The organism is Pseudomonas fluorescens (assembly GCF_018614775.1).
GTDB classification, from domain to species: domain Bacteria; phylum Pseudomonadota; class Gammaproteobacteria; order Pseudomonadales; family Pseudomonadaceae; genus Aquipseudomonas; species Aquipseudomonas fluorescens_BY.
In genome coordinates, this window is sequence record NZ_JAGGOF010000077.1 from 1 (window position 1) to 40,996 (window position 40,996).

The 40,996-nt window shown below is 61.0% G+C and carries 37 protein-coding genes; 19 read left to right on the plus strand and 18 right to left on the minus strand.

Features of this window, described 5'->3' with window-relative positions; translation table 11 throughout:
• Positions 1–145: 145 nt before the first annotated feature.
• Genes maiA through hmgA form a run of 3 tightly spaced genes read right to left on the minus strand, consistent with a single transcriptional unit; the run spans position 146 to position 3,407 of the window.
• Positions 146–784, minus strand: a complete 639-nt coding sequence (gene maiA / locus J7E36_RS19180; RefSeq protein ID WP_215006311.1) for a maleylacetoacetate isomerase — start codon at positions 782–784, stop codon at positions 146–148.
• A gap of 10 nt (positions 785–794) precedes the next feature.
• Entirely contained in the window at positions 795–2,099 is a 1,305-nt protein-coding gene (gene fahA / locus J7E36_RS19185; protein WP_215006314.1) for a fumarylacetoacetase, read from the minus strand.
• Positions 2,100–2,102: 3 nt separating this feature from the next.
• A complete protein-coding gene (hmgA, locus tag J7E36_RS19190) occupies positions 2,103–3,407 on the minus strand; it encodes a homogentisate 1,2-dioxygenase (RefSeq protein WP_215006317.1) in 1,305 nt (434 codons plus the stop codon).
• A gap of 152 nt (positions 3,408–3,559) precedes the next feature.
• On the opposite strand from hmgA, the gene J7E36_RS19195 reads away from it, so the two are divergent.
• Positions 3,560–4,372, plus strand: coding sequence for an IclR family transcriptional regulator (locus tag J7E36_RS19195; RefSeq protein ID WP_215006320.1), 813 nt, complete (start codon positions 3,560–3,562; stop codon positions 4,370–4,372).
• On the opposite strand, the gene J7E36_RS19200 is transcribed toward J7E36_RS19195, so the two are convergent.
• The 3 genes from J7E36_RS19200 to J7E36_RS19210 all read right to left on the minus strand — a co-directional run bounded on the left by J7E36_RS19200 (position 4,369) and on the right by J7E36_RS19210 (position 10,270).
• Positions 4,369–6,918, minus strand: a complete 2,550-nt coding sequence (locus J7E36_RS19200) for a LuxR C-terminal-related transcriptional regulator (protein WP_215006323.1) — start codon at positions 6,916–6,918, stop codon at positions 4,369–4,371. The genes J7E36_RS19195 and J7E36_RS19200 overlap by 4 nt on opposite strands.
• A gap of 168 nt (positions 6,919–7,086) precedes the next feature.
• On the minus strand, positions 7,087–8,454 hold the full coding sequence (locus J7E36_RS19205; protein ID WP_215006326.1) for a DUF1329 domain-containing protein: 1,368 nt from the start codon (positions 8,452–8,454) through the stop codon (positions 7,087–7,089).
• A 22-nt stretch (positions 8,455–8,476) separates the two neighbouring features.
• Positions 8,477–10,270, minus strand: a complete 1,794-nt coding sequence (locus tag J7E36_RS19210; RefSeq protein ID WP_215006329.1) for a DUF1302 domain-containing protein — start codon at positions 10,268–10,270, stop codon at positions 8,477–8,479.
• Positions 10,271–10,907: 637 nt separating this feature from the next.
• On the opposite strand from J7E36_RS19210, the gene J7E36_RS19215 reads away from it, so the two are divergent.
• The 3 genes from J7E36_RS19215 to J7E36_RS19225 all read left to right on the plus strand — a co-directional run bounded on the left by J7E36_RS19215 (position 10,908) and on the right by J7E36_RS19225 (position 13,951).
• On the plus strand, positions 10,908–12,944 hold the full coding sequence (locus J7E36_RS19215) for an S-type pyocin domain-containing protein (protein WP_215006332.1): 2,037 nt from the start codon (positions 10,908–10,910) through the stop codon (positions 12,942–12,944).
• Positions 12,941–13,198, plus strand: coding sequence for a hypothetical protein (locus J7E36_RS19220; RefSeq protein ID WP_215006335.1), 258 nt, complete (start codon positions 12,941–12,943; stop codon positions 13,196–13,198). Before J7E36_RS19215 ends, J7E36_RS19220 begins: the two co-directional genes overlap by 4 nt.
• A 489-nt stretch (positions 13,199–13,687) precedes the next feature.
• Positions 13,688–13,951 carry a bacteriocin immunity protein gene (locus J7E36_RS19225; RefSeq protein WP_215006338.1) on the plus strand — a complete coding sequence of 88 codons (264 nt, stop codon included), beginning with the start codon at positions 13,688–13,690 and terminating at the stop codon, positions 13,949–13,951.
• Positions 13,952–14,084: 133 nt separating this feature from the next.
• Here J7E36_RS19225 and J7E36_RS19230 read toward each other — a convergent pair whose 3' ends face one another.
• The 4 genes from J7E36_RS19230 to J7E36_RS19245 form a co-directional block, all read right to left on the minus strand.
• Positions 14,085–14,996 (minus strand): SDR family oxidoreductase, encoded by a 912-nt coding sequence (locus tag J7E36_RS19230; protein WP_215006341.1) that lies wholly within the window; start codon positions 14,994–14,996, stop codon positions 14,085–14,087.
• 282 nt (positions 14,997–15,278) lie between these two features.
• On the minus strand, positions 15,279–16,181 hold the full coding sequence (locus J7E36_RS19235; protein WP_215006344.1) for an alpha/beta fold hydrolase: 903 nt from the start codon (positions 16,179–16,181) through the stop codon (positions 15,279–15,281).
• Positions 16,181–16,963, minus strand: a complete 783-nt coding sequence (locus tag J7E36_RS19240; protein ID WP_215006347.1) for a class II aldolase/adducin family protein — start codon at positions 16,961–16,963, stop codon at positions 16,181–16,183. Before J7E36_RS19240 ends, J7E36_RS19235 begins: the two co-directional genes overlap by 1 nt.
• 142 nt (positions 16,964–17,105) lie before the next feature.
• Positions 17,106–17,561: a flavodoxin gene (locus J7E36_RS19245; RefSeq protein WP_215006350.1), complete on the minus strand. Its 456-nt coding sequence runs from the start codon at positions 17,559–17,561 to the stop codon at positions 17,106–17,108.
• 152 nt (positions 17,562–17,713) lie between these two features.
• Between J7E36_RS19245 and J7E36_RS19250 the strand changes: the two genes are divergently transcribed.
• On the plus strand, positions 17,714–18,190 hold the full coding sequence (locus J7E36_RS19250; RefSeq protein ID WP_215006352.1) for a PAS domain-containing protein: 477 nt from the start codon (positions 17,714–17,716) through the stop codon (positions 18,188–18,190).
• Between the two features lie 55 nt (positions 18,191–18,245).
• Complete coding sequence (locus J7E36_RS19255; RefSeq protein WP_215006355.1) at positions 18,246–18,851, plus strand: hypothetical protein; 606 nt, start codon at positions 18,246–18,248, stop codon at positions 18,849–18,851.
• On the opposite strand, the gene J7E36_RS19260 is transcribed toward J7E36_RS19255, so the two are convergent.
• Positions 18,852–19,811 carry a MerR family transcriptional regulator gene (locus J7E36_RS19260; RefSeq protein WP_215006358.1) on the minus strand — a complete coding sequence of 320 codons (960 nt, stop codon included), beginning with the start codon at positions 19,809–19,811 and terminating at the stop codon, positions 18,852–18,854.
• A 187-nt stretch (positions 19,812–19,998) separates the two neighbouring features.
• Between J7E36_RS19260 and folM the strand changes: the two genes are divergently transcribed.
• The 5 genes from folM to J7E36_RS19285 all read left to right on the plus strand — a co-directional run bounded on the left by folM (position 19,999) and on the right by J7E36_RS19285 (position 23,338).
• The gene (gene folM, locus J7E36_RS19265; RefSeq protein ID WP_215006361.1) at positions 19,999–20,709 is read left to right on the plus strand and encodes a dihydromonapterin reductase; all 711 of its coding nucleotides are present in this window, start codon (positions 19,999–20,001) and stop codon (positions 20,707–20,709) included.
• 36 nt (positions 20,710–20,745) lie between these two features.
• Positions 20,746–21,126, plus strand: coding sequence for a dihydroneopterin triphosphate 2'-epimerase (gene folX / locus J7E36_RS19270; protein ID WP_215006364.1), 381 nt, complete (start codon positions 20,746–20,748; stop codon positions 21,124–21,126).
• Positions 21,127–21,225: 99 nt separating this feature from the next.
• A complete protein-coding gene (locus J7E36_RS19275) occupies positions 21,226–21,522 on the plus strand; it encodes a DUF1244 domain-containing protein (RefSeq protein WP_215006367.1) in 297 nt (98 codons plus the stop codon).
• Positions 21,515–21,853 carry a HopJ type III effector protein gene (locus J7E36_RS19280; protein WP_215006370.1) on the plus strand — a complete coding sequence of 113 codons (339 nt, stop codon included), beginning with the start codon at positions 21,515–21,517 and terminating at the stop codon, positions 21,851–21,853. The genes J7E36_RS19275 and J7E36_RS19280 overlap by 8 nt, the downstream gene beginning before the upstream one ends.
• 234 nt (positions 21,854–22,087) lie before the next feature.
• Positions 22,088–23,338, plus strand: coding sequence for a 2-aminoadipate transaminase (locus J7E36_RS19285; RefSeq protein WP_215006373.1), 1,251 nt, complete (start codon positions 22,088–22,090; stop codon positions 23,336–23,338).
• A 180-nt stretch (positions 23,339–23,518) separates the two neighbouring features.
• On the opposite strand, the gene trxB is transcribed toward J7E36_RS19285, so the two are convergent.
• Positions 23,519–24,481, minus strand: a complete 963-nt coding sequence (trxB, locus tag J7E36_RS19290) for a thioredoxin-disulfide reductase (RefSeq protein WP_215006376.1) — start codon at positions 24,479–24,481, stop codon at positions 23,519–23,521.
• Positions 24,482–24,791: 310 nt separating this feature from the next.
• Here trxB and cysZ point away from each other — a divergent pair, with 310 nt between their 5' ends.
• A complete protein-coding gene (cysZ, locus tag J7E36_RS19295) occupies positions 24,792–25,547 on the plus strand; it encodes a sulfate transporter CysZ (protein ID WP_215006378.1) in 756 nt (251 codons plus the stop codon).
• A 64-nt stretch (positions 25,548–25,611) separates the two neighbouring features.
• Positions 25,612–26,787: a glycosyltransferase family 4 protein gene (locus tag J7E36_RS19300; RefSeq protein ID WP_215006382.1), complete on the plus strand. Its 1,176-nt coding sequence runs from the start codon at positions 25,612–25,614 to the stop codon at positions 26,785–26,787.
• A gap of 136 nt (positions 26,788–26,923) precedes the next feature.
• Here J7E36_RS19300 and J7E36_RS19305 read toward each other — a convergent pair whose 3' ends face one another.
• The 3 genes from J7E36_RS19305 to J7E36_RS19315 all read right to left on the minus strand — a co-directional run bounded on the left by J7E36_RS19305 (position 26,924) and on the right by J7E36_RS19315 (position 29,326).
• On the minus strand, positions 26,924–28,027 hold the full coding sequence (locus J7E36_RS19305) for an NADH:flavin oxidoreductase (protein ID WP_215006384.1): 1,104 nt from the start codon (positions 28,025–28,027) through the stop codon (positions 26,924–26,926).
• Between the two features lie 215 nt (positions 28,028–28,242).
• The gene (locus tag J7E36_RS19310; RefSeq protein WP_215006388.1) at positions 28,243–28,725 is read right to left on the minus strand and encodes a glutathione peroxidase; all 483 of its coding nucleotides are present in this window, start codon (positions 28,723–28,725) and stop codon (positions 28,243–28,245) included.
• Between the two features lie 115 nt (positions 28,726–28,840).
• Positions 28,841–29,326 carry an FKBP-type peptidyl-prolyl cis-trans isomerase gene (locus tag J7E36_RS19315; RefSeq protein ID WP_215006391.1) on the minus strand — a complete coding sequence of 162 codons (486 nt, stop codon included), beginning with the start codon at positions 29,324–29,326 and terminating at the stop codon, positions 28,841–28,843.
• Here J7E36_RS19315 and J7E36_RS19320 point away from each other — a divergent pair.
• From J7E36_RS19320 to J7E36_RS19330, 3 genes are read left to right on the plus strand one after another with little or no spacing between them, the layout of a single operon-like run.
• A complete protein-coding gene (locus J7E36_RS19320; RefSeq protein WP_215006393.1) occupies positions 29,295–29,633 on the plus strand; it encodes a DUF3565 domain-containing protein in 339 nt (112 codons plus the stop codon). The two genes, J7E36_RS19315 and J7E36_RS19320, sit on opposite strands and share 32 nt — an antisense overlap.
• A 60-nt stretch (positions 29,634–29,693) precedes the next feature.
• Positions 29,694–31,793 carry a phosphate acetyltransferase gene (gene pta / locus J7E36_RS19325; protein ID WP_215006396.1) on the plus strand — a complete coding sequence of 700 codons (2,100 nt, stop codon included), beginning with the start codon at positions 29,694–29,696 and terminating at the stop codon, positions 31,791–31,793.
• Positions 31,794–32,702, plus strand: coding sequence for an acyltransferase (locus J7E36_RS19330; protein WP_215006399.1), 909 nt, complete (start codon positions 31,794–31,796; stop codon positions 32,700–32,702). It begins immediately after the preceding gene.
• A 189-nt stretch (positions 32,703–32,891) separates the two neighbouring features.
• Here J7E36_RS19330 and cysN read toward each other — a convergent pair whose 3' ends face one another.
• The 3 genes from cysN to J7E36_RS19345 form a co-directional block, all read right to left on the minus strand.
• Entirely contained in the window at positions 32,892–34,790 is a 1,899-nt protein-coding gene (cysN, locus tag J7E36_RS19335) for a sulfate adenylyltransferase subunit CysN (RefSeq protein ID WP_215006402.1), read from the minus strand.
• A 9-nt stretch (positions 34,791–34,799) separates the two neighbouring features.
• Positions 34,800–35,717, minus strand: a complete 918-nt coding sequence (cysD, locus tag J7E36_RS19340) for a sulfate adenylyltransferase subunit CysD (protein WP_215006405.1) — start codon at positions 35,715–35,717, stop codon at positions 34,800–34,802.
• A 177-nt stretch (positions 35,718–35,894) separates the two neighbouring features.
• A complete protein-coding gene (locus J7E36_RS19345; RefSeq protein ID WP_215006408.1) occupies positions 35,895–36,653 on the minus strand; it encodes a Nif3-like dinuclear metal center hexameric protein in 759 nt (252 codons plus the stop codon).
• A 104-nt stretch (positions 36,654–36,757) separates the two neighbouring features.
• Between J7E36_RS19345 and algW the strand changes: the two genes are divergently transcribed.
• The 3 genes from algW (at position 36,758) to J7E36_RS19360 (ending at position 40,896) form a co-directional block, all read left to right on the plus strand.
• Entirely contained in the window at positions 36,758–37,918 is a 1,161-nt protein-coding gene (algW, locus tag J7E36_RS19350; protein WP_215006410.1) for a Do family serine endopeptidase AlgW, read from the plus strand.
• 139 nt (positions 37,919–38,057) lie between these two features.
• Entirely contained in the window at positions 38,058–40,163 is a 2,106-nt protein-coding gene (locus tag J7E36_RS19355) for a TonB-dependent siderophore receptor (protein ID WP_215006413.1), read from the plus strand.
• A 13-nt stretch (positions 40,164–40,176) separates the two neighbouring features.
• Positions 40,177–40,896 (plus strand): DUF4198 domain-containing protein, encoded by a 720-nt coding sequence (locus J7E36_RS19360; protein ID WP_215006416.1) that lies wholly within the window; start codon positions 40,177–40,179, stop codon positions 40,894–40,896.
• Positions 40,897–40,996: the final 100 nt, after the last annotated feature.

Below are 40,996 nucleotides of genomic sequence, written 5' to 3' on the forward strand. Positions count from 1 at the left end.
GCGCTTTGGGTTACTTTTGGCTGGTCCGGCTCCCGGCTCTTCCAAAAGTGACTCGGCGTAAGGCCGAAACCCTAAGCAGCCGTTACCGCAGAAACGGATATGTACTCAGCCATAAGGCATAAGACATAAGACATAAGCCAAGGGATCAAACAGGCGTATCCAGCTGACTCCCCGGATGCGCCCGCTGAAACGCCCCATGCGACGCCGCCAACCCCACCACCCGACAAATCCGCGGATACGCCTGCAACGAAACCCCAAACCGCTCAGCCGCATACACCTGCGGAATCAAGTACACATCCGCCAACCCCGGCACCGTGCCGAAGCAAAAACCGTCATCGCCAATCAACTGTTCCACCGCCGCCAATCCCTGGCTGATCCAATGCCCGATCCACTCCGTCACCTGCGCCTCATCATGCCCCCACTGCCGCAGCTTGTTGAGCACACTGACATTGTGCAACGGATGAATGTCGCAACCGATCAGCGCCGCCACGCCCCGCTCATGGGCACGAATCGCCAGGTCGGCGCTGAGCAGCGGCACCTGTGGATAACGCTCCTCCAGGTATTCGATGATCGCGGGCGATTGCACCAGCATTTCGCCCTCATCGGTACGCAGCACCGGGACGCGCCCCTGGGGATTGATCGCCAGGTAGGCCGGCTGGCGATGCTCGCCCCCCGGCGCCGCGATGAGGTTGACCGGCAAGGCCTGGTAGTCCAGGCCCTTCAACGCCAGGGCAATACGCACCCGATAAGACGAGGTGGAACGGTAATAGGTATAGAGATCCATGCTCCGCCCCTCAATGCGCCGGCAGGATCTTGCCACGGCATTCGCCGAAGCCGATGGAGGCAAAACCCTCGCGGCGGCAACGGGCCCGCAGGATAATCTCATCGCCATCCTCAAGGAATTTGCGCACTTCACCGGACGCCAGTTCGATCGGCTTTTTTCCGCCTTCGGTGATTTCCAGCAGGCTGCCGAACTGGCCGCTCCCGGGGCCCGACAAGGTGCCCGAGCCGAACAGGTCACCGGCCTGCAACTGGCAACCATTGACGCTGTGGTGCGCCACCATCTGCGCTACCGTCCAGTACATGTACTGGGTGTTGCTCAGGGTCAGGCGATGCGCCGGCAGGTTCTGCTCGCGCATGGTTTCGGTCAGTAACAGCACTTCAAGTTCAATGTCGAAGGCGCCCGCGGCCTGGTCCCGCTTGTCCAGCAGATACGGCAGCGGTTGCGGATCGCCCTCGGGGCGCGCCGGTTGCGGGCGGCGGAACGGCTCGAGCGCTTCGGCCGTCACCACCCAGGGCGAAATACTGGTGAGGAAACTCTTCGACAGAAACGGCCCCAACGGCTGGTATTCCCACGCCTGGATATCCCGGGCCGACCAATCGTTGAGCAGGCAGAAACCACCGATGTGCTCGGCGGCGTCACCAATGGCAATGGGCTCGCCCAAGGCGTTACCTTGGCCGATCCAGATCCCCAGCTCCAGCTCGTAGTCCAGCCGTGCACAGGGACCAAAGGTTGGCTCGGTCTGGCCGGCCGGCAGCGTCTGGCCTTTTGGCCGGCGGACATCGGTGCCGGACGGGCGAATGGTCGAAGCGCGACCGTGATAACCGATGGGCACGTATTTGTAGTTGGGCAGCAAGGGATTGTCGGGGCGGAACAGCTTGCCGACGTTTTGCGCGTGCTCGATACCCACATAAAAGTCGGTGTAGTCGTTGATCTTCGCCGGCAGGTGCATCTGGCAGTCGGACGCAGCGAGCAACAGCTTCGCGCCCTCGGCTTCAATTTTTTCACGCATTGGGCTGTCTTCGCGCAACAGGTCCAGCAGCCGCTCACGCAGGGCAACCCGAGCGCCACGACCCAGCTCGAAGAACCCGTTCAACTGGCCGCCAGCCATGGCCTCGACCGCTTCTCGCGCCGCGCCATCGAACAGGCCGGCTTGCAGCGCCGCCGACAGATCGAATATCTGCTCACCGATAGCCACGCCGCTGCGCAGGGCGCCGCCCCCGGTACTGAAGATACCCAGCGGCAGGTTTTGCAGCGCAAAGTCGGCGTGACCGTTGGCAGAGGTAACCCAGCTGCGGGCAGGGGAAAATTGAGTCATGGGTTATCTCCGGGTCGGGTCGAAGGTGACAGGCAACGAAGCCCAGCAAGCATCGTAGTCGGTTTGCCGTTGCGGGCAGTCCAGGGCGAAACGGCTCGGACGCAGCACTTGGCTGGTCTCGAACATGAACGCCATGGTGTTGTCGATTTTCGCCGGTTGCAGGTCGGCATTGATCGCCCTGGTGCAGGTTTCGCCGTCCGGGCCGTGGGCGCTCATGCAACTGTGCAGGGATGCGCCGCCCGGCAGGAAGCCTTCGGCCTTGGCGTCGTAGGCGCCCTGGATCAAGCCCATGAACTCGTTCATCAGGTTGCGGTGGAACCACGGTGGACGGAAGGTCTTTTCCGCCACCATCCAGCGCGGCGGGAAGATCACGAAATCGAGGTTGGCCAGGCCATGGACGCTGGTGGGCGAGGTCAATACAGTGAAGATCGACGGGTCCGGGTGGTCGAAGCTGACCGTGCCCAAGGTGTTGAAACGACGCAGGTCATATTTGTACGGCACGTTGTTGCCGTGCCAGGCCACTACGTCCAGCGGCGAATGCCCCAGTTCGCACCCCCACAACTCGCCAAGGAATTTCTGCACCAGGGTGGTCGGTTGGGTGAGGTTTTCGTAATGGGCAACCGGCGTCATGAAATCCCTGGGGTTCGCCAGGCCATTGCTGCCGATGGGCCCGAGATCCGGCAAGCGCAGCGGCGCGCCATGATTTTCAGCGAGATAACCGCGGGCCTGGGGGTCGAGCAACTCGACACGAAACTTCAGGCCCCGGGGCAGCACGGCGATTTCCAGCGGTGCCAGTTCCAGTACGCCCAACTCGGTGGCAATCCGCAGCCGACCGAGCTGCGGCACGATCAGCCACTCACCGTCCGCATTGAAGAACACCCGCTCCATGGAACGGTTCGCGCCATAGTGATAAACGCTGATGCCGGCCGGTTTGTCCACGCTGGCGTTGGCGGCCATGCGCACCAGCCCGTCGAGGAAATCGGTAGGTTCGGCGGGCACCTCCAGCGGGTTCCAGCGCAACCGATTCGGCGTGACGTCACCCAGTGCGCCGCCGGCCAGTTGCCGCTCCAGCCTGGTGAAGGCCGGATGATTGGCCGAAGGTCGGATGCGATACATCCAGGTGCGCCGCGCTTCGCTGCGGGCCATGGTGAACGCGGTGCCGGAGAACAGTTCGGCATAGAGGCCATACGGCGCTTTTTGCGGGGAGTTCTGGCCGACGGGCAATGCGCCAGGCAACGCTTCGCTGGCGAATTCATTGCCAAAGCCCGACTGGTAAGCCAGGTCCGACGCTGGGGAATCGAGGTTCATGGAGCCTCCTGGGATGCGGTCCCTCGCCGATTTGGAGCGTTCGGGGCACACCGGGTTGTTTTTATCGTAATTCAATTACGCATAACGTAATTTGCTCGACGGCGACCGTCAAGCTATAAAGACGCCCATTCGCTTCTGGACCTCGCGCCGCCATGGAAACCCCGCTCAACAACGGTAAACAGAAAGTCCGCTCGGCCGAAGTCGGCACCGACATTCTCAAGGCCCTGGCCGAGCTGTCGCCTTCCACGTCGCTGTCGCGCCTGGCCGAACATGTGCAGATGCCAGCGAGCAAGGTCCATCGATACCTGCAGGCATTGATTGCCAGCGGGTTTGCCGAGCAGAACGCTGCCACCAATCACTACGGGCTGGGCCGCGAGGCCTTGCGCGTGGGGCTGGCCGCGTTGAACGGCATGGACGTGCTGCAAGTGGCCGCGATGCCGTTGGCCGAGTTGCGCGACGATCTGAACGAAACCTGTTTCCTCGCGGTGTGGGGCAACCACGGCGCGACCGTGGTGCGCATCGAACCGGCCGTGCGCGCCGTGACCGTGGTCACGCAACTGGGCTCGGTGTTGCCGCTGCTCAGTTCGTCCACAGGGTTGGTGTTCAGCGCCTACCTGCCGGAGCGCGAGACGATCGGACTGCGGAAACAGGAAGTGCAAGGAACCGACCATCACGCCCTCGCCGACGATCAGGCCTACGTCACTCTTTGCGAGCAGATCCGCAACCGCGGCCTGCATCACGTGCATGGCCTGCTGATGCCGGGGGTGGATGCCTTGTCCGCACCGGTGTTCAATGCGGTCGGCCAGGTGGCGGCGGTGATGACCATCGTCGGCCCGACGTCGCTGTTTCACGCCGACGAAAACGGCCCGGCAGCCCAGCGGTTGCTGGCGGCAACCCGGGCGGTGAGTTGGCGGATGGGGTATGAGGCGGCCCCGGGATCAGTTCAGGCAGACGCCCGGTTCTAACCCATTACGCCCAGCACCTTGGCCTTCGCCACCGCCTGGGTACGCCTTTGCACGCCCAGCTTGCTGTGTATCCGCCGCGAGTGGGTCTTTACGGTATGCAACGAGATGAACAGCCGTTCGGCAATCTGCTGGTTTGAATGGCCCTGGGCGATCAGCTCAAGCACTTCCAGCTCGCGATGACTGAGCAAGGCGTCTTCCATGGCGGCGGGCGACTCGACCTGATCGACCGATTGCGCCCAGCGCAACAGCTCGGGCTGGCGCAGGCGCAGCTCACACAAGGCTTGCTGGGCGCGCCAGCAAGCGACCCGCTGGAGCCCGTCCTGCACAAGCGTGCGCGCCCGGGAACGGTCGGCGGACAACCAGGCGACTTCAGCCAGTGCCAAGTGCAGCTCGGTTTCCAGACTGTGCATTTCAGCCTGTCGGGCCTGGGCGATCATGGTTTCCAGGCGAGCCAGCGGATCCTGCGCCCGATGCAGGTGGACCTCGGTCAGCAGCAACAGGTATTCAAGCCGCGGAATCAGCTCCAGGGTGGCAGGCGGCGCATGCTTGGCCTGGGCGCCGCGAAAATGCCGCAACACCCGGCTCAAGGCTTCATGGGCCAGTTCCGCCCGCCCCTGTTGCAGCCAGAACTGGCAACTGGTTTGCAGCAACACGCCACGGTACACGGTGTCGGGAATGTGCCGCTGCTGCATGATCCGCTCGGCGTCGCGCAGTTGCATGAAGGCCTCGCCGTAGTCGCCTTGGTTGGCCGCCAGGCTAGCCTTGCCGAGAAAGCCATAGAGCACTTGTTTGTCCTGGCTGTGCAGGCCGGTTTCCAGCCCGGTTTGAAACTGCTCGGCAGCCCGCTCTTCAAACCCCATGCGCAACGCCAGGCGTCCGCGCCGCAGGGCAATACGTCCCAGTAACGGGGAAAAATCCTGGCCGGGGCGCTCGAGCAACGCCTGGACATCGCTCAGCAGTTCATCGGCCCGGTGAGGCGCGCCGCGTTGTTCCAGCACTTGCGCGTGGTCCAGTTCCAGCAGCCCTTCAAACACCAGTGAACCCTGGGCGCGAGCCAGGCAAAGTGCCTGGCGGTTGATCCACTGTGCCGAGGCCAGTTCGCCCTTGAGCAAGGCCTGTTGCGTCAACCCCGATTGGCACAGCAAACGTGAAGCCCAGGCATCGGGCTCCAGGTGGATCTGGGCCTGGAGGAAATGTTCCCGTGCCGGGTCACCCTCACCGTCAAGGTGCAGCAGCCAGCCACGCAGGACCTGCCAGCGCGCAACCAGCTGGCGCTGCTGGCAGGCGCGAGGCTGCGGCGCGAACCGGGTCAGTTGTTCGATGCACACCGACGCCTGGTCAAAGCGGCCGGCGAACAACAGGGCGGCCGTAACCAACCCCACCGATTGCGGGGTGCCGAGCGACAACGCTTCGCCTTGTTGATCATGCAAGCTCAGCAACAACACGACATTGCGACGCTGCAAAACATGCTCGAAGCTCAAATGCTGCAAAAAGCTGACGGCCGCCTCGAATTCTCCAGCCAACATCGCTTGCTCGAACGCCATTTGCCAATCCTGTTCGGCCGCAAACCACTGGCAGGCCCGCCGATGCCAGGAACGGCCCTGGGGCCAGGGCACGTCTTGCACCAAGCGGGCCAGGGCCGGGAAGATCTGCAACCAATCCGACGTCTGCTCCCAGGGCTCGATGAAACACCCCAGGTCCCTCAGCAAGGGAAGGCATTCAGCGCCCACTGTGTCACCGAACAAATGCTCGCAAAGCCGGGCATTGAAGCGCGGCAGATGGGCCAGCACGCGCCAGGCCTGCGCCAGTTCCGGGGTCAGGGTGCTGAACAACTCGTAGTCCAGATAATCCAGCAAGGTCCCCGCCCGCCCTGGCGTTGCATGACTGCGCGCCCACTCGCAACGTTCGAGCAAGCTGATGCGCACCCCGGCGCACCAGCCGCCACTGCGCTGTATCACCTCGCGGGCAGTTCGGGCAGCCTGGGGTTCAGGCAAATGATGGAGCAGTTGCTGGACATCGCCTTGAGTGAAAAACAGTGCCTGTGCATCAAACTCGTGCAACTCGTCATCAAGCAACAGCCGCGGCCAGTTACAGTGGGGACGGCGGCGCCCATTCAGCCACAGGTGCAATGCCGGGCTGCTGGCGTTCAACAGCCGGTCGAGCAACAGGTCCAGCTCGGGGTTCGGCACTCGGCAGTAATCATCCAGAAACAACCAGGTGGGCGTGTGCAAACGTGCGACGTGGGCCAACAGCCCCGCTTCGTCCATCACCGGCAAGCCAAGGGTTTGCGCCAGGCGCTCGCACATCTGCGCGGGGCTCAGCGCAGCGCCCCCCAGCGGCAGCCAGTGCAACCGGCACTCGGCGGGTGCCTGGAGAAAACATTCGGCGAACAACGCGCTCTTGCCGCTGCCCGCCGGCGCGCAAAGCAGTTTTACCCGCGCCTCGGAGGTCAGCAGCGGCTCGCTCAAGGACCGCCGTGGCACATGCGTCGAGGACAGGCGAGGGAGCAGTCCCGGACGGTCCGGACACGGGGTCATGGCGGTCATGTACGAAGGTCCTGTTTATTGTTGTCCTACCACCCTAGTCCTGTGTCACCGACCTTTGGAGAAGTATTCAGCGCGCTGATTGGCGCCCATAAAAAAATGACCGGCAGAGGGGGCTGCCGGTCATCACTGTTGCTTCAAGCCAGACACCCTTCTGGCAAGGGATCTTCCTTAACGTACGCCTGTGGAGCGCAGCGCCGCCGGTGTGTAGTCAGCCGCCCGCGCCTCGAACCCGTATTCGTAGCTGTGCTTCTCTTCGTTCTTCATCCCCAACGCGATGTAGCGGCCGGCGATGATGTCGTAGAGCGCTTCAAGGGTGTAGCCCGGGTTCTGGTGGTCGTAGTAGAACTGCGCGTGACCTTCAGCCACGCGCCACAACTGGCCGCGACCGTCGTAGTGATCCACCAGCGCCGCCTGCCAGCTGTCCTCGTCGAAGTACATGTGGCGCTTGGCGTAGATGTGCCGCTCGCTGGGCTTGACCGTGCCCACCACTTCCCAGACCCGGTGCAACTCATAGCGGGTCAGGTCCTGGTTGATGTGGCCGGCCTTGATCACATCGTCGTACTTGAGGCTCGGCGAGTCGAGCTTGTAGCTGTTATAGGGGATGTACATTTCCTTCTTGCCGATCAGCTTCCAGTCGTAGCGATCCGGGGCGCCGGAGAACAGGTCGAAGTTGTCGGAGGTGCGCAAGCCGTCGGCCGCAGTACCCGGGCCGTCGTAGGCCACTTGCGGGGCACGACGCACACGGCGCTGACCGGCGTTGTAGATCCAGGCCAGGCGCGGCTCCTTCACCTGGTCCAGGGTTTCATGCACCAGCAGCACGTTACCGGCCAGGCGCGCCGGGGCGGTGACTTCCTGCTTGAAGTAGGTCAGCACGTTGCTGGCCTTCTCCGGGTCGGCGTCCTTGATCAGGAACGGCGTGGCAATCTCTTCTTCGAAGCGGATCGGTGTGAAGCTGCCATTGGTCTGCGGTGTGGCCTGGGTGATGATGCGCCGCAGGTTACCGCCGTGATAGCGGGTGATGTGGTTCCACAGCACTTCCACGCCGTTCTTGGGAATCGGGAACGCGTAATAGCGGTTACCGGTGAAGTTGGACAGGCCGTTACCGTCATTGATGGACGTTACGTTAAGCGCGCTGCGCTTGGCCGATTCGTAGATGTCCGGCGGCAACCCGACACTGCGATGGGTCGGGTAGACCGGGATCTTGTAGGTCTCCGGGTAGCGCTTGAACATCGCGACCTGACCTTCGGACAGCTTGTCCTTGTACTTGTCCACGGTTGCGGCGGTGATGGTAAACAACGGTTTTTCATTGGCGAACGGGTCGGCCAGGAAGCCTTTGCTGTCCACGGCACCGGCGTTTTTCGCGATACCACCGGTCCAGGCCGGGATCGAACCATCGGCGTTCCCGGCCTTCTCGGCGCCCAGCGGCGTAAGGCTGGTGCCCAGTTTGTTGGCTTCCTCCGGCGAAACCGCCGCCATTACGTTCGCGGCCAGCAGGCTCAGGGCCAGGGCACCGCATTGCAGGATCATCTTGCGCATTGGGTTTTCCTTGTCAGCCAGATCAGAAGTTCACGCCGAAGCTCAACGCGAGGAAGTCGCGGTCTGTGAGAACGTTGTAATCGCCGCCAAAAAAGTCGGTGTAGCTCAGGCTGGCGGTGTAGGTGTTGCGGTAATCGGCATCGACACCGAGGCTGACGGCCTTGGCGCCTTCGTTGAACAAGCCGTTGGGGCCGTAGCCCGCCACGTCATGGGACCAGGACACGTTAGGCTTGAAGTTCACCCCGCCGATGACGTTGGAATAGTCGAGGATCGCCCGGGCACGGTAGCCCCAGGACGTAGACGTAACGAATCCATCGGTGTCGCCACCGAAGCCATACTGGCCATAGACCGAATCGCGGCCATAACGCAGCTTGTCCTTGGACTCCAGCCCGCCGACATGCACCACCGCCGCCTCGCCGACCACGGTCAGGCGATCGGCGCCCAACACCTGGTCGAAGAAGTGCGTCAGGGTGCTTTGGACCTGGGTAATTTCCTTGCGCCGGTAGCCGGTGTTGTCCGCCCCTGGCCGGGTCGCGATGGGCGACGCCGCGCCGCCGGCGATCGGGTTGACCAACGCCAGGGTCAGGTCGTTGGTGCTGAGTTGCACCGGCGCGTTCGGCCGATAGCTGACTTCACCGGTCCACGCGGTGCCGGTCGGCAGCGTGGTGGAGAAACTGGCGCCATACAGGCGAATGTCTTCAGGGTATTCGAGGTAATACTGACCACGCCCCAGCATCACGCTTTGCGCCAGGCCGGCACCGCTGCCGGGGGCCAGGCCATTGGCAATACCGACCATCCTCGGCAAGGCCGCCAGGGTGGACGCACCGGCCGTGGTCGTCCCGACGGTGGGTGTGCGGCTGTGGTAGTTCATGAAGTAGAGGCCGTACTCGGTGTCATCGCCGAGCCAGCGCAACGCCGTGCCCCACTGGCCGGAATCGCGGGCATCGCGGTCGCCGCCACGGGGAATGATCACGCCTTCGCGAGACACCTCGATCCCCTGGCCGAACAACTGGGTCAACGGCCGGAACGGCGCAATGGCCGGGCTGCCGACGGTGTAGCCGGTGGTGCAGCCATCGGCCACCACGTCGTTGCCGAAGAACGTGCCGCAGTTGTCGACGACCGTCTGGTCCCACTCCAGCTGGTAGAAACCTTCGATGGTGAGTTTATCGGTCAGCCCCTGGGAGGCGAACAGCATGTTCACCGGAATCAGGCCTTCCTTGATCTCTGCGCCCGGGCGACGAAACGCCGACACGTCCACCGGGTTGATGCTGTTGATGGAGTTGCCGATGAAGGTGCTCTCGCCCCAACTGACCACCTGCTTACCCGCACGCACCGTGCCCGGCAAATCGGCGATGGAATAGTTGTGGTAGACAAACGCGTCAAGGATTTGCGCCCCAGACGACTTGGCGCCTTCCTTGCGGTTGCTGTCGCTGATGTCCTTGAACTCACGGCTTTCGTCCTTGAGTTCGAAGTCGTACCAGTACTTGCCACGGACGAACACACCGGTATCGCCGTACTTGAGTTCGAGGTCGTGCAGGCCCTTGAAGATTTTCGAAAACGTCTCGCCCTTCTTGAAATTCAGCCGCCCGTCGTCACCGGTGGACGATTGCCCCCGACCGCCATTGACGGTGCCGACATAGTCCTTGTCAGCGTCGCGCATGCCCCAGCTCGCGCCCACGGACAATGAAGAGTCGAACTGACCTTCGATTTCACCAATGTTGAACGAAACGGCCTGCGCCTGGGCACAGCAACCCAAGGCCACCGCGACGGCCAGCGTCTGCGGCTTGAAGATGGCGCGCATTGTTATTGTTGTCATGCGTCTTCCCCGGTGAGTGACAGAGGCTTCACCCTACTGCCGCTCGCGAGGGGCGATAAGCGCACCAAGGAGGTATTCGCGTCATACCCCAAAAGGATTACTGCCCATGCAGGACGGGCGTGCGCGCCGCGCATGGACGGACTGGATGACGGGTTATCAGCGCCGCCCATATTCGTCCCGATTGCCTGACTGTTACGCGCACTGCAACAGTGCATGTCCCGATCCGGGCTGTTTCCCAACGCCCTGGATCCCTATGCTGGCCGGGCTTTCAGGACAACGGGCCTGCAAGCACAAGCCGCCACCGCATCCCTCATGCCTGGCGCACCGTCATTCGGATGGATTGGCGCATCCGATCCATCGCCCCGTGTGTACCCGACGTTGATTTGTAGCTCCTTTCCAACGTCACGCTTAGGCCGCTGCTTTGTTGCAGCGGCCTTTTTTATGTGCGGTTATTTCCCACGGAGATAATCGATCGCTCCCACGCGCTATGTAACTGCATGCCTTTTACGTAGGCATATTCCCGATAAAAACTTCTCGAATCCTACATTACCCTCGGAATCTCTCACCTGCCCTGCCGGTGAACCGGGACTCATAATCTTCTCGTCGCCTCATATGGAGACGACATACACGGTCGTGGTTGTCTGCAACCACTCACAGCGCATCGAAAGGAACTCGATATGCAGCAAGAAAAAACATTCTGGTTAATAGAGGTATCCCTCGTAGCCCTTCGTCACCTTTTGGCTTCGGATTTAGCGGCGGAAGTACGCCAAACCACGCCCATTGGGACAGAGCATACGACGCAGTTGATCATGCTATTGCTTGGTTAATTGACAGCAATGACGCCACCGAGAAATCTTTTCAAGAAAACATCCAGAACATCATTTATATAACCGATACCGAACTCGCAAAAACAAGAGCAGCGGTGAGTGCCGTAGTCCCTCCAGGCACTGATGCTCTCGACATTGAGTCAAGAACGCTTAAGCTGCAACTTTTCAAAGCCAGGAGCGATCACCAAGAACACATAGCAATAGCTAATTTATATTATGGACATGACCCACTAACCCACCGCGCCCAAGATACTCGCCTTCAGGGTTTCGAACTCATTGGGCGGCGCGGAGGGCACACAGCCTATTACAACGCCATTGCCAAATGGAACGTCTCCTATGCTGCCGCTTACGAGGCAAAGTTTTTGGCTGAGCAGATAAGGTTAATGGACGGCCGCTTAGTCTCTTTAGATCATGCCATTGCCGAGGCCAAGGCCCGAGCAGCGGCAGCGGCAGCGGCAGCGGCAAATGCTGCTGCGCAGGCAAGAGCCCAGGCTGAAGCCAACCGCATTGCCGAAGAACGAGCACGAATGGCGGCCGAGGCGGAGCGCATGGCAGCGTTGGAGGTAGCAGCGGCCCAAGCTAAAGCTCAGGCAGAGGCCAAGCGCGCCGCCGAAGAACAGACGCTTGAGACAATCAAAGCTGAGGCTGTGCGTGAGGCAGCGCGACTTGCAGCAGAGACTGCGGCTCAAGGAACACGCCCCTACACTTTTCCTTCGTCAGCTTCGACCGCTGTTGCTGGCCCGGTACTCAGCTCTATTGGAGGAAACCTCTCCATCAATTCGGCAACCGCCTCGGCGATTACCGCGACGCTACGCTCCGCCGTCTCCGCGCTGTTAGAAGTCGTCGCCGCAACGGCCGGCCCCGCTGTCGGCGGTATTGCGGCATTGCTTTATTCATCGGAACTGGGCAACAGCGATCTTTACGCTATGAGCGTCCCGCTGTCAGAACTCTCGCCGGACAACGCTGATGACTTACACCTCGTAGCCACTCTATCAGGGGAATTGTCTCTCCCAGTCATCCTCGGTTCCAAGACCGTCGCGGACAAAACAGAGTTCGTCGTCGCAGGCTCAGTTAACAAACACTCTAGGGTGCCGGTCAGACTTGCCATATTCGATACGCAGCGCAACATCTACAAAGCCTACGCTCCGAACGCTGCCGACTTCGGGATGACTTGGACACCTATCGTCGCACCGGGCGACGCGTCTACGGTCCTACCGGCAAGCGTCTCGAATACGACAGACTACAACGGCATCACTCCCATAGCCGGAAACGGGCGAATCGATATACATCCGGAGCTGGATCGCTACAGTTTTGGTGGATTCATCACGGTGTTTCCGGCTGACTCGGGTATTCCTCCTCTGTATACAGTGTTCAGCAGCCCCTATGAGGGAGCGACTACCAAAGGAGAGCACACTGGACGCAGATTCAATCCCGAGCAGGCGGGTGGACCGATCATAGAATTGGATTGGAGGACGGCGACAATTACCCAGAAAGGGATAGAAGAAGTGAAGCTGCACATTGCGCGGCTAAGCCCGTCAGATGCTAATAGCACCATGGTCGAAAGGCTTGAAAGCATCCTCAGCGGAAAAATTGATATCACTGATACCGACCAACGGTACTATACGCATGAAATTAGGGAACTTGAGAGATTTCGAGCTCTAGGTTTAGCTGATGATTTTGCCCCCGAGGTAGATTCGCCCTATTGGAACAATGCCCACACCGCGACACTCGAAGATTATAAAATTCAAGATCTCGAGTCATTGCTTTATACGCCGGACGCCCTAGCCAGAGCGGACCTAGAGGATGAGCGAGATTACCAAAAATTTCTGAAGGAGATGGCACAATGAGCATTGTTGAGCAAATCGTCAAAAATGAGCCATTAGAAGAAATAGTCGCAGTATTTGCACTAATGAAAGCAAACACACATCTGGACATGATGATCAGGCGTTATAATCGGGAGCTTATTCAGCACGGCGAGCTTGAAAAAACTTACACCAAGCTTTTCGAAGCGGGAATACTTTCAAGCGGTGAGAAAGGATTATGCATAAAAGGCCCCAATTGGAAAGCACCGAAATTCGTGACTGATACACGATATTCTTAAATCCACGCTTTCGGAAGACGCCGCCATCCAAATAGCGGCGTCTGTTAGCAGCCACCTTCATTACTTACCCCCTAACAACTGCTATTACCCGGTCGACAATCACTTCAAATTTCATCGGATCAGTGATTTCTACATAACGACATCTGGGCCTCTACTACCCGTGCGTGCATTCTGAAAGTTATTGCTGCTAGGCTCGATGAAGCCTCGCAACGCGCTTTCCCATAGGCCTTCCGATGCAATTATTTACCAAGGCGCGAACCGGCTCGATCTGCTCAAGATTACGGCTATGACACGTCGGCGGTCGGGCATGGGTTTTCAGCACCTAGTGTCTGTCTTTAAGTTGCACTTCCGACCAGGAGAAATAGGACGGCGTTTGGAAATCGAGACTGCGACATATCCGGCGGCGTTGCTAGGTGAGGTTTACCATATCGACAACATCAGTGGAATGCCCCCAAAGCGACACATTCAAAAACATCAGGAGAACAAGAAGTGAAATCACTGATAACAGAAATGACCGAACTCGAGTTTTTTGCCTTTGTGAAAAAAATATACGACGCAGACTTCGATACTGAAAAAGCTCATACACAAGCAGCTCTCGAGTTCGAGAGAATTTCGGAGCACCCTTCTGGGTCAGATTTGCTTTATTATCCTGAGGCTGGGAAGAGCGGGCCTGAAGCTGTAGTAAAAGAAATAAAAAACTGGCGGGCCGTCAACGGAATGCCTGGATTCAAAAATCCTGATCCTCAAAACTAGTTGAACGCCCCTGCTAGGTAACCAGCAGGGGCCCACATTGCTTCTTGATCTATAAAACCCTTTAGTATTTGCGCCCGCTCCCCGTCGGTGGAAAACGATAGGCACCGCCCATAAGAAGGATCGAGGCTGCACGTCAAACAGCGTAACGCTGCAAATTCGCCATCATTTCCTTCAAGGCTTCCAGATTGTCATTCGGGTGAGCGGCATCCTCGAAGTCGCAGATCTGCTGCCAATGGGCGGCGACGTCTTCGGGGGTGAAGCCTCTGCGCGGATCGAAGCCGGCGCCCAGGCTGCGCTCCCAGCGCACCTTGCCCATCCAGCCGCCGCCCACTTCGAACAGGCCCGAGGTTTCCTGGCAGGTTTCACTGGCGAGGTACACCACCAGCGGGCTGACGAGCTCGGGCTTGAGCTGCTCGAAGACCTGCGGCGGTATCAGGCCTTCGGTCATGCGGGTACCGCCAGTGGGGGCGATGGCGTTGACCAGGATGTTGTTCTTGCGGCCTTCGATGGCCAGGGTGCGGGTCAGCCCGTACAGGCCAAGCTTGGCCATGCCGTAGTTGGACTGGCCGAAGTTGCCATAGATGCCGGAAGTCGAGGCAGTGAAGATCACCCGGCCGTAATTTTGCTCGCGCAGGTGCGGCCAGGCGGCGCGGGTAACCTTGTAGGCGCCCTCGACGTGGACGCGGTAGACCAGGTCCCAATCGGCATCGTCCATCTTGTGAAAGGTCTTGTCCCGCAGGATCCCGGCGTTGTTGACCACGACATCGACCCGGCCAAACGCGTCGAGGGCGTTTTGCACAAGCTTGTCGCCGTCGGTGACCGAATCGTGGTTGGCCTCGGCAATGCCGCCCGCCGCACGGATTTCGGCCACCACCCGGTCCGCTGCCGAGGCGTTGGCCCCTTCGCCCTGGGCCGAACCGCCAAGGTCATTGACCAGCACTTTTGCGCCTTGCCTGGCGAACAACAGCGCGTGGGCGCGCCCCAGGCCACCTCCGGCCCCGGTGACGATCACGACTTTATCTTCGAAGCGCACAGACTCATTCATGGCATAACTCCAGCAGGCCGATAGGACAATGAGCCTGAGTGTCCGGTACTCGTCGGAGGGTCACAATGAACACGGTTGAGAGTGAATGGTGGGCGATAAGGCGGGGGGATGATGCGGGCTGGTCTGAGTTTCTTTATTGGCCGATCCACCGCTATCGCGAGCAGGCTCGCTCCCACAGGGGTTCCGTGGCAAACATCGATCCCGCAGGCCACTTAAAGGCACTGGGGGAGCGAGCCTGCTCGCGATGGCGGTAGACCAGGCAAGCCAATAGCTGAGGTAGTGTCAGGAACAGACCATCTGTTTGTACGGCGCCGCGATTTTTTCCCGGAACGCCAGGTAGTGCTTGAGCACCTGCACCGGCGCCTCGGTGTGCGGGTAGTGACCGATGTCAGGCAGCAGCACCGTGTCGGGGTTCGGGATCAGCGCTTCGTAGCGCGCCACCATGTGCTCGCCGGAAATCGGATCCACCGCCCCATCGATCACCCGCAATGGCACCTCGTCGCGCTGCATGGCCTGCACCCAGCGATCACGCTGCACCCGCCGCTCGGGAATGTAGGCGATGAGTTTATGCATGATCCGCGGACCGCGATTGGCTTCTATCAAGCTCCAGAAATCGTCCAGCACACTTTCCGTAGGGCCGGTTCGGGGTCCGAAAATCTGCCGAAAGCTCTTGACCAGGCTTTGCCGCGAGAACGCGCGCCCCAGGAGCCAACCCAGCGGGCTGAGCAGCAGTTTCTGGGCCAATACCGGCCGGTGGGTTTCCGGGAACAGGCCACCATTGAGGAAGACACAACTGGCGATGGGAATGCGCGCTTCGTAATGCCGCGCGATGAGTTCCTGGGCTACGCTGTCGCCATAATCGTGAGCCAGCACATGCACCGCTTGCTTCACATTCACGTGCGCCAACAGCGCCTGTTGCAGATCTGCCTGTTCCAGCAAGCTGTAGGTGTGATCCATCGGTTTGGCGGAGTCACCGAACCCGAGCATGTCACAGGCGATCACCCGGTATCGGTTCGCCAACGGCTGCCACAGGTAATGCCAATCCCAACTGGCGGTGGGAAAACCGTGAATCAGCAGCAGTGGCTCGCCCTGCCCCGCCACCCAGTAACGGATCGCATGGCCGCGGAACGTGAAGGTCTGGCTGCGCTGGCGCCAGATACGCAGGGGAATCTGGGCCGGGGGCATCAGCTTCTATACCCGCTGTCTTGCTGGTCGAGCTTGCGCAACAACGCCGGCCAGGCCAACGCACCGCCCATGCCCTGGGCACTTCTGGTCACCCCGGCGATCATCGCCCGGGCGCCGGCCAGGATCTGCGGCTCGATGGCAATCAGTTCGGAGCCACCGTTCTGCGCCAGGACCTGGATGTCACAGGCACGCTGGAACGTGAACATCATCAGGAAGGTATCGGCGATGGTGCCGCCGCAGGTCAGCAAGCCATGGTTGTGCAGCATCAGGAAATTGCTGTCCCCCAGGTCCGCCTGCAAACGTGCTTTTTCCTCATGGTTCAAGGCCACGCCTTCGTAAGCGTGATAGGCCAGGCTCGACAACACGAATAACGACTGCTGGCTGATCGGCAGCACCCCCTGCTTCTGTGCCGAAACCGCCACACCGGCGGCCGTGTGGGTGTGCAAGACGCACGCTACATCGTGCCGCACTTCATGCACGGCGCTGTGAATGGTGTAGCCGGCCGGGTTGATCTCGTAGGGGCTGTCCATCAACTTGTTGCCGGCCTGATCGACCTTGACCAGGCTGGAGGCGGTGATTTCATGGAACATCAGCCCGAACGGGTTGATCAGGAAGTCCTCGGTACCCGGGACCTTCGCCGAAATATGGGTGAAGATCAGGTCATCCCAGCCATGCAGCGCCACAAGTCGATAACAGGCGGCAAGGTCCACCCGGGTTTGCCATTCGGCAGCACTGACCTGCTCCTGGATACCGAGTGTCGTATGGATAGGCGCTACGCTCACGGCTATGACCCCCCTGTTTTCTTATTATATGAATCGCGTTGGCAAAACGTCACACGCAAGAAATCCAGTCTAGCCAGCTCTCGCGCAGGTGCTAGTTGCATTGGCAGCCAGCTTATTGGCCGAGCGAGTCATCGCGACCGCTTCAAGGGTGCAACGCCTCGATCAACTCTCCGATCCATGGCTCGGCGTCGCTTTCCGGCGTGACACTTTCGCTGGCGTCCAGGCGCAACATGGGCAGCACTTCACGCACGCCCAGCTCGGCGAACAGCTCGCTCATCTGCTCGCCACCTCCACAAAACGTATCGCCGTAGCTGGCATCGCCAAGCCCGATCACCGCACCGGGCAAGCCGCGAAAGAACGCTGGCAATTGGTCGCGGAGAGTCGAATATAACGGCATCAGATTATCCGGCAGCTCACCCATGCCAGTCGTGGAGGTCACCGCCAGCACCGCCTCCGGAGCAAACGCCTGGATCTCGGCCAGGGTGGCACGCGGGTTGTGCCAAGCGTCAAAGCCCGCAGCGCCAAGCAGTGTGGCGGCGTGCCGGGCGACTTCTTCGGCGGTGCCATAGACCGAGCCGGAAAGGATGGCGACTTTCATCAATCTGATCCTGAACTTGAATAAAAGAGCCGCGATGGTAACAGTTGCGCCTGCAGCGCTGCGAATGGTCCCCAGCCCGATAATGGCCAGTGGACAGTCTGTCGAATTCTTCTAGAATGCTTGCTCTAACAAGGAGGTCAGGGAGACCCTACATGATCAACGCTCAGCTGATGCAACTGGTTATCGATGCTTCGAACGACGGGATTGTCATCGCCGAAAAAGAAGGTGACGAGGACAATATCCTGATCTATGTGAACCCGGCCTTCGAACAACTGACCGGGTATGGCCGCGATGAAATCCTGTATCAGGATTGTCGCTTTCTCCAGGCGGGTGATCGCGATCAACCGTCCCTGGCACAGATTCGCCAGACGCTGAAGGAAGGCGGTGCTTGTCGCGAGGTGCTGCGCAATTACCGCAAGGACGGCACGCCGTTCTGGAATGAGCTGTCCCTGTCCACGGTAAAAAGCCAGGCTGACGGACACACCTATTTTGTCGGCGTGCAAAAGGACGTCACCACTCAGGTCAAGGCTCAACAGCGCGTCGCCCAGCTGGAAAAAGAGCTGGCCGAGGCGCGGGATACGATTGCCCGACTTGAGGCGACCAATGGTGGAAACAAAACAGCGTATTAAGGGTCAGTGACTACAATCACTATTACACGCGTAAAGCACCTTTCTCGAGCCGGCCATGCAGCGCGATGCCTTGTTGACCCAGGATGAGCTGGATTTCATCCGGACCATGCAACACAACCCGCAGTTGAACGAGCGGGATGTCACGTCGAGCTTGCTGGTAAACGGTGGCTCGCAGATCCGCGACTTGCTGACACGACTGGCGGCAAACGAACAGGTCACGCTACAAGCCAGTTTTGAAAACCAGCAAATGACCTTTCCGTTGCATCTGGTGGAGGATGAATTCCATGCGATGCACTTGCGCCTGGGGGTGCCAAGCATCTACGAGGACGGCCCGAAGGTCCGCCCGTGGCGCCTGACCCTCAAAGAACCCGTCGCGCTGGAAAATATCAAGGGCCAACCGGGCTCGCTCTGGGTGCATGAGGTCTCCTGCAAAGGCATCCTGTTGGAAAGCCGAAGCCGTACCAAGCCACTCAAGCAATTTGCCTTGTGGTTCAGCCCATCAGGCTACGAACGAATTGCCTTGCGAGGCACCTTCGAACGGGAAACCGATCAAGGTTTGTATGCCTACCATCTGAACCAGGATGACCAGGACGAAACTGAACGCCTGCGCCAATACATCCTGCAGCAACATCGCCTGACCCATCCGACGATGCATCTCTGATCAGGTATCCAGGTTACCTGCCAGAAATTGACGCAGACGCTGGCCTATCACCTTCCCTTCGTTACCCAGGCAACCGACCGACGAGCCGGCCAGGGCGTCCTGCGCCAGGTCGGACGCATCACCGGCCAGCATCAACGGACAATCCAGGCTCATTGCCAGTTTGCTCAGGCGCTTCGACAATTCGAGCACCGGCGCATGATTGGACACCAGCACCAGCGCCAATGGCTGGGTTTTCTGGCACACCAGGGTGAGTTCGTCGAACGGCAGACCGACAGCCAGTACCCTGACGCCTACTTCCGCCTTGCACAGGAACAGCGCCGTGACCAGCAACTCCAACTCGCGGCACTGACCGGCCACGGCGCAGACCAGCACACGTCGCGACGGTCCTTCGCGCTTGAGCAACAACCGCTGGATGATGCGCGAACGCAGGAAACCATCGAGGAACACCCACTCACTGGTTTGCCCAAATTCCTGCTGGCGCCGCAACAACTGCCGCCAGAGCGGCATCAGGATGTCCTGGAAGACGACGGTCACCGCGTAGGTGGAAAAAATCTGGCCGTAGACGCGATCCAGTTCCACATCGTCGAAACTGCCCACCGCATCCGCCACCTGCTGTTGCCACTGGGCGTAATCGGCTAGGACCAGATCGGATGAAATCAGCACAGAAACCGGTTGCACCGCCTCGGTCTTCGCCAGGATCTTGCCGACCTTGCTCACCGCCACGCCGCGCTCGATCCACGCCAGGATACTGCGAACCTTATCGATGTCACCCAATGAATACAGGCGATGCCCGCTTTCCGTTCGGGTGGGCTGGATCAGACCGTAGCGACGCTCCCATGCGCGTAGCGTCACGGGGTTCACACCGGTCAGGCGCGCGACTTCACGAATCGGAAACAAGTCTTCGCGAGTCAAGGCACCTGGCGCCTTGAAAATGAAGTTATCCTCGGTGATTACGCTCATTTTGGCAGGCACATCCGGCTGGCAAATTGGATCCCAGTGTACTCCCTCCCATAGCGGTCCTGACAAGAGCAACAGCGATTGATATGCGTTTTTGTTGTTTTTTGCGCGATCTGGAATATCGTCCCACGTAGGAGACGCACGCCGTCGCTGTTATAGTTTTTGCACTTGTCGTAAACCGAGCCGCTTTATGTCCAGCGCCACTGCTCCGATCCTGATTACCGGCGCCGCCCAACGTGTGGGGTTGCATTGCGCCCGACGATTGCTGGAGGACGGACAACCGGTGATCGCGACGTATCGCACCGAACGTCCGGGCGTGCAGACGCTGCGGGACCTGGGGGCGACTGTGCTCTTTGCCGACTTCTCCAGCGAGGCGGGGATCCTGGTCTTTATCGAACAGCTTCGACAGCACACCGATCGCCTGCGGGCCATCGTGCACAACGCCTCTGCCTGGCTGGCCGAAGACCCGGGCAACGAAGCGGCAGCGTTCAACGCCATGTTCAGCGTGCACATGCTGGCGCCTTATCTGATCAACCTGCACTGTGCCCAGTTGCTGCAGCGTTCAACCCCGGCGGATATCGTTCACATCAGTGATGACGTGACGCGCAAGGGCAGTAGCCGGCACATTGCCTATTGTGCCACCAAGGCCGGCCTCGAAAGCCTGACCCTGTCATTCGCGGCGAAGTATGCACCGGCCATCAAGGTCAACGGCATCGCCCCGGCCCTGCTACTGTTCAATCCCGAAGACGACGCGGCTTATCGGGCCAGGACGCTGGCCAAATCGGCGCTGGGCATCGAACCCGGCAGCGAAGTGATCTACCAGAGCCTGCGTTATCTGTTGGACAATCCCTACGTCACCGGCACGACCCTGACCGTCAATGGCGGGCGGCACGTCAAATAGCCTGAGTTTCTGCAATTGATTCGATGGAGCAAGTAAATGCCACAACTTCAGCCAGCCATGGCACGCATCAAGGTCAAGGACCTGCGCCTGCGCACATTCATCGGCATCAATGAGGATGAAATCCTCAACAAGCAGGATGTGTTGATCAACCTGACCATCCTCTACGCCGCCCAGGATGCGGTGCGCGACAACGACATCGATCACGCGCTGAACTACCGCACCATCACCAAGGCGATCATCGCCCACGTGGAAGGCAATCGCTTCGCCCTGCTCGAACGCCTGACCCAGGAATTGCTGGACCTGGTCATGGCCAACGCATCGGTGTTGTACGCCGAAGTCGAAGTCGACAAGCCCCACGCCTTGCGATTTGCCGAGTCGGTGTCGATTACGCTCGCGGCAAGTCGGGCTACGTCGTAGCAGCTACAAGTCTCAAGCTGTAAGCTTCAAGCCTGACCACCGCAAATTCACTCTTGCAGCTTGAAGCTTGCCCCTTGAAGCTGTATCGCAGAGACCACCATGAACGAGCAACAACGCCTCGAACTTGAAGCCGCCGCTTTCCGCCGGCTGGTTGCCCACCTGGACAGCCGCAAGGATGTGCAGAACATCGATTTGATGAACCTGTCCGGCTTCTGCCGCAACTGCCTCTCCAAGTGGTACAAGGCCGCCGCCGACGAACGCCAGATCGAGGTAAGCCTCGATGACGCCCGCGAAGTGGTTTACGGCATGCCGTACGCCGAGTGGAAAGCCCAATACCAGAATGAAGCCAGCGCCGAACAGCAAGCGGCGTTTGCCAAAGGAAAAACCGATGCCTGATCTCGACACCCTGCGCAGCCGCCTCAAGAGCGGCGAACATCTCTTCGCCGACACCCTGGCCTTCATCGCCGCTGGCTACAACTACCAGCCTCAGGCCTTTGCCAATGGCGGCGTGGAAAACGCCGCCGGGCAGAACGAAGGGTCCTGCAAGACCCTGGGCCTGGCGCTGCTCGAAGGCTTGAGCGATGCAGAGGCGCTGCTGGCGTTCGGCGAGCATTACCGCTCGGTACTGGCCACGCCCGAAGGCAGCGATCATGGCAATATCCGCGCGCTGATGGTTCATGGGCTGGCCGGGGTGAAGTTCGCGGCGCCGCCGTTGCAACGTCGCTGACATCGAGTCCCCTGTGGGAGCCAGGCTTGCCCGCGATGAAGGCTATGGGTTCTCTCGGAATCGTAGCGTCAGGATCGCGAGCAAGCTTTGCCCCCACAACCTGCGAGCCACAACACCGCGCTTATCCAGACATCCCGACTTTTAAGATTGACCCGGCAACTTTATTTCGTTTGCCGGGCCCCTTCGCTCGCAGCTTGAATAGCGCACGCCTTCTTCCCTTGCGAGCGGTCTTTCATGAGCAGCGACACCATCAGCCAATCGATTTCCATCGTGCATCCCGTCAGCCTCAGTCACGGCAGGAACGCTGAAGTCTGGGACACCGACGGCAAGCGCTACATCGATTTTGTCGGCGGTATCGGCGTGTTGAACCTCGGCCATTGCCATCCACGCATCGTCGAGGCGATCCGCGAACAAGCCACTCGGCTGACCCACTATGCGTTCAATGCCGCACCTCACGCGCCGTACATTGAACTGATTGAGCGCCTGGCGGCGTTCGTGCCGGTGGAATACCCGGTCAGCGGCATGCTCACCAACAGCGGCGCCGAAGCGGCGGAGAATGCGCTGAAGATCGTCCGCGGCGCCACCGGTCGCACCGCCGTCGTGGCGTTTGACGGTGCCTTCCACGGCCGCACCCTGGCCACGCTCAACCTCAATGGCAAGGTCGCGCCGTACAAGCAGAAAGTCGGCGTACTGCCCGGACCGGTCTATCACCTGCCGTACCCCAGCCAAGACAACGGCGTCACCTGCACCGAGGCGCTCAAAGCCATGGATCGGCTGTTCAGCGTCGAGATCGACGTGAATGACGTCGCCTGTTTCATCATCGAACCGGTGCAGGGCGAAGCCGGTTTCCTGGCCCTGGACGCGTCTTTCGCCCAGGCCCTGCGACAGTTCTGCGATGACAAGGGCATTGTGCTGATCGTCGACGAAATCCAGTCCGGTTTCGGCCGCACCGGCCAGCGCTTTGCATTCTCGCGCCTGGGCATCGAGCCGGACTTGATCCTCCTGGGCAAGAGTATCGCCGGCGGCGTACCCCTGGGGGCGGTGGTGGGGCGCAAGGCGCTGCTGGACAACTTGCCCAAGGGCGGACTGGGCGGCACTTACTCAGGCAACCCCATCGCCTGCGCCGCCGCGCTGGCGACCCTGGATGAAATGACCGACGCGAACCTGCAAGCCTGGGGAGCGCAGCAGGAGGAAGCCATCGTCAGCCGCTACGAATCCTGGCGCGGCCATGGAGTGACGCCTTACCTGGGTCGCCTGACCGGTGTCGGCGCAATGCGCGGCCTCGAACTGGCCCACGCCGACGGCACCCCGGCCTCGGCACAGTTGACCCAGTTGCTGGCCCTGGCGCGGGAAGCGGGTTTGCTGCTGATGCCCAGCGGTAAGTCACGGCACATCATCCGGCTGCTGGCGCCGTTGACGACTGAGGCAGCGGTCCTGGAAGAGGGGCTGGATATTCTGGAGGCGTGCCTGGTGAGGCTGGCCTGAATACAATCAAAAAACCTGTGTGAGAACCCTGTGGGAGCGAGCCTGCTCGCGATAGCGGCGCATCAGTCAACAACATTACTGACTGACCCAACGCTATCGCGAGCAGGCTCGCTCCCACAGGTAATCGGTGTAGACGCTCAATAAAAAACCGGCCGAAGCCGGTTTTTTAAGCCCGATGAATCAGAACGAAGCGTTCTGCAGGCCGTCCAGGTAACGTTCGGTGTCCAAGGCCGCCATGCAGCCGGCGCCGGCCGAGGTAATGGCCTGGCGGTAGACGTGGTCGGCCACGTCGCCGGCGGCGAAGATACCTTCGACGCTGGTGGCGGTGGCGTTGCCGTCGCGGCCACCCTTGACCACCAGGTAACCGTCCTTGAGCTCCAGCTGACCTTCGAACAACGAGGTGTTCGGAGTGTGGCCGATGGCGATGAACACACCGTCAACCGTGACCTCGTCGAAGCTGCCATCGTTGTTCTTCAGGCGAGCACCGGTCACGCCCATCTTGTCGCCCAACACTTCGTCCAGGGTCGCGTTGAGCTTGAGGATGATCTTGCCTTCGGCGACGCGGGCATTGAGCTTGTCGATCAGGATTTTTTCGGCGCGGAAGGTTTCGCGACGGTGGACCAGGGTGACCGTGCTGGCGATGTTGGCCAGGTACAGGGCTTCCTCGACGGCGGTGTTGCCGCCACCCACCACAGCCACGGGCTTGTTACGGTAGAAGAAACCGTCGCAGGTGGCGCAAGCGGAAACGCCCTTGCCCATGAAGGCTTCTTCCGACGGCAGGCCCAGGTAACGAGCGCTGGCGCCGGTGGCGATGATCAGGGCGTCGCAGGTGTAGGTTGCGCTGTCACCCGTCAGGGTGTACGGCTTGGCGGCGAAATCCACGGCGTTGATGTGGTCGAAGACGATCTCGGTTTCGAAACGCTCGGCGTGCTCCTTCATGCGCTCCATCAAGGCCGGGCCGGTCAGACCGTGGACGTCGCCCGGCCAGTTGTCGACTTCGGTGGTGGTGGTCAATTGACCGCCAGCCTGCATGCCGGTGATCAGCAGCGGCTTGAGGTTGGCGCGGGCCGCATAGACGGCGGCACTGTAACCGGCAGGGCCGGAACCGAGAATAATCACTCGCGAATGACGGACTTCAGACATGACCTGCTCCTGTTGACCGGACCTTGCGGGCCGGAACGCCGGGTGAGCGGCGTGAATAAAAAGGACCGTTGACGCACTTGGGGAAGGCTTGGTTTCGACGATCCTGAAAAAGAATGGGTGCAGCGTATCGAGGGAGCGAAGATTAAGGAAATACGGTTTAACAATCCAGCTCATAGGTGAGCTCTATCCCCCACAGCCCCTGCAATAGCAGTGAACATTTCATGAAACCTTGTTACACGTCATGTCGCCGCTTTCCCACGCCGGGCAAAGCCGGTAAGGTCGGCCCGTTCACCTTCGCTCGGAGTCACCAATGCCCGCCCCCGTACTGTCCGGCCCGCAATATTTGCGAGAAGGCCTCAAGCTGGTCCTGAGCCCGGGCCTGCGCCTGTTCGTCCTCTTGCCACTGGCGATCAACCTTGTGCTGTTCGTCGGATTGATCTACCTGGCCGGCCATCAGTTCAGCCTGTGGGTCGACACGCTGATGCCGTCGCTGCCGGACTGGTTGAGTTTCCTCAGCTACATCCTCTGGCCGTTGTTCGTGGTGCTGGTGGGGCTGATGGTATTTTTCACCTTTACGATGCTCGCTAATATCATCGCCGCCCCCTTCAACGGTTTTCTCGCAGAAAAAGTCGAAGTGGTCATCCGTGGCACCGATGACTTCCCGGCCTTCAGCTGGGGCGAACTGGTCGCCATGGTTCCGCGCACCTTCGCCCGGGAAGCGCGCAAGCTTGGCTATTTCCTGCCCCGTGCCCTGGGACTGTTCGTTCTGTCGTTCATTCCGGTGATCAACCTCGTGGCCGCCCCGCTGTGGTTGCTGTTTGGCGTGTGGATGATGGCAATCCAGTACATCGATTACCCGGCGGACAACCACAAGCTGGGCTGGAACGAAATGCTCGCCTGGCTGCGGGAGAAGCGCTGGCAGAGCCTGGGCTTTGGCGGCAGCGTGTACCTGGTGCTGCTGATCCCCCTGGTCAACATCCTGATGATGCCGGCGGCCGTGGCCGGCGCGACCCTGTTCTGGGTGCGCGAGCAAGGCGCCGAGACCGCGTTGGCACGGCAGGGCTGAGTGCGTCACAAATCCATCACGGTGGCGTCACAATGACGACACGGCCCCGGTCGACACTGGGGCCATGACCACACACCTGCACATCACCCTCATCACCGAAACCTTTCCACCGGAAATCAACGGGGTGGCCAATACCCTGAGCCGCCTGTACGACGGCTTGCGTGACCGGGGGCATCGGGTCGAGCTGATACGGCCACGACAGGCTGACGACGGGCGTCAGACTAGTGACGATCAGTTGTTGCTGTGCCGGGGCTGGCCATTACCGGGTTACCCGGGCCTGCAGTGGGGCCAGGCGTCGATGCATAAGCTGTTGCGGCGCTGGACACGCCATCGTCCCGACGTGTTGTACATCGCCACGGAGGGCCCCCTGGGTTTGTCGGCGTTGCGAGCGGCACGGCGCCTGGGCATTTCGGTGGTCAGTGGTTTCCACACCAACTTCCAGCAATACACCCGGCAATACGGCCTCGGGTTGCTCAGTCGCGCACTCACGCACTACCTGCGCTGGTTTCACAACCGCTCCAGCCTGACCCTGGTCCCTAGCCTGAGCCAGCGCCTGGAACTGGAGCGACGGCATTTCGAACGCGTGGCGCTGCTGTCGCGGGGCGTGGACAGCCAGCTGTTTCATCCGGTCAAGCGCTCGACCGGCCTACGCGAAACCTGGGGCCTGGGCGATGAGGACATCGCCGTGATCCACGTCGGGCGCCTGGCCCCGGAGAAAAACCTCGGGCTGCTCAAGCGCAGTTTCGACACGCTGCGCAACGCGTTCCCGGAGCGGCGGATGAAACTGGTGGTGATCGGCGACGGTCCGCAGCGTTCCGAGCTGGAGCAGGCGCTGCCCGACGCGATTTTCTGTGGCTCGCAACGGGGCGAGGCGCTGGCGAGCCATTACGCGTCCGGGGATGTGTTTGTCTTTCCGAGCCTGACCGAGACGTTCGGCAACGTGGTGCTGGAGGCGCTGGCGTCCGGGCTGGGCGTGGTCGCCTATGATCAGGCGGCGGCAGCGCAACACATCCGGCATGGCTATAACGGCGTGCTGGCGATGCCGGGGGATGAAGAGGCGTTCTGCGATGCGGCGCGTTGGTTGCTGGAGCAGCGTGAGACCTTGCGTTGCGTGCGGCTCAACGCGCGCCAGCATGCCAGTCGCCAGGGTTGGGCGGCGGTGATCGAGCAGTTCGAGATGCAGTTGCGCGGGGCTTGTGTGGGTGAGCAGGTGATGCCGGCTGCGTCGCCAATGCGCTGAACTCTCGGTGCCGTGGAGATCGCCATCGCGAGCAGGCTCGCTCCCACAAGGGATCCTGGTCGTACACAAAAGTATGTGTCCACTGAAGATCAATGTGGGAGCGAGCCTGCTCGCGATGGCGTCCGTTCAGGTAGGCTCAAACCAACGTCATCAACGCCTCGCGGCTGAACGGCAGGATCTCCTGCTCGCGGCCTTCGCGGACTTTTTGCGCCCAGTCCGGATCCACCAGCAGCGCACGCCCCACCGCCACCAGGTCGAACTCGTCATTGTTCAGGCGCTCCAGCAGGTTCTCCAGGCTGGCGGGCTGGGCAACTTTGTCGGTGTTGACCATGAACTGCAGGAACTCGCCATCCAGGCCGACGCTGCCCACGGTAATGGTCGGCTTGCCGGTGAGCTTGCGGGTCCAGCCCGCCAGGTTCAGCTCGGAGCCTTCAAATTCCGGCTCCCAGAAACGTCGCGTCGAGCAGTGGAAAATGTCCACGCCGGCGTCGGACAACGGCTGGAGGAATTCGCCCAACGCCTCAGGCGTCTGCACCAGGCGCGCGGTGTAGTCCTGCTGCTTCCATTGGGAGAAACGGAAAATGATCGGAAACCCCTCACCCACCGCCGCACGCACGGCGCGGATCAGTTCGATGGCGAAGCGCGAACGATTGGCCAGGCTGCCGCCGTAGCCGTCGGTGCGCTGGTTGCTGCCTTCCCAGAAGAACTGGTCCACCAGGTAGCCGTGGGCGCCATGGATCTCCACGCCGTCCATGCCGATGCGCTGGGCATCTTTGGCCGCTTGAGCGAACGCGGCGATGACCTCGTCGATGTCTGCCTGGGTCATGCCATGGACCACCACCTGGCCGTCCTTGAGTTTCTCGCTCGGACCATAGCCCGGTACGCTGGCGTCCGGCTCGGTCCCGGTGCGGCGCACACTGCCCACATGCCACAGCTGCGGAACGATCTTGCCGCCTTCGGCATGCACCGCATCGACCACCTGTTTCCAGCCGGCCAGCGCCGCCTCGCCGTAGAAATGCGGCACGTTCGGATAACCGTTGGAGGCCTTGTGCCCGACCGTGGTGCCCTCGGTGATAATCAGGCCGACGCCCGCGGCTGCGCGACGACGGTAGTACTCAATGACCTTGGCGTTTGGCACGCCACCCGGCGAAAAGGAACGGGTCATCGGCGCCATCACCACCCGGGTTGGCAGTTCCAGCGCGCCGAGATGGAAGGGTTTGAACAGGGCTTGTACAGGCATGAGGCACTCCACGGGCAAGGTCGCAAGTCGATATGACGAGGATAATATGCGGCGCCCCGGGTGCTGGATAGCACTATTGATTGGAATGATTAAGGATTAAAAGGGCGCACAAGGGCATTGAGTAAATCCTGTGGCGAGGAGCTTGCTCCCTCGCCACAGTCATCCCGGAACCATTTCAGAGCCATTGCAAGCCTCTGATGGTTATGGGATCAGCTTCAGCCTAGCGCTTTCTCGATCGCCTGGATCACCGTTGGATCATCCGGCGTCGTGCGCGGCGAGAAGCGGGCCAGTACGCGACCGTCCTTGCCGAGCAGGAATTTCTCGAAGTTCCAGGTAATGTCCCCGGGGAACTCGGCGCCCTCGCCCGCCAGCAAACGGTAGAGCTGATGGCGGTCATGACCGTTCACTTCCAGCTTGCTGGACAAGGGAAATGTCACGCCATAGTTGAGGCTGCAGAAGTCCTGGATCTCCTGCTCGGTCCCGGGCTCCTGCCCGGCGAACTGATTGCAGGGCAGCCCCAGCACGCTGAAGCCTCGGTCCTTGAATTGCTGGTAGAGGTTTTCCAACGCAGCGTATTGCGGCGTCAGGCCACATTTGGAGGCGACGTTGACCACCAGCACGACTTGCCCCTTGAACGGCGCCAGAGGAAGCTCCTGACCATCCAGGGCTTTCAGTTTAAGGTCGTGGAAAGCACTCATGACGAACTCCAGGTTTGCGGATCTTTTTTGAAACAGCCACGGTCGATGCTAACAGCAACCGACCAAAAAAGGCGCCATGCGGCGCCTTTCCAGTTTTCTGAGCGTAGCGCAGAAATCAGTGGTGATGACCACCTTCGCCATGGACGTGACCATGGGCGACTTCTTCCTGGCTGGCGTCACGGATGTCGACGATCTTGACCTTGAAGTTCAGGCGCTGACCGGCCAACGGGTGGTTGCCGTCAACGGTGACGTCGTCGCCTTCCAGGTCGCGGATGGTGACGATCTGCATCTGGCCATCGGGCGCCGACGCGTGGAACTGCATGCCCACTTCCAGCTCATCGACGCCTTCGAACATGCTGCGGCTCAGGGTGCTGACCAGTTCGGCGGAATATTCACCATAGGCGTCTTCCGGCTCAACGGTTACGTCCAGCTCGTCACCGGTGGTTTTACCTTCCAGGGCTTTTTCCAGGCCCAGGATAATGTTGCCTGCGCCATGCAGGTAGACCAGCGGAGCGCCGCCGGCAGAGCTGTCGATGACCTCACCAGCGTCGTTGGTCAGGGTATAGTCGATGGAGACAGCCTTATTGGCGGCGATCAGCATGGGGCGAGACCTTTTGCATAAGAATGAAGAACGGACAAGTCTAAACAAGGATTTGCCCGAAAGCGAACGGAACCCGGACAAACGGGCCTGCGTCGATAGACAGACAGTCCGGGGTTTCCATCAGGACGAGGACGGGCACTGGGTGGCCGAGCTGTCCTGTGGGCATACCCAGCACCTGCGCCACCAGCCGCCGTGGCAATCCCGGGCCTGGGTGCTGGACCCGGCGCAACGTATTGAAAAAATAGGCCAGCCCTTTGCTTGCGGCTGGTGCGCACAGGCCTCGGTTAGCGATAACCTTGACGACTGAATAGACGGCAGACGGCCAGATATAGGCCTCGCCCTTGCCATGCACCCTTAGAGAATCCGCATGCAAACTTTTTTTATCGCGCCCACCGATTTCGGCGTAGGCCTGACCTCCATCAGCCTCGGGCTGGTGCGTACCCTTGAACGGGCCGGACTGAAAGTCGGCTTCTTCAAGCCCATTGCCCAGCCGCATCCCGGCGACACCGGGCCGGAACGTTCCACCGAACTGATGGCGCGCACCCATGGCCTCAAGCCGCCGCAACCGCTGGGTCTGGCTCACGTCGAGCGGATGCTCGGCGACGGCCAGCTCGATGAGCTGCTGGAAGAAATCATCACCCTCTATCAGCAGGCGGCCATCGGCAAGGATGTGCTGGTCGTCGAAGGCATGGTCCCGACCCGCAACGCCAGCTACGCCGCCCGAGTCAACCTGCACCTGGCCAAGAGCCTGGACGCCGAGGTCATCCTCGTGTCGGCACCGGAGAATGAGGTGCTGACCGAGCTGTCCGGGCGGGTCGAGTTGCAGGCGCAACTGTTCGGCGGGCCGAAAGACCCGAAAGTCCTCGGTGTGATCCTGAACAAGGTGCGCACCGACGAAAGCATGGAGGCGTTTTCCGCCCGGCTCAAGGAGCACTCGCCCCTGCTGCGCAGCGGTGACTTCCGCCTGCTGGGCTGCATTCCGTTCCGCCCGGAACTCAACGCCCCGCGCACCCGCGACGTGGCCGACCTGATGGGCGCGCAGGTGCTCAATGCCGGCGATTACGAAAGCCGGCGCATGAGCAACATCATCATTTGCGCCCGCACCATGCGCAACACCGTGGAACTGCTCAAGCCCGGCGTGCTGGTGGTGACCCCTGGCGATCGCGACGACATCATCCTCGCCGTGAGCCTGGCCGCCATCAACGGCGTGCCGCTGGCCGGCCTGCTGTTGACCAGCGACACCCTGCCCGACCCACGCATCATGGACTTGTGCCGGGGCGCCTTGCAGGCCGGCCTGCCGGTGTTGTCGGTGAGCACCGGTTCCTATGACACCGCCAACCTGCTCAACGGCCTGAACAAGGAAATCCCGATCGATGACCGCGAGCGCGCCGAAATCATCACCGATTTCGTCGCCAGCCACTTGGACGCCAAATGGCTGCATCAGCGCTGTGGCACGCCACGGGAAATGCGTCTGTCGCCGGCGGTGTTTCGCTACCAGTTGATCCAGCGCGCCCAGGCCGCCAACAAGCGCATCGTCCTGCCGGAAGGCAGCGAACCGCTGACGGTGCAGGCCGCCGCCATTTGCCAGGCCCGAGGCATCGCCCGTTGCGTGTTGCTGGCCAAGCCGGCCGACGTCGAAGCGGTGGCCCGCGCCCAAGGCATCGAACTGCCGCCGGGGCTGGAGATTCTCGACCCGGATTCGATCCGCGAGCGTTACGTCGAGCCGATGGTGCGGCTGCGCAAGAGCAAGAGCCTGAATGCGCCGATGGCCGAGCAACAGCTGGAAGACACCGTGGTCATCGGCACCATGATGCTGGCGCTGGACGAGGTGGATGGGCTGGTGTCAGGCGTCATTCACTCCACCGCCAACACCATCCGCCCGGCCCTGCAATTGATCAAGACCGCACCGGGTTGCTCCCTGGTGTCCTCGGTGTTTTTCATGCTGTTCCCCGAAGAAGTGCTGGTCTACGGCGACTGCGTGATGAACCCGCACCCCAGCGCGGCGGAACTGGCAGAGATCGCCCTGCAAAGCGCCGACTCGGCCGCCGCGTTCGGCATTACGCCACGGGTGGCAATGCTCAGCTATTCCAGCGGCGAATCGGCCAGCGGCGAAGAGGTGGAGAAAGTCCGCGAAGCGACCTTGCTGGCCCATGAGGCGCAACACGGTTTGCTGATCGACGGCCCGCTGCAATACGACGCCGCCGCCAACGAAACCGTGGCGCGGCAACTGGCGCCCAACAGCCAGGTGGCTGGCCGGGCGACGGTGTTCATCTTCCCGGACCTGAACACCGGCAATACCACCCACAAGGCTGTCCAGCGCAGCGCCGATTGCGTCAGCCTCGGACCGATGCTGCAAGGCCTGCGCAAACCCGTAAACGACTTGCCCCGCGGCGCCCAGGTCGACGACATCGTCTACACCATCGCCTTGACCGCGATCCAAGCCGCCAACCGACCTATGGATATTTAAATGCTGGATTTCCTGCCTGCCCCGGTGCGGGGCGTCATCGCCTCGCTGCTGCTGGCGATCAACACCATCGTCTGCTGCACGCCGCTGTTCATCGTGGCGATTTTCAAGCTGCTGTTGCCCTTCCCCGCCGCCCAGCGCTTTACCAACTGGCTCATGGGGCACATCCACGAAGCCTGGATCAGCAACAACAAGGCCTGGATGAACCTGCTGCGCCGCACCCGCTGGCACCTCAGCGGCCTGGAAGGCCTGGACTACCAGCACTCGTACCTGATCACCAGCAACCACCAGAGCTGGGTCGACATCATGGTGCTGCAATATGTGCTGAACCGGCGCATCCGCCCATTGAAGTTCTTTCTCAAGCAGGAGCTGATCTGGGTGCCGGTGATCGGCCTGGCCTGGTGGGCGCTGGGCTTTCCGTTCATGAAGCGCTACTCCAAGGCCTATCTGGAAAAACACCCGGAAAAGAAAGGCAAGGACCTGGAAACCACCCGCAAGACCTGCGCGAAGTTTCGCAACAACCCGGTGGGCATTTTCAACTTCGTCGAAGGCACACGCTTCACCGACGGCAAGCACGCTCAACAGCAGTCCCCGTTTCGCTACCTGCTCAAGCCCAAGGCCGGCGGCATCGCATTCGTGCTGGATGCCATGGGTGAGCAACTGGAATCGATCATCAACGTGACCATTCACTATCCGGGCGGTCGTCCGGGGTATTGGGATTTGCTCTGCGGCAACGTTGGAGAAGTGGTGGTGCATTTCCAGGAACTGAAGATCCCGCCGCAGTTCATCGGCAGGAACTACGACCAGGACGGTGCGTATCGCCTGGAGTTCCAAGGCTGGATCAACCAGCTGTGGCAGGACAAGGATGCGTTGCTGGGGCAGATGCATCAGGAATTCCCAGACCGCCACTGACCCCACCTTGTGGGAGCGGGCTTGCTCGCGAATGCGGACTGACACTCAAGACAGATGTTGACCGATACACCGCATTCGCGAGCAAGCCCGCTCCCACAGGGTCAGAGCCAATGAAAAAAGCCCGCCGATGATCACTCATCGGCGGGCTTTTTACTTGTCGCTTGCAGCTGGAACTTAAAGCTGCATCTCTTAGATCGCGCCGCGACTGCGCAGCAGATCCAACACCTGCTTGACGCTCTCCTCCAGTGTCAGCGACTGGGTGTCGATCACCAGGTCGGCATCCAGCGGCACGTCATACGGGAAGGACTCGCCCGGGATGTTGTCGCCAGCGGCGGCGTACAACCCCTGCGGATCACGCTGGGCGCAGACGGTCGGCGAGGCCTGAACGTAGACCGTCAGCAGACGCTCCCTGCCGATCAGGTCCTTGGCCTGCTCACGCCCTTCGGCGCTCGGCGCAACGAATGCCGCCAGGGTCAGCAGGCCGGCTTCGTTGAACTGACGGGCGACGTGAGCCGCGCGACGCCAATTCTCGGTGCGCCCGGCACGGTCCTGCGGCAGGCCCTTGTTCAGGTCATGACGCAGGTTCTGGCCATCGAGCACAAACACCGCACGGCCCGAGTCGAACAGCTTGCGCTCGACCGCATAGGCCAGTGTGCTCTTGCCCGCGCCCGACAGGCCGCTGAACAGCACGGTGGCTGGCTGCTGGCCGAAGCGCTGGGCGCGCTCTTCCACCGACACATGGGCGAGTTTGCCGTGGTGGGTGCTGCTGCCGTGAGCCAATGGCTGGGCGACGATCATGCCGGCGCCAACGGTGCCGTTGGTCAGGCGATCGATGATGATGAATGCGCCGGTGGTGCGGTTGCTCTCGTAGCCGTCCAGGGCGATCGGCGCGTCCAGGGCAATCTTCACCTTGCCGATTTCGTTGAGCTGCAACGCGCTGGCAGGGCCCTCTTCGAGGGTGTTCACATCGACTTTGTTGACGATGCTGGCAATCGAGCCCGGCACGTAGCTGGTCGCGCGCTTGATGTCGTATTTCTTGCCCGGCAGCATCGGCTCTTCAGCCATCCACACCAGCATCGCTTCGAAGCTGTCGGTGACCGGCGGAACGTTGTCGGCATGCACCAGCAGGTCGCCACGGGAGATGTCGATCTCATCTTCCATAGTCAACGTCACGGCTTGGCCTGGACCGGCCTGCTCCAGCTCGCCTTCAAAGGTGACGATGGATTTTACCCGGCTGCTCTTGCCCGACGGCAGCACCACCACTTCGTCGCCCTTGTGCACGATGCCGCTGGCCAGGGTGCCGGCAAAACCGCGGAAGTTCAGGTTCGGACGGTTGACGTACTGCACCGGGAAGCGCAGGTCGCTGAAGTTACGGTCACCCGCCACTTCCACGGTCTCGAGGATTTCCATCAGCGACTGGCCGGTGTACCACGGCGAGCGCTCGGACTTGTTCACCACGTTGTCGCCCTTGAGGGCGGACATCGGCACGAAGTGCATGCTGGTAGGCTGCATCTTCAGGCCTTCGGCGAACTTCAGGTAGTCGGCCTTGATCGACTCGAACACGCCCTGGTCAAAGTCCTTGAGGTCCATCTTGTTGATGGCCACGACGATGTGCTTGATGCCCAACAACGAGGCGATGAAGCTGTGGCGACGGGTCTGGGTCTGCACACCATAACGGGCATCCACCAGGATGATCGCCAGGTCACAGGTGGAGGCACCGGTGGCCATGTTGCGGGTGTACTGCTCATGGCCGGGAGTGTCGGCGATGATGAATTTGCGCTTGGCGGTGGAGAAATAGCGGTACGCGACATCGATGGTAATCCCCTGCTCGCGCTCGGCCTGCAGGCCGTCGACCAGCAACGCCAGGTCGATGTCGTCGCCGGTGGTGCCGACTTTCTTCGAATCGCGGGTGATGGCTTCCAGGTGATCTTCGTAGATCATCTTGGAGTCGTGCAGCAGGCGCCCGATGAGGGTGCTCTTGCCGTCGTCGACGTTACCGCAGGTCAGGAAACGCAACAGCTCCTTGCGCTCGTGCTGGCCCAGGTAGGCGAGGATGTCCTCGCTGATCAAATCAGATTGATGCGACATGACAGCCCCTTAGAAATAGCCTTGACGTTTTTTATCTTCCATCGAGCCTGCGCCATCGTGGTCGATGACCCGGCCCTGGCGCTCGGAAGTTCGCGTCAGGAGCATTTCCTGAATGATGTCCGTGAGGCTTTCGGCCTCGGACTCCACCGCGCCCGTCAACGGGTAGCAGCCAAGGGTACGGAAACGCACTTTCTTCTTGACGATTCGGGCCTTGTCCTCGTCGGACAGGTGCTCGAGGATGCGCTCGTCGTCGATCATGATCAGCGTGCCGTTCTTCTCGATCACTTCACGCTCGGCGGCGAAGTACAGCGGCACGATCGGGATGCCTTCGAGGTAGATGTACTGCCAGATGTCCAGCTCGGTCCAGTTCGACAGCGGGAACACCCGGATCGACTCGCCCTTGTTGACCTTGCCGTTGTAGACGTTCCACAGCTCCGGACGCTGGTTCTTCGGATCCCAGCGGTGCTTGCTGTCGCGGAACGAGTAGACGCGCTCCTTGGCGCGGGATTTCTCTTCGTCGCGGCGGGCACCGCCGAATGCGGCATCGAAACCATATTTGTCCAGGGCCTGCTTGAGGCCTTGGGTCTTCATGATGTCGGTGTGCTTGGCGCTGCCGTGGGTGAACGGGTTGATGCCCTGCGCCACGCCTTCGGGGTTCACATGGGTGATCAGGTCCAGGCCCAGCTCTTCAACCATGCGGTCGCGGAACTTGTACATTTCCTGGAATTTCCAGCGGGTGTCGACATGCATCACCGGAAACGGCAGCTTGCCGGGGAAGAACGCCTTGCGCGCCAGGTGGAGCATCACGGCGGAGTCCTTACCTATGGAGTACAGCATCACCGGGTTATCGAACTCGGCGGCCACCTCGCGGATGATGTGGATGCTTTCCGCCTCCAACTGTTTCAGGTGCGTCAGTTTGTCGACCATGGCTACTCACGAAAACTATCTTATGAACGGCCAGCGGGCCGTGTTCGAGCGGGGAATCCTAGCACAGCGACCTCTTCTAATCAGGGCACCAACTAGATCGAAACAGCATATGGATATGCCTGGTGGTTCGGCCAGTGCAGCTCCCACAGATTGCCCCCACAGGGATCTGGATTTGCATCAAATCGGATTCGGGCAATCGATGAAGATGTGTTCCAGGGCAAACCGCCGTGCCAGGTAATCGCCCAGCGCCTGGACGCCATAGCGTTCGGTCGCATGGTGGCCAGCGGCGATGAAACTGATACCGTTCTCCCGGGCGCTGTGGAAGGTCTGCTCCGAGGCCTCGCCGCTGAGGTACAGGTCAACCCCGGCCAGCACCGCCTGATCGATATAGCCCTGGCCTCCGCCGGTGCACCAGCCAACCCGGCGGATCATTTGCTCGCCCTCGATCAGCAGCGGCTCGCGCCCCATGACGTCCTGGACCTTGCGGGCGAAATCCCGGGCCGTCATCGGCTCCGACAAGGACCCCACCAGGCCGACAACCTTGAGGTTATCCGGATCCAGCGGTCCTTCGACGGTGATATCCAACTGGCGGGCCAGTTGCACGTTGTTGCCTACCTCGGAGTGCACGTCCAGGGGCAAGTGATAGGCCAACAGGCTGATGTCGTGCTTGAGCAAGGTTTTCAGGCGACGCTGCTTCATGCCGGTGATGCACGGGTTCTCGCCCTTCCAGAAATAACCGTGGTGCACCAGTACCAGATCGGCCTCTGCCGCTACGGCAGCATCCAGCAACGCCTGGCTGGCCGTGACGCCGCTGACGATGCGCATCACCTGTGGCGAACCCTCGACCTGCAGGCCGTTGGGGCAGTAATCGGCAATCCGGCTGCTTGCCAGGTAACGGTCCGCTTCCTCGACCAGCGTGCTCAGGGCTACGGCCATGAAAAGACTCCTAAATATCCCGTCCGGAGGCGCGCGCGGCCTCGTATAATGCGCGACATTATGGGCGGTCTCATACCGCCTGCAACCTTTGTAGGACGTGATTGATGCTCAAGGCGCTGCGTTTTTCCGGCTGGCCGCTGTTGGCCGGCGTGCTTGTCGCTCTGTTGATTATCCAGCGCTACCCGGAATGGGTCGGCCTGCCGAGCCTTGATGTCAACCTGCAACAGGCGCCGCAGCCCAAGACATCGTTGCAGGGGCCGGTGTCCTATGCCGACGCCGTGACCACCGCCGCGCCCGCCGTGGTCAACCTGTACACCACCAAAGTCATCAACAAGCCCAGCCATCCGCTGTTCGAAGACCCGCAGTTCCGGCGTTTCTTTGGTGACAACTCGCCCAAGCAGAAGCGCATGGAATCGAGCCTGGGCTCGGGCGTGATCATGAGCCCGGAAGGTTACCTGCTGACCAACAACCACGTCACCAGCGGTGCCGACCAGATCGTGGTCGCCCTCAAGGATGGCCGTGAAACCCTCGCACGGGTGATCGGCAGCGACCCGGAAACCGATCTGGCGGTGCTGAAGATCGACCTGAAGAACCTGCCGGCCATCACCATCGGCCGCTCCGACAGCATCCGCATCGGCGACGTTGCCCTGGCCATCGGCAACCCGTTCGGCGTCGGCCAGACCGTGACCATGGGCATCATCAGCGCCACCGGGCGTAACCAGCTGGGCCTGAACAACTACGAAGATTTCATCCAGACCGACGCCGCGATCAACCCGGGCAACTCCGGCGGCGCGCTGGTGGACGCCAACGGCAACCTCACCGGGATCAACACGGCGATCTTCTCCAAGTCCGGCGGCAGCCAGGGCATCGGCTTCGCCATCCCGGTGAAGCTGGCGATGGAAGTGATGAAGTCCATCATTGAACACGGCCAGGTGATCCGTGGCTGGCTGGGTATTGAAGTGCAACCGCTGACCCAGGAACTGGCGGAGTCCTTTGGCTTGTCCGGACGGCCTGGCATCGTGGTGGCAGGGATTTTCCGCGACGGCCCGGCGCAAAAAGCCGGCCTGCAACTGGGCGACGTGATCCTCAGCATCGACGGCGAACCGGCCGGCGATGGCCGTCGCTCGATGAACCAGGTCGCGCGGATCAAGCCCACCGACAAGGTCACCATCCAGGTGATGCGCAACGGCAAGGAGCTCAAGCTCACCGCCGAAATCGGCCTGCGCCCCCCGCCTGCGCCGGTGGCGGTCAAGGAAGAGCAGTAACCCGCTCGGATCCCACCGTGGCGAGAGGACTTGTTCCCTCGCCACAGCGATGCATGCACGCTGAGCGAAATCATAGATAGCATAAATTCTCATTAGTAGTGTTATATTGTTTCAATTAAGGAAATTGGAACAACATAACATGTCATCTTTAAAACGGATTTCCCTCGCCAGCCTGGCCCTGGGCCTATTGGCCGATCCGGCCTTCGCCGAAGAAACCCAGCCCTTGGAGCTTGACGCCATCAGCGTCACAGCCGATTACGAATCCCCGACCGGCCCCGTGAAAGGCTATCGTGCAACGCGCTCCGCCAGTGCGACCAAAACCGACACCGCCCTGGGCGACATTCCCCAATCGATCAGCGTGATTCCTGCCAGCGTGCTCAAGGACCTGGGCAGCACCAGCGTCGAACGGGCACTGGAATATGCCGGCGGCGTGTCGAAGCAAAACAACTTCGGTGGGCTGACGCTCTACGAATACAGCGTCCGCGGCTTCACCACGTCGGAGTTCTACAAGGACGGCTTCAGCGCCAACCGCGGCTACCCGAGCACGCCGGACGCGGCCAATATCGAACGCATCGAAGTGCTGAAAGGCCCGGCGGCGAGCCTGTATGGCCGAGGCGATCCCGGCGGCACGGTGAATATCGTCACCAAGAAACCCCAGCCCGACGCCTTCACCACCCTGCAAGCCAGCGCCGGCAGCTGGGATCGCTACCGCACCGCGTTGGACGTCAATACGCCGCTGGATGCCGAAGGCAACCTGTTATCGCGGGTCAACCTGGCGGTCGAGGACAATCACAGCTTCCGCGACCACGTCGACAGCCAGCGGGTGTTCGTCGCGCCCTCCCTCAGCTGGCAACTGAGCCCCGACACCCGTCTGCTGGTGGAAAGCGAAATCGTGCGCCACAACTCGACGTTCGACCGCGGCATCGTCGCCCCGAACAATCGCTGGAGTGGTGTCTCCCGCTCCACTTTTTTGGGCGAACCCAACGACGGCAACATCGACAACCACAACAATATGCTCCAGGCCGCCCTTGAGCATCAGCTCAACGACACCTGGCAGTTACGCCTCGCCAGTCATTACAAACAAGGCGAACTCTGGGGCTTCGCCTCCGAAGCGCGCCCGCTGAATGCCGACGGCCACACCGTCAACCGTCGCTACCGCGAGCGCGACAACGATTGGCATGACAGCATCACTCAGCTGGAACTGCGGGGCCTGTTCGACCTCGGCCCGTGGCAGCACGAATTGCTGATCGGCAGCGAATACGAGGATTACCGCAAGAACGAGCGCGTCACCACTATCAACGGCGGTGCTTATCCCATCGACATCTACAACCCGATCTACGGCCAGCCAAAGCCCGACGGCCTGCGCACGGGAACGGACTTCTTCGAGCATGTGCAAAGCCGCGCGCTGAACCTTCAGGACCAGATCGTATTTACCGACAAGCTGCGTTGCATGCTCGGCGTGCGCTACGAGCATTTCGAGCAAGGCATCGACGACTACACCCGCAACGCCACCCGCCGCCAGCGCCATGATGCCCTGACGCAGCGGGCCGGCCTGTTGTATCAGCTGACACCTGAAGTCGGGCTGTTCGCCAATGCGTCCACCTCGTTCAAGCCCAACAATGGCCTGGATGCCGGCGGAAAATCCTTCGATCCGGAAGAAGGCGTCGGCTATGAAGCGGGGGTCAAGAGCGAGCTGTTCGATGACCGCCTGAGCACCACCGTGGCGGTGTTTCATACCGAGAAGGAAAACGTCCTGGCGCTCGACCCGGGCACGGACACCAGCCGCGCCATGGGCAAGGCCCGCAGCCAGGGGATCGATCTGCAAGTCACCGGACAGCTCACCGACGCCATACGGGTGATCGGCGCCTTTGCCTACATCGACGCCGAGGTGACCCAAGGTGACAAAACCATTCCAACGGGCAGCCGAATCCTCGGTGTCGCCAAGCGCAGCGGCAGCCTGCTGGGCGTGTATGAGTTCCAGGATGGCCGCCTGCGGGGCTCGGATGTCGGCGCCGCGTTCACTTACGTCGGCGATCGCTCAGGCGAGGCCGGCGCCGATTTCGAATTGCCGGCCTACCACACCGTGGACCTGCTGGCTCATTACAAGGCCAGTGATACCGTCACCGTCGGCCTGAACCTCAACAACGTCTTCGATGAAAAGTACTACGAGCGCGCCTACAGCAACTACTGGGTCAACCCCGGCGAGCCACGCAATTTCACCGTCAGTCTCACCCTTGATCTGTAAAAGGAAAACCTGCATGAAATACCCGAAGACACTCGCCCTTCTCGGCCTCTTCCTTGCGACACAAGCCTCGGCCCACGGCCTGTGGACCGAACAACGGCGCGGCAACATCGAAGTGATATACGGGCACGGTGCCGAGGACAACGCGTTCAAGGCGCAGAAAATCAGCGGCGCCTGGGCTTATGACCTGGGCGGGAAAATGATCCCCGTCACCGTTGAGCGTCTGCCGGACCACGCCCGCCTGCAACCGCTCAAACCACCCGCCGTGCTGGCGGTGGCGCTGGACAACGGCATGTGGTCCCAGACTGCCGACAATAAATGGATCAACGAAGGCCGCAGCAAGGTACCCGGGGCTGTCGAATCGACCCACACCTTCAAATACAGCCTGGCGATCTATGAGCCGGGGGCGGAGCTGCCGAAGCTGGAGCCGATCAAGTTCCTGATCCTGCCGCAAGTCGATCCGCTGACGGTAGGCCCGGGCAAGTCGTTGCCGGTAAGGGTGTTGCTGGATGGGAAGCCCGCCGCCGGGGTAAAGCTGGTGGGCGATTACCGCAGCGCGCCGAACACCGTATCCACTGAAACCGACGCCGAGGGCCGGGCCCAGGTGCTGGTGCGCAATGAAGGGTTGAACGTCATCGCCGCACAAATGGAAATACCGCTCAAGGACGACAAGGAGGTGGCGACCCGTGGTGTGTTCACCTCACTGACCTTCCTGGGCGTACCGCATCACGAATAAAGCATCTATACACTGAACATACCTGTGGGAGCGAGCTTGCTCGCGATGGCGTAGAGTCAGTCGATAGTCATTTTGACTGTCAGACCGCATTCGCGAGCAA

Bases quoted from the DNA above. Each gene is read 5' to 3' on its own strand.
- folX (WP_215006364.1), top strand. From the start codon at position 20,746: ATGCCACAACTTCAGCCAGCCATGGCACGCATCAAGGTCAAGGACCTG.
- J7E36_RS19245 (WP_215006350.1), bottom strand. From the start codon at position 17,561: ATGAAAGTCGCCATCCTTTCCGGCTCGGTCTATGGCACCGCCGAAGAA.
- J7E36_RS19300 (WP_215006382.1), top strand. From the start codon at position 25,612: ATGACCACACACCTGCACATCACCCTCATCACCGAAACCTTTCCACCG.
- trxB (WP_215006376.1), bottom strand. From the start codon at position 24,481: ATGTCTGAAGTCCGTCATTCGCGAGTGATTATTCTCGGTTCCGGCCCT.
- J7E36_RS19250 (WP_215006352.1), top strand. From the start codon at position 17,714: ATGATCAACGCTCAGCTGATGCAACTGGTTATCGATGCTTCGAACGAC.
- J7E36_RS19230 (WP_215006341.1), bottom strand. From the start codon at position 14,996: ATGAATGAGTCTGTGCGCTTCGAAGATAAAGTCGTGATCGTCACCGGG.
- pta (WP_215006396.1), top strand. From the start codon at position 29,694: ATGCAAACTTTTTTTATCGCGCCCACCGATTTCGGCGTAGGCCTGACC.
- cysZ (WP_215006378.1), top strand. From the start codon at position 24,792: ATGCCCGCCCCCGTACTGTCCGGCCCGCAATATTTGCGAGAAGGCCTC.
- J7E36_RS19305 (WP_215006384.1), bottom strand. From the start codon at position 28,027: ATGCCTGTACAAGCCCTGTTCAAACCCTTCCATCTCGGCGCGCTGGAA.
- J7E36_RS19205 (WP_215006326.1), bottom strand. From the start codon at position 8,454: ATGCGCAAGATGATCCTGCAATGCGGTGCCCTGGCCCTGAGCCTGCTG.
- J7E36_RS19315 (WP_215006391.1), bottom strand. From the start codon at position 29,326: ATGCTGATCGCCGCCAATAAGGCTGTCTCCATCGACTATACCCTGACC.
- J7E36_RS19330 (WP_215006399.1), top strand. From the start codon at position 31,794: ATGCTGGATTTCCTGCCTGCCCCGGTGCGGGGCGTCATCGCCTCGCTG.
- J7E36_RS19235 (WP_215006344.1), bottom strand. From the start codon at position 16,181: ATGCCCCCGGCCCAGATTCCCCTGCGTATCTGGCGCCAGCGCAGCCAG.
- fahA (WP_215006314.1), bottom strand. From the start codon at position 2,099: ATGACTCAATTTTCCCCTGCCCGCAGCTGGGTTACCTCTGCCAACGGT.
- J7E36_RS19195 (WP_215006320.1), top strand. From the start codon at position 3,560: ATGGAAACCCCGCTCAACAACGGTAAACAGAAAGTCCGCTCGGCCGAA.
- J7E36_RS19285 (WP_215006373.1), top strand. From the start codon at position 22,088: ATGAGCAGCGACACCATCAGCCAATCGATTTCCATCGTGCATCCCGTC.
- cysD (WP_215006405.1), bottom strand. From the start codon at position 35,717: ATGGTCGACAAACTGACGCACCTGAAACAGTTGGAGGCGGAAAGCATC.
- J7E36_RS19310 (WP_215006388.1), bottom strand. From the start codon at position 28,725: ATGAGTGCTTTCCACGACCTTAAACTGAAAGCCCTGGATGGTCAGGAG.
- J7E36_RS19255 (WP_215006355.1), top strand. From the start codon at position 18,246: ATGCAGCGCGATGCCTTGTTGACCCAGGATGAGCTGGATTTCATCCGG.
- J7E36_RS19345 (WP_215006408.1), bottom strand. From the start codon at position 36,653: ATGGCCGTAGCCCTGAGCACGCTGGTCGAGGAAGCGGACCGTTACCTG.
- J7E36_RS19200 (WP_215006323.1), bottom strand. From the start codon at position 6,918: ATGACCGCCATGACCCCGTGTCCGGACCGTCCGGGACTGCTCCCTCGC.
- algW (WP_215006410.1), top strand. From the start codon at position 36,758: ATGCTCAAGGCGCTGCGTTTTTCCGGCTGGCCGCTGTTGGCCGGCGTG.
- folM (WP_215006361.1), top strand. From the start codon at position 19,999: ATGTCCAGCGCCACTGCTCCGATCCTGATTACCGGCGCCGCCCAACGT.
- J7E36_RS19220 (WP_215006335.1), top strand. From the start codon at position 12,941: ATGAGCATTGTTGAGCAAATCGTCAAAAATGAGCCATTAGAAGAAATA.
- hmgA (WP_215006317.1), bottom strand. From the start codon at position 3,407: ATGAACCTCGATTCCCCAGCGTCGGACCTGGCTTACCAGTCGGGCTTT.
- J7E36_RS19275 (WP_215006367.1), top strand. From the start codon at position 21,226: ATGAACGAGCAACAACGCCTCGAACTTGAAGCCGCCGCTTTCCGCCGG.
- J7E36_RS19260 (WP_215006358.1), bottom strand. From the start codon at position 19,811: ATGAGCGTAATCACCGAGGATAACTTCATTTTCAAGGCGCCAGGTGCC.
- maiA (WP_215006311.1), bottom strand. From the start codon at position 784: ATGGATCTCTATACCTATTACCGTTCCACCTCGTCTTATCGGGTGCGT.
- J7E36_RS19360 (WP_215006416.1), top strand. From the start codon at position 40,177: ATGAAATACCCGAAGACACTCGCCCTTCTCGGCCTCTTCCTTGCGACA.
- J7E36_RS19355 (WP_215006413.1), top strand. From the start codon at position 38,058: ATGTCATCTTTAAAACGGATTTCCCTCGCCAGCCTGGCCCTGGGCCTA.
- J7E36_RS19210 (WP_215006329.1), bottom strand. From the start codon at position 10,270: ATGACAACAATAACAATGCGCGCCATCTTCAAGCCGCAGACGCTGGCC.
- J7E36_RS19320 (WP_215006393.1), top strand. From the start codon at position 29,295: ATGGAGACAGCCTTATTGGCGGCGATCAGCATGGGGCGAGACCTTTTG.
- cysN (WP_215006402.1), bottom strand. From the start codon at position 34,790: ATGTCGCATCAATCTGATTTGATCAGCGAGGACATCCTCGCCTACCTG.
- J7E36_RS19280 (WP_215006370.1), top strand. From the start codon at position 21,515: ATGCCTGATCTCGACACCCTGCGCAGCCGCCTCAAGAGCGGCGAACAT.